Genomic DNA, 55,789 nt, shown 5'->3' on the forward strand with positions numbered 1-55,789 from the left:
GGGCGGCGGACGGTCGCACCGTCCTCGAGGGCGAGCTGCGCTCCGGGGACGCGGCCGGCACCTCCCTCGCCGGGCTGAGGATCCTCGAGCACGACACCCACGGCAAGCACCTCCTCACCCGCTTCTCCGGCGGAACGACCCTTCACACCCACCTGCGGATGCAGGGCTCCTGGACCGTGACCGCTCCCGGCCGAGCGGTCCCCCGCTCGGTGCAGAAGGACGTCCGCGTCCGCCTCCGCCTCGACGACGACTCGACCGTGTGGGGCATCGACCTCCCGGTCGTCGAGCTCCTCGCCACCCGCGACGAGCCGCGCGCCGTCGGGCACCTCGGGCCCGACCCGCTCCGCGCGGACTGGGACGCCGACGAGGCCGTCCGGCGCCTCTCCCGCCTCCCGGACCGGCCCGTCGTCGCCGCACTCCTCGACCAGCGCTGCCTCGCGGGTCTCGGCAACCTCTGGGCCAACGAGGTCTGCTTCCTCCGCGGGGTCTGGCCCTGGCGGCCGATCGGCTCCCTCGACGTCCGCGCCCTCGTGGCGACCGCGGCGAGAGGCCTCCGCGCCTCCGTCACGATCCCGGGGATGTTCCAGACCACCACCGGTGACACCCGCCGCGGCGAGCGGCACTGGGTCGCGGGGCGCGCCGGGCGCCCGTGCCTGCGCTGCGGCACGACGGTGCTCGTCCGCGACGAGGTCCGCGACGACCCCGAGCAGCGCCGCACCTGGTGGTGCCCGCACTGCCAGCCGGAGCAGGCGACCGCCGCCTGAAGCCCGCGTACCGCTGCCGACGGCCCGTGCGTAGGCTGGCCGCATGACGAACGAGTGGGGAACTCCGGATCCGTCCGCCCGGCGAGACCGGTCCGCGGAGGTCGTCCCGGCGGCCGCCTCCGGCGAGGAGGTGGAGACCGCCCGCGTCGAGGACGCCGAGCGCGCGCGCGCTGTGCGCGAGGTCAAGCGGCGCCGCGACTTCCTGGGATCGGTCGGCGGATGGGCGAGCGTCTCGGCGATCACGACCGCCGTCTGGGTCGGCACAGGGGCCGACGGCTACTTCTGGCCGATCTGGCCGATGATCGGGATCGGGATCGGCGTCGTCGGCCAGGCCGCGTCGATCTGGGGACCCGCCCGCAAGGAGATCACCGAGGCGGACATCGCCGCAGAGATGCAGCGCCGGGAGAAGCGCGGCCGCTGATCAGTCCAGGCGGCCGACCGAGGTGACGCGGACGACGGCCGCACCCTGCTCGTCCGACTCGGCGAGGTCGACGGTCGCCGAGATCCCCCAGTCGTGGTCGCCGGCCGGATCGTCGAGGATCTGCCGCACGAGCCACTGCGTCGGCTCCTCCGTGACGAGCAGCATCTTCGGCCCCCGGGCGTTGGGCCCGATGCCGATGCTGTCGTGCTCGTCGTAGTAGTCGTCCAGCGCGGCGCCCCACGCGTCGGCGTCGAAGCCGGCGGCGGCGTCGAGCTCGCCGAGCGCCTCGTGGTCGTCGAGGGCGGCGAGGGTCACCCGGCGGAACATCTCGTTGCGCACCAGCACGCGGAAGGCGCGGTGGTTCGCGGTGAGGCGGCGCGGAGCGGGCGGCACGATCGCCTGGTCCGCCGCGTGGAGCGCCGGATTGACCAGCTCCTCCCACTCGTCGACCAGCGAGGAGTCGACCTGGCGCACGAGCTCGCCCAGCCACTCGATCAGGTCGTGCAGCTCCTCGTTCTTCAGCTCGTCGGGGATGGTCTGCCGGGCCGCGCGGAACGCGTCGGACAGGTAGCGCAGCACCAGTCCCTCCGAGCGGGAGAGCTTGTAGAAGGCGGTGTACTCGCCGAAGGACATCGCCCGCTCGTACATGTCGCGCACGACCGACTTCGGCGAGAGCTCGAAGTCCTTCACCCACGGCTGCGCCGTGGTGTAGGTCTCGAAGGTCGCCTCGAGGAGCTCCTCGAGCGGCTTGGGGTGCGTGACGGACTCGAGCAGCTCCATCCGCTCCTCGTACTCGATCCCGTCGGCCTTCATCGCCGCGACGGCCTCGCCGCGGGCCTGGAACTGCTGGGCCCCCAGGATCGGGCGCGGGTCGTCGAGGGTCGCCTCGAGCACCGAGATCACGTCGAGCGCGAAGCTCGGCGACTCCGGGTCGAGAACGTCGAACACGGCCAGCGCGAACGGCGAGAGCGGCTGGTTGAGCGCGAAGTTCGGCTGCAGGTCGACGGTCAGGCGGATGCGGGTCACGCCGTCGGCGCCGACGCTCTGCTCGACCACGCCCGCCTCCCGCAGCGTCCGGTAGATGCCGAGCGCCCGGCGGGCGAGCTGCAGCTGCCGCTTCCACGGCTCGTGGTTGTCGAAGATCAGGGCGTGCACGTTCGCGTAGGCGTCGCCGCCGCGGGCGATCACGTTCAGCAGCATCGCCGACGTGATCGTCATGTGCGAGGTCAGCGTCTCGGGCTCGGCGTCGACGAGCTTGCGGAAGCTCGGCTCGCCCCAGCTGACGAAGCCCTGCGGCGCGCGCTTGGCGACCCACTTCCTCCGCTTCTTCGGGTCGTCGCCCATCTTGTCGAGAGCCTTCCGGTTCTCGGACTCGTGCTCGGGGGCCTGCACGACCACGGTCCCGGCGGTGTCGTACCCCGCGCGACCGGCGCGGCCGGCGATCTGGTGGAACTCGCGGGCCGAGAGCTGGCGGGTCCGGGTGCCGTCGTACTTGGTCAGCGCGGTGAGCAGCACGGTGCGGATCGGGACGTTGATGCCGACGCCGAGGGTGTCCGTGCCGCAGATCACGCGCAGCATGCCCTGCTGGGCGAGCTGCTCGACCAGGCGGCGGTACTTCGGCAGCATGCCCGCGTGGTGCACGCCGATCCCCAGCCGGAGCAGCCGGGAGAGGGTCTTGCCGAACGCGGTGGTGAAGCGGAAGCCGCCGATCACCTCGGCGATGCGGTCGCGGTGCTCGCGGGTGGCGATGTTCGCGCTGGTGAGCGCCTGCGCACGCTCGAGAGCGGCCGCCTGCGAGAAGTGCACGACGTAGACCGGCGACTGGTTCGTCGAGAGCAGCTCCTCGATGGAGTCGTGGATCGGCGCGATCTCGTAGAAGTAGTGCAGCGGCACCGGGCGCTCCACGCCGGTGACCCGGGCGGTCTCCCGGCCCGTACGGCGGCTGAGGTCGGCGGCGAGCGCCGTCACGTCGCCGAGGGTGGCCGACATCAGCACGAACTGCACGTGCGGGAGGGTGAGCAGCGGCACCTGCCACGCCCAGCCGCGCGCCGGGTCCGCGTAGAAGTGGAACTCGTCCATCACGACCTGGTCGACCGGGGTGTCCTCGCCGTGCCGGAGCGCGAGGTTCGCGAGGATCTCGGCCGTGCAGCAGATGATCGGCGCGTCGGCGTTCACCGAGGAGTCGCCGGTGACCATCCCGACGTTGGAGGCGCCGAAGACGTCGACCAGCGCGAAGAACTTCTCGGAGACGAGCGCCTTGATCGGCGCCGTGTAGAAGCTGCGGCGTCCGGAGGCGAGCGCCGCGGCGTGCGCGCCGATCGCGACGAGCGACTTCCCGGTGCCGGTGGGCGTCGAGAGGATCAGGTTGGAGCCGGAGGCGATCTCGAGCATGGACTCGTCCTGCGCCGGGTAGAGCGGGAGGCCGCGCGACTCCGCCCACTCGGTGAAGGCCAGGTAGACCGCGTCGTCGTCGACGCGCCCGTCCGCGTCGGGCGTCGGCATCCGGTCGAGCAGCGTCGAGGTCATCCCCCCATCCTCCCAGCCCGTGGGCCGTCGCTCGGGTGCGATCCGTCACGGACGGCCCGTGCGCCCTCGCCTCACGGGCCGCGGGTGACGGATCGGTCCGCTGGAGCGAGGGCCCCGTCGACGAGTCCGACGACGCGGTCCGCGTCGGCCAGCACGGCGGGGTCGTGCGAGACGCAGACCACGGTCGCGCCGCGGTCCGCCTCCGCGCGCAGGACCGACCGGATCCGCTCCGCACTCGCTGAATCGAGACCGGTGGTGGGCTCGTCCAGGAGCAGCAGGCCGGCCCCGCGGGCGAGCCCCTGGGCGAGGAGCGCCCGCTGCCGCTGACCGCCGGAGAGCACCGCGAAGGGCTCCCGGGCGAGCGCGGCGATCTCCATCCGCTCGAGCGCGGTGGCGATCGCGTCCGCCGCGCGCGCGTCGCTGCGGCGGAGGCGGCCGAGCCGACCCCAGGTGCCCACGGCGACCACGTCGCGCACCGTCACCGGGAGGCGGTCCGGGATCGACGCCCGCTGCGGCACGAAGGCGATCGCTCCGGTGACGTCCCGCGTGCCGGACGTCAGTGGACGCACTCCCGCGATCACCTCCAGAAGCGTCGACTTGCCGGCGCCGTTCGGCCCGGCGATCACGGTCAGCGAGCGCGCGGCGACGTCGAGATCGACCCCCGCGAGAGCGCGGCGGGAGCCGAAGTCGACGTGAGCGCCTCGGAGGCGGGCCGGGGGCTCGGGCAGGGGTGAGACGTCCATCCCGACGAGCGTACAGGAGTGATAACTGTTCTCATTATCGTGTACGGTCGGGCACCATGCCCAGCCTCCTCGCCGGAATCCTCGAGCCGTTCGCTCTCGACTTCCTCCAGCGCGCCCTCCTCGGCGGCGTCCTCGTCGCGGTCCTCTGCGGCGTCGTCGGCACCTGGGTGGTCCTCCGCGGGATGGCCTTCCTCGGCGAGGCGCTCGCCCACGGGATGCTCCCCGGCGTCGCCCTCGCGACGGTGCTCGGCGCGCCCGTCCTCGTGGGCGGCGCAGCCAGCGCGGTGCTGATGAGCCTCGGCATCGCGGCCCTGCAGCGGCGCGGACGACTGTCCTACGACACCAGCATCGGCCTGCTCTTCGTCGCCATGCTGGCGCTGGGGGTCATCGTGATCTCGCACTCGGGCAGCTTCGCCACGGACGCGACCTCGATCCTCTTCGGCGACATCCTCGCGATCACCCCTGTCGACATCGGGCTGCTCGCCGCCGCCGCCGGAACCGGCCTCCTCGTCGCAGCGGCCTTCCACCGCCCGCTCGTCGCCCTGGCGCTGGATCCGCGCATCGCCGCGGTGCTCGGGCTCGGTCCGCGCTCGGCTCAGGCCGCGCTGGTCGGCCTGGTGACCCTCGCCGTCGTCGCCTCCTACCAGGCGGTCGGCTCGCTCCTCGTCGTCGGGCTCCTTGTGGCTCCCGCGGTGGCCGCCGGGCACTGGACCACCCGCATCCCGACCCGGATGCTGCTCGCGTCGATCCTCGGCGCGGCCTCCGTGCTCGTCGGCCTGCTCGTCTCCTGGCACGCGGCCACGGCCGCGGGCGCCTCGGTCGCCGGCACGGCCATCGCGGTCGCCGCGGTGTCCTGGGCGGTCCGCTCGGCCGCGTCGGCCCTCGCGTCCCGGTCGGGCCCTCAGCCGGTCGCCGCATGAGGCCCTGCCGGCACCGCTCCTCCCCCGCTCACCCTCGAAAGGACTCCGTGCACTCCCGAACCACCGCCTCCACCGTCCTCCTGGGCGCTCTCGCGCTGGGCCTGGCCGCCTGCTCGACCGATGCCTCCGCGCCGGCCGCGGACGACACGGGCTCCGGCCACGGCGCCGTCGCGAACGCCGCCGAGCTCGCCGAGCCGCGCCTGGGGCTGACGTCGATCGACCCGTCGGGCGCCGTGTCGCACCTCGACCTCCTCGACGAGACGGTCACCGGCCTCGGCACCATCGGCGCACCGAGCGCGATGACGACCGACGGCCGCTACCTCTTCGCCCAGACCGATGCGGGCGTCGAGATCGTCGACAGCGGCGTGTGGACCTGGGACCACGTGGACCACTTCCACTACTACCGCGCGGACCCCCGCCTGATCGGCACGGTCGAGGGCTCCGGGACGGCCGTCGTCGCCACGACGAACCTCTCGACCACCGGCGGAACCGGACTCTTCTTCCCCGACTCCGGCGAGGCGGTCCTCCTCGACACCGAGGCGCTGTCGAAGGGGGCGATCGTCGAGCGGTTCCGGAAGGACGTCGAGCCCGGACCCGGGATGGTCGTGCCCGTCGGCTCGTCCGCACTGGTGACCGAGGGGTCCGGATCCGGAGCGGCCGTCGCCGGCTACGACTCGGACGGCGAGCCGACGGGTCTCCGCGAGGCCTGCCCCGACCCCGCCGGGACGATCACCACCCGCGTCGGCGCCGTCATCGGCTGCTCCGACGGCGCACTCCTGGCGTCGATCGAGGACGAGGAGCTCGTCGTCGAGCGGATCCCCTACCCCGCCGGCACCACCGCGCCACCCGCCGCCTCCTTCGACAACCGCGAGGGCCGCCCCACGGTCGCCGGCCTCGCCGGGGACGCGGGCATCTGGCTCCTCGACACCCGGGAGCGCTCCTGGAGCCTCCTCCCCTCTCCCGCCCCGCTGGCGCAGGTCACCGCGGTGGACGACGCGGACGAGACCGTCCTCGCCCTCGCCGCCGACGGCCGCGTGCTGGTTCTCGACGGCTCCGACGGTGCGGTCCTCTCCGAGACCGCGCCCCTCGTCGCGGACACGACCGCGGACGGCTCGCGGCCCGTCCTGATCGCCGACCAGCAGCGGGCCTACCTCAGCGCGCCCGCCGAGCGGAAGCTGCACGAGATCGACTACGCGGACGGCGCGCGCCTCGCCCGCACCTTCGAGACCGCCACCGAGCCGGCCTTCACGGCGGAGACGGGCCGATGAGGCGCCGCTGGGCCCTCGCGTCCGCCGCGGCGGTCCTGCTCCTGTCGGGCTGCACGTCCGCGGAGGAGGACGAGAGGCCCCTCGTCATCGTCTCCACCAACATCCTCGGCGACGTCGTGGGCGAGCTCGTCGGCGACGAGGCGCAGGTCGTCACGCTGATGAAGCCCGACGCCGACCCGCACTCCTTCGAGATCTCGGCGCAGGAGGCGGCGCGCCTGCGCTCCGCCGACCTCGTCGTCTCGAACGGGCTCGGACTCGAAGAGGGCCTGCAGCAGCACCTCGACGAGGCCTCCGGTGAGGACGTCCCCGCGTTCGTCGCCGGCGACGCCGTCGACGTCCTCGACTACAGCGAGGGCGACGCGGAGGGGAGCCCGGACTCGCACTTCTGGACGGACCCCGGCCGGATGATCGACGTCGTCGACTCCCTCGGGCCCGTGCTCGCCGCGCTCGACGGCGTCGATCCGGCCGCCGTCCGGGACCGGACGGCCGGCTACCGCGCCGAGCTCGAGCGGCTCGACTCCGAGATGGCCGCGGCGTTCGCCGCGATCCCCGCCGAGCGCCGCGCCCTCGTCACCAACCACCACGTCTTCGGGTACCTCGCCGACCGCTTCGACTTCGACGTCGTCGGCGCCGTCATCCCGGGAGGCACGACCCTCGCGGCGCCGTCCGCCTCCGACCTCGCCGATCTCGTCGACGCGGTCGAGCAGACCGGCGTCCCCACGATCTTCGCGGAGTCCTCGTCTCCCGACCGCCTGGTCCAGGCGCTCGCGAGCGAGGCCGACATCCGCGTGGAGGTGGTCGAGCTGTTCACGGAGTCCCTGACGGGGCCCGAGGGCGGCGCTCCCGACTACCTCGCCATGATGCGCGTCAACACGCAGCGCATCGCCACCGGGCTCTCCCCGTGAGCCCTCCGATCCACCACCAGGAAGAAGAAGCACCCATGCAGAATCCGCACGTCCGGCGGGCGGGCCTCGGCCTGATCGCCGCCTGCTCGATCACGGTCCTCGCGGCCTGCTCGTCGAGCTCGACCCCGGCCGCCGAGTCCTCGGCGTCCACCGCACCGGCCACCGAGGCCGCCGGCGCCCGCGTCGCCGTCGCCTACGAGGGCGGCATCCTCGTCCTCGACGGCGAGACCCTCGAGACCGTCGCGGACCTGGACTCCGAGGAGTTCACCCGCCTCAACCCCGCCGGCGACGACCGCCACGTCATGGTCACCATGAGCGAGGGGTTCCAGCTCCTCGACACCGCCGCCGGGACCGGCGGCGAGCCGGAGCTGACGGACATCGTCTTCCCCGCGGACACCCCGGGCCACGTCGTCCCGCACGCCGGGAAGACCGTCCTCTACGCCGACGGCACGAGCGACACGACCGTCCTCGAGACCGCCGACCTGGCGTCCTCGGACGGGATGCCCGAGACCGAGACCATCCCGGGAGTCGAGGCGCACCACGGCGTCTCGATCGTCCTCGAGGACGGCACCTTCCTCACCACGGTCGGTGATGCCGACGGGCGCACCGGCATCGAGGTGCGCGACGCCTCCGGCGCCGTGACGGCCACGAACGACCAGTGCCCCGGAGTCCACGGAGAGGGCACGGCCGAGAACGAGGTCGTCGTCTTCGGCTGCGAGAACGGCGCCCTGGTCTACGACGGCGGCGAGATCACGAAGCTCGAGGCGCCGGACCAGCCGTACGGCCGCATGGGCAACGCCTGGGTCAGCGAGACCAGCCCGATCATCGTCGGCGACTACAAGGACGACCGCGACGCCGAGGGCTACCTCCTGCACCGCGTGGCGCTGATCGACACGGAGGCGAAGACCCTCGACGTCGTCGACCTGCCCGAGGGCGTCGAGTACACCTTCCGCGGCGTCGCCCGCGGCCCCGACGACCTGGCGTACATGATCGCCTCGGACGGCGCGATCCACGTCCTCGACCCCGAGACCGGCGAGCTGACCGCCTCCTACCCCGTCGTCGACGCCTGGGAGAGCCCGGTCGAGTGGCAGGACCCGCACCCCGCGATCACGGTCGCCGGGGACATCGCCTACGTGACCGACCCGGCCGCTGACAGCATCCACGCCGTCGACCTCACCACGGGAGAGGTCGTCGCCACGGGCGAGCTCGACGTCACGCCGAACGAGATCGCCGTCGCCGCGAGCTGACCATCGGCACGGAGGAGGGGCGCGGGGCCGTGGGCTCCGCGCCCCTCCTGTTCACCTCGAGGGGCCAGGATCTCCGCATGACGACCGACTTCGATCTCGACCAGGTGGTGCGCGACGTGACCGCGAACGTGCGCAAGAAGTTCCCCGACCACTCCGAGGAGCAGGTCGCGCCGCTCGTGCGCGAGGAGCTCGCGGACCTGCAGGACCGGCCCGTGCAGGACTACCTGACGGTGCTCACGGAGCGAGCGGTCAAGCGCCGCCTCAAGCGCGAGGCGCGCGGGGAGTAGACCGGGTCAGGCGAGCGCCCGCTCGATCGACGCCCGCAGCGCCGGAGCCGGCCGGAGCGCGCCCGCCTCCTCCGCTTCGAGGAGCGCCTGCGCGTCCGCCGGGCTGTGCTCGCGGTACCAGCGGTCGACCGGGACGCCGTGCCCGGGCCGGCTCAGCACCTCGACGGCGTCGCCCGCCTCCACCGATCCGCGGTGCAGCACCCGCAGGTACGCGCCGGTGCGCCCCTCGTCGGCGAAGCGCTTCACCCACTGGGGCTCTCCGAGGGCCCGTTGGAACGTCGCGCACGGCGTCCGCGGCATCGTCACCTCGACCTCGACCGCCTCGCCGATCCGCCAGCGCTCGCCGATCACGGCTCCGCTCACGTCGAGGCCCGCGATCCGCAGGTTCTCGCCGAACATCCCCGCGGCCACCGGCCGCCCCAGGCGCTCCGCCCACCAGACCGCGTCCTCGTCGGAGTAGGCGTAGAGCGCCTTGTCGAAGCCGCCGTGGTGCGCGCGATCGGCCTGCACGTCGCCGTAGAGGCCCAGGTCGCGCACTCCGACGGGACCCTCGACCGGCCGCTTGTCGATCGCGGTCACGCCGACCGTGCCGGAGTCGGGCAGGAGGCGGGCGACGCGGCACACGGCGAGCAGGCGGGGCATGCCGCCATGGTGCCAGCACTAGGCTCGCCGCGTGCGCGACGCGACCGCTCCTCCCCGGCTCGACCCCCTCCTCCTCGACGGCCTCGCCGAGGGGTACGCCGGGGACACGGGCGCCCGGGAGCACGCCGAAGGACTGCGCTTCGCCGGCACCGACCTCACCGGCGCCGATCTCACCGCGGCCTCCTTCAGCGAGTGCGTGCTGGAGGGAGTGGTCCTGGACGGCGCCCAGCTGCGGGCCGCGTCGATCGCGGAGTCGCGGCTCGAGCGGCTGGACGTCCCCGGGCTCTCGGCGCCGCGGAGCCGGCTCCGATCCGTCGAGCTGCTCGCCTCGCGGCTGGGCTCGGCCGAGCTCTACGAGAGCACCTGGGAGCAGGTGCGCGTGGCCGACTGCAAGCTCGGCTACCTGAACCTCCGCGGAGCCGCGGTGCGCGACGTGCTGCTCGAGCGCTGCACGATCGACGAGCTCGACCTGGCGGGTGCGACCGGCACGCGGCTGCGCCTGGTCGACTGCGACGTCCGCTCCCTCGATCTCTCCCGGGCCCGGATCGAGCACCTCGATCTGCGCGGCGCCGAGCTGCACGTGCTCACCGGGCTGGACGGCCTCCGCGGCGCCACCCTCTCCGAGCTGCAGCTCAGCCTGCTGCTGCCGCTGTTCGCGGAGCACTTCGGGGTGCGGGTGGGCTGAGCCGCCGGTCCGCCTAGCGCCGGCGGGCGATCAGCCGCGTCAGAGCGCGGCGGCCGAGGAGGAACACGGCCAGCACGACGGCCGTCACGATCACGAAGCTCCACTGCACGCCCTGCCCGGAGGCGATCCGCAGGAGCATCCCGCCCGCGACGGTCACCGCCCAGACGACGAGCCCGGCGGGCACGATCCGGTCCGGGGAGCGCCACGAGCGCGTGACGACCCAGCCGAGCAGGAGCGCCGCCAGGAACGGCCAGAGCGTGGTGAGCAGGCCGATCAGCGCCGACCCCTCGTCGTGGCTCCCGCGGCCGATCAGCACGAAGACCAGGACGAGCACGGCGTCGAGGGCGAGGCCGAGGCCCGCGTGCCGGGTCATGCGGGCTCCGTCACGAAGTCGATGAGCTGCTCGACCCGGCCCAGCAGCGCCGGCTCCAGGTCCTGGAAGGTGCGCACCCGGCCGAGGATGCGCTGCCAGGCGCGCGCGATGTCGGCCTGCTCCTCGTGCGGCCAGCCGAGCGCCTCGCAGATCCCGTGCTTCCACTCGGTTCCGCGAGGGATCTCGGGCCAGCGCTCCAGGCCGATCCGGCCGGGCTTCACGGCCTGCCAGACGTCGATGTAGGGGTGGCCGACGACGAGGACGTGGGCGCCGTGCGGACCGGCGGCGACCTGCTCGGCGATCCGCGACTCCTTCGAGCCGCGCACCAGGTGGTCGACGAGCACGCCGATGCGGCGCCCCGGACCGGGCCGGAACTCGCGCACCAGCTCGTCGAGGTTGTCGACGCCCTCGATGTACTCGACGACGACGCCCTCGACCCGCAGGTCGTGGCCCCAGACCTTCTCGACCAGCTCGGCGTCGTGCCGGCCCTCGACGTAGATCCGGCTGGGCAGGGCGACCCGCGCCTTCGCGTCGGCGACGTGGAAGGAGCCGGAGGCGGAGCGCGCGCGACCGAGGCCGGCGTCGCGCTTCAGCCCGGGCGCCTTGAGCGACACGGGCTTCCCCTCGAGGAGGAACCCGGGCCCCAGCGGGAACACGCGGACCTTGCCGAACCGGTCCTCCAGCCGCACCATCCGCAGCTCCACTCCGAGCACGGCACCCACGAAGCCGGAGGCGACCTCCTCGACCACCAGATCGCGCTCGGCCTCGACCACCGCCACCTCGACCCTGCCGCGGGCGCGCCAGTCGCCGGCGAGCACGTCCTGCCCGTACCTGTCCTCGTCCATCGCACCGAGGGTAGCCGGAGGCGCGCGGGGCGCCGCGCGGACACGGCGCATGCACCTCTGCTTACATGAGCAGATGACCGAGGACCTCGAACCCGCCGCCGAGCTCTTCAAGGTGCTGTCCTCCTCCTCCCGGCTGCGCCTGCTCCGGGCCCTCGCCGAGGAGACGTCGACGGTCGGGCGGCTGGCCGAGGTGACCGGGCTCTCGCAGCCGCTGGTCTCGCAGCACCTGCGGATGCTCCGCACCGCCGGGCTGGTCGCGGTCGAGCGCGTGGGCCGCGAGGCGCACTACTCCGTCGCCGACACCCACGTCACGCACATCGTCGACGACGCTGTCCGGCACGCCCTGGAGGGGTGACCTCCGTCCCTGTCGGGAACGATGATCGCTCTCGATTAGGCGCATCCATTGCAATGCGTTTATGGATCTGGTCGACTGGAGCCCGTCGCGTCCGCGGCCCCCGCATCCGGAAAGGCAGCACCATGAGCACCACCGATCTCCACGCCGAGCACCCCGTCACCGAGCACGAGCACGGCGAGGGCTGCGGCCACCCGGCCGTGCAGCACGAGGACCACGTCGACTACGTCCACGGCACGCACCACCACGCCCTGCACGGCGACCACTACGACGAGCACGAGTCGGAGGCCGAGCACTCGACCGCCGACCACGAGCACGGCGACGCCTGCGGCCACGAGACCGTGCAGCACGACGACCACGTGGACTTCGTCCACGACGGCCACAAGCACGCCGCTCACGCCGGCCACCACGACGAGCACTGAGGCCGTGCGCGACGGGAGGGCTCGCACCCTCCCGTCGGCGCTCAGCCCTGACGGGCCTTGAAGCGCGGGTTCAGCTTGTTGATCAGGAAGACGCGGCCCCGGCGGCGGACCACCTGCGAGCCGGGCTGCGCCTTCATCGACCTGAGGGAGTTGCGGACCTTCACGGATGCTCCTGTCGTTAATGAGAACTGTTATCGATAGAGTAGCGGTCCATGGAGCCCCACCACCCCGCACCCCCCGTCCTCGCCGTCACCCTCGTCAGCGCGACCGACCCCCGGGACGCCGGGCGGACCGCCGCGCTCCTCGCCGGCAGGCCCGAGTCCCGGATCGCCTTCGAGGTCGATCCGCCCGGCGCCGACGGTCCCGCTCTCGCCGAGGAGCTCCACCGGCGCCTCGCGGCCGACGCCGACGACGGCCACCGCGGTCACACGGTCGTCGCCCTCGATGGCCAGGCCGACCCGCTCGAGATCGGACTCGTGCTCGAGCACCTCTGCGCGCAGCGGCATCCCGCCGACACCCGCATCGCGATCCTCGACGTGGTCGCCGTGACGTCGACGGAGGAGATCCTGCGCGTGCTCTGCGGCGGCGCGGGCCCCTCCTTCGACTCGGCGGAGCGCCTCGCCGCCCGCCTGGAGTTCTCGAGCCTCATCGCCCTCGCCGAGCCCCTCTCCGAGAGCGACCCCGAGCGGACCGCACTCGTCCGCGACCTCCTGCGAGCACTCGCCCCCACCGCCGATCTCCTCCCCGCCGGTGAGCTCCCGGCGGCGCCACGGAGGCTCCACCCCCGGCGCGCGCACGCGATCGCCTCCTCGATGGGCTGGCAGTGCGCCCTCTACGGGACCTCGCGGCGCCGCGCCTCGGGCACGACCGTCGAGGAGTTCGTGTTCCGCGATCCGCTGCCCTTCCACCCCGGCCGCCTGAGCACGGCGGTCCACGGGGAGCTGGTGGCGGAGAAGGTGGGCCGCATCCTCCGCTCCCGCGGCCTGGTGCGCCTGGCGACGCGCGCCGACCGGGTCGGCTCGTGGTCGGTCGCCGGCGACGTGCTGACGCTGGACCCGACCAGCCTGCTCAGCTGGGACGAGGACGCGCCTCTCGGCCAGGAGCTCGCCTTCTTCGGGACGGGCCTGGACACCGGGAGGCTGACCGCCGTCCTGCAGAGCTGCCTGCTCACCCCCGAGGAGCTGCTGGCCGGCCCCGCCGCCTGGGCGGAGTACGCGGACCCCTTCCCGCGCTGGGTGGACGAGCACCGGCACTGAGCCGGGCGTCCTTTGCCGCGCGGGGGTCCGAGCGCCGCCCGCCCGCGCCAGCCGACCGTGCGCCGGGAGTGTGACGCGCGGAGGCTCCCGCCGGGCGGCGGGTGGGTAGGCTGACCGGACAGCACGTGCTCCGGGGTCGGTGGGAATTCCGAACCGGCGGTCACAGTCCGCGAGCCGCAGCCCCTCGAGAGGGGCGGCGGTTGACCTGGTGGAACTCCAGGACCGACGGTGAAAGTCCGGAGGAGAGGCAGCACGAGCGTCGCGCATCACCGCGCGATGCTGAGCGACGGTGCCCGCGCACCGTCGATCGAGACCCCGGAGTTCGGCGACGAACGGAAGAACCGGGAATGACGATCGACTACGAGCACGCGATGCGCCGGGCGCTGGCGCTCGCCGAGCGCGGGCCCGCTCGCGGACCCAACCCGCGCGTGGGCTGCGTGATCCTCGCGCCCGACGGCACCGTCCTCGGCGAGGGCTGGCACCACGGAGCCGGCACCGCGCACGCCGAGGTCGATGCCCTGTCGCACGTCGCGCCGGGCGCCGCCGAGGGCGCGACGGCCGTCGTCTCGCTCGAGCCGTGCGACCACACCGGGCGCACGGGCCCCTGCAGCCGCGCCCTGATCGAGGCGGGCGTCTCCCGCGTCGTCTACGCCGTGCCGGACCCGGGCGAGCGCTCGGCCGGCGGCGGTCGCACCCTCCGCGAGGCCGGCGTCGAGGTGATCGAGGGCGTGCTCTCCGAGGAGGGAGAGCAGTTCCTCCACCCGTGGCTCACCGCGACCCGCCTGCACCGCCCCTTCGTCACGCTCAAGTGGGCCTCGACCCTCGACGGCCGCACCGCGGCGGCGGACGGCAGCAGCCGCTGGATCACCGGAGCGGCGGCCCGTCAGCGCGTGCACGAGCAGCGTGCCGCGCACGACGCGATCCTCGTCGGCACCGGGACCGTCCTCGCCGACGATCCCGCGCTCACCGCCCGCGGCGACGGAGGCGAGCTCCTCGCCCACCAGCCGGTGCCCGTCGTCGTCGGCACGCGCCCCGTGCCGCCGGGCGCCCGCCTGCACGAGCACCCCCGCGCCGTCGTGGTCGAGCGCACCCGCGACCTCGCCGCGGTCCTCGCGCACCTCTACTCCGCCGAGATCCGCAGCGTCTACGTCGAGGCCGGACCGACCCTCGCCTCCGCGCTCGTCGCCGCCGGACTGGTCGACGAGTACCTCGTGTTCCTCGCGCCCGCGCTCCTCGGGGGCCCCCGCCTCGCGCTCGGCGACCTCGGCGTGGAGAGCATCGGCGGGGCCCGGCGCCTCTCCCTCCGCTCGGTCGAGATCCTCGGCGACGACCTCCTCGTGACCGCGCGCCCCGACGTCCTCCCAGCGGGCGGTGCCGGCACCCCGGCCCGCCTCCCCCACGCCCTGCAGATGGAGACCCACTGATGTTCACCGGAATCATCGAGGAGAAGGGCGTCGTGACCGCCGTCGAGGCGGGCGCCGACGCGATCCGCCTCAGCATCCGCGGGCCGCTCGCCGTCGAGGGCGTGCGGCACGGCGATTCGATCGCGGTCTCGGGCGTCTGCCTCACCGTCGTCGAGCACACGGACGAGGGCTTCACCGCCGACGTCATGGCGCAGACCCTGCGGATGTCGACCCTCGACACCGTGGGTGTCGGCGACCCCGTGAACCTCGAGCGCGCCGCGCTGGTGGGCGACCGGCTCGGCGGCCACATCGTCCAGGGCCACATCGACGGCACGGCGACGCTGCTCGCGATCGCACCGGGCGAGGCCTGGCGGGTGCTGCGGTTCTCGCTGCCGACCGGCATCGCTCCGCTCGTCGTCGACAAGGGCTCGATCGCGGTCGACGGCGTCTCGCTGACCGTCTCGGCGATCAGCCCCGCCGCCGACCCGGAGCAGTGGTTCGAGGTCTCGCTGATCCCCGAGACGCTCGCCGTCACCACGCTGGGCGCGCGCGCGATCGGCGATCGGGTCAACATCGAGACCGACGTCCTGGCCCGCCACGTCGAGCGGATGCTCGCACTGCGCTCGATCGCGGAGGCCCGCTCATGAGCCTCGCCACCATCCCCGAGGCCGTCGAGGCGCTGCGCGCCGGGCGCCCGATCATCGTCGCGGACGACGAGGGCCGCGAGAACGAGGGCGACGTCATCGTCTCGGCCCAGCTCGCCAGCCAGGAGACGATCGCCTGGATGGTCCGCCACTCCTCCGGGTTCATCTGCGCGCCGATGACCAACGAGATCGCCGACCGCCTCGCCCTGCCGCTGATGGTGGTCGAGAACGAGGACCCGCGCGGCACCGCCTACACGCTGTCCGTCGACGCGGCCGACCGGCTCTCCACCGGCATCAGCGCCTCCGACCGCGCGCACACCCTCCGCGTGCTGGCCGACCCCGAGGCGACCCCCTCCCGCCTGAACCGCCCCGGCCACATCCTGCCGCTGCGCGCCGTCGACGGCGGCGTGCGCGAGCGCGACGGGCACACGGAGGCGGCGGTCGACCTGATGAAGCTCGCCGGCCTGTACCCCGTGGGCGCGATCTCCGAGATCGTCGCCGAGGACGGCGAGATGATGCGGCTGCCCGGGCTGATCGCTCTCGGCGAGCGCGAGGGCGTGCCGGTGACCACGGTCGCGGCCCTCATCGCGTACCTGCAGGAGTTCCACTGCGACGCGGAGGTGCCCGTCACGGTCGCGGTCCCGGAGAGCGCGCGCGTGAGCTTCGAGGTCGAGACCACGGTGCCGACCACCCACGGCCCGTTCCGCATCCGCGCCTACCGCGACCGGCAGACCGGAGCGGATCACGTCGCGATCCTCGCGGGAGAGGTCGCCGCGGGGCGGCCCGCCCTGGTGCGCGTGCACTCCGAGTGCCTGACCGGCGAGGCGTTCGGCTCGCTGAAGTGCGAGTGCGGGCCCCAGCTCGACGCCGCCCTCGACACGATCCAGCGGGACGGCGGCGTCGTCGTCTACCTCCGCGGGCACGAGGGCCGGGGCATCGGCCTGATCAACAAGCTGCGCGCCTACCGCCTGCAGGAGGACGGCCTCGACACCCTCGACGCGAACCTCGCCCTCGGGCTCCCCGCCGACGCGCGGGACTACGGAGCGGCGGTCGGGATCCTCGAGGACCTCGGCCTCACCGAGGTGCGCCTGCTCACCAACAACCCCGAGAAGGTCCGCCAGCTCACCGACCGCGGCATCGTCGTCGCCGAGCGCGTGCCGCTCGTCGTCGGGGTCGGCGCCTTCAACGAGGGCTACCTCGAGACCAAGCGCGACCGCATGGGCCACACCCTCGACAGCGTCCTCGACCACGACCCCCTCGACGCCGGGATCTCCGGCCTCGCCCTCGACGCCGGGATCGCCGGCGCCACCACGAAGGAGTAGCAATGGCCGGTAGCGGCGCCCCCACCACCTCCCCTCTCGACGGCGCGGGACTGCGCGTCGTCGTCATCGCGGGGACCTGGCACGAGCAGATCAGCGACGGTCTGATCGCCGGAGCGGGCCGAGCCCTCGACGAGGCCGGAGCGTCCTGGTCGCTCGTGCGCGTGCCCGGCTCGTTCGAGCTGCCCGTCGCCTCGAAGGCGGCCCTGGAGGCGGGGGCCGACGCGGTCGTCGCCCTCGGCGTGATCATCCGCGGCGGCACCCCGCACTTCGAGTACGTCTCGGACGCCGCCACCTCCGGGCTCACCACCGTCTCGATCCTGACGGGCAAGCCGGTCGGCTTCGGCGTGCTCACCCTCGACACCGAGCAGCAGGGCATCGATCGCGCGGGCCTTCCCGGCTCGAAGGAGGACAAGGGGCGCGAGGCGGCCGAGGCGGCGGTCTCGACCGCTCTGCTCCTCCGCTCGCTGCGCAGCTGAACCACTGCGGGCGGCCCCCGTCCTGGGGCCGCCCGCACACGAACCTGGGAGAACACGGAGTAAAGTGGTCGGGTCGTCACGAGCGACCCCTCTCTCCTCCCCCTCGCCCCAGCGGTCCGCGACGCCCGATCGACGCCCCGCCCCGCCGGCTCAGGGGGAGTCGCCGTCCACACGGAGCCCCTCCCTCATGTCCTCTCCCGCCGTCTCCGACGCGCCAGCAGCCGCCCCGCAGAACTCCCGCGGCCGCGTCATCCTCGCCAGCCTCATCGGCACCTCGATCGAGTTCTACGACTTCTACGCCTACGCGACCGCCGCCGTCCTGGTCTTCCCGTCGCTCTTCTTCGTCAACGAGGACCCGGCCACGGCCCTCCTCGCCTCCTTCGCCGTCTTCGGCGTCGCATTCATCGCGCGCCCGATCGGGTCGATCATCTTCGGCCACTTCGGCGACCGCGTCGGCCGCAAGGGCACCCTCGTCGCCTCGCTGCTCACCATGGGCGTCGCGACCTTCCTGATCGGCTGCCTGCCCACCGCGCTCACGCCCGGCTGGGAGTTCCTCGCTCCGTTCCTGCTCGTCGTGATGCGCTTCTGCCAGGGCCTCGGCCTCGGCGGCGAGTGGTCCGGAGCCGCGCTGCTCGCGACCGAGAACGCACCGGCCGGCAAGCGCGCCATCTACGGCACCTTCCCGCAGCTGGGCGCACCGATCGGCTTCATCGTCGCCAACGTCCTGTTCCTGGTGCTCGCGAGCACGATGAGCGACGAGACGTTCGCGGCCTGGGGCTGGCGCGTGCCGTTCCTGGCGAGCGCCGTGCTCGTGATCATCGGGCTCTACGTGCGGTTCAAGCTCGTCGAGACGCCCGCGTTCCAGAAGGTCGTCGAGAAGGGCGAGGTCGCCAAGCTGCCCCTCGCCCGCGTCTTCGTCACCAGCTGGCGCCCGCTCATCCTGGGCACCTTCATCATGCTGGCGACCTACGTGCTCTTCTACCTCATGACCACGTTCACGCTGACCTACGGCACCTCGCCCGTCGACGGCGCGGTTCCGGGCCTCGGCTACACGCGCAACGACTTCCTCGTCATGCTGATCGTCGGCGTCGTGTTCTTCGGGATCTTCACGCTCGTCTCCGGCCCGCTCGCGGAGCGCTTCGGCCGCCGGCGCACGCTGCTCGTGGTGACCGCGGCGATCCTCGTCTTCGGCCTGCTCTTCGTGCCCCTGTTCAGCGCCGGCTTCGCGGGCGTCATGGCGGTCCTGATCCTCGGCTTCACGCTGATGGGCCTGACCTTCGGCCCGATGGGCGCCGTCCTCCCCGAGCTGTTCCCGACCAACGTCCGCTACACCGGCTCGGCGATGGCGTACAACCTCGCATCGATCCTCGGAGCGGCCCTCGCGCCGATCATCGCGGTCGCGCTGTGGAGGGCGGCGGGCGGCAGCACCGTGCTGGTCGGCCTCTACCTCAGCGCCGCGGCCGTGCTGACGCTGATCGCGCTCCTGCTCTCCAAGGAGACGAAGAACGCGTCGTACCACGACAACGTCTCGTAGGACTCCCTGCAGAGGACGGCCCGACGGGATCCCCCGGCGGGCCGTCCGCGTCTCCGCTCCCTCCCTGAGCACCGGGCCCGCCCTCTGGCGGCCTGCTCGCAGCGACGACGGGGCAGAATGGACGGCGATGAGCACCACCACCTCCCGGCGCGGCGGACGACGACCCTCCCGCGACGACGGACCCCGCGCCTCCTTCTCGCAGCTCGTGCCCTACCTGCTCGAGCACCGCGGCATCCTCTCGGTCGTCGTGGTCCTCAGTCTGTTCGGAGCGGCGGCGAGCCTCGGCCAGCCCCTGCTCGTCGGCCAGGTCATCACCCGGGTCCAGTCCGGTCTCGATCTCGGCCCGCTCGTGTGGGCCCTCGTCGGCCTGGTCGTGGCCTCCGGGCTCATCTCGGGCTTCGCGCACTACCTGCTCCAGCGCACCGGCGAGGGGATCGTGCTCTCGAGCCGCCGCCGCCTCGTCGCACGGCTGTTGCGCCTCCCCATCCGGGAGTTCGACGCGCGCCGCACCGGCGACCTCGTCTCGCGCGTCGGCTCCGACTCCACGCTCCTGCGCGCGGTGCTGACCCAGGGGCTCGTCGACTCGATCGCGGGCTCCCTCGTCTTCGTCGGCGCGATCATCGCGATGGCCGTCATCGACTGGGTGCTGCTGCTGATCATCGTGGCGGTGGTGGCGGTGGCCCTCGGGCTCGCGCTGACCCTCGGCCGCGGCATCCGCACCGCCAGCCGCAAGGCGCAGGAGAAGGTCGGCGATCTGGCCGCGGCCGTCGAGCGCGCCATCAGCGCCGTCCGGACGATCCGTGCCGCCGGAGCCACCGATCGCGAGATCGCGGTCGTCGACCAGCACGCGACGGAGGCGTACCGCCTCGGGATCCGCGTCGCGCACGTCTCGGCCCTCGTGGTGCCGGTGGCGGGGATCGCCATGCAGGTCGCCTTCCTCGCCGTCCTCGGCGTCGGCGGCTACCGCGTCGCGTCCGGCGCGATCGACATCGCCCAGCTGGTCTCGTTCATCCTCTTCCTCTTCATGATGGTGATGCCGCTCGGCAACTTCATCGGCGCCATCACCTCGGTGAACTCGGCGCTGGGCGCCCTCGGCCGCATCCAGGAGATCATCGACCTGCCGATCGAGGGCGACGGCGACGCCTCCGCGGGCGGCCTCGGCGCCGGCGTGGCGGAGGAGGCCATCTCCTTCGAGGACGTGGTGTTCTCCTACGAGGAGGGCGCCGTGCCCGACGCGGCGGCCGTAGCGGACGAGCGCGACCGCACCGTCCTGCGCGGCGTCTCCTTCACCGTGCCGCGCGGCAAGCGCACCGCCCTGGTCGGGCCGTCGGGAGCGGGCAAGAGCACGATCCTCGCCCTCATCGAGCGGTTCTACGACCCGGAGGCCGGCGTCGTCCGACTCGGCGGTGTCGACCTCACGGCCATCGACCGCGACGCGCTCCGCGCGCAGATCGGCTACGTCGAGCAGGACGCCCCGGTCCTGGCCGGCACCATCCGCGAGAACCTCGTCCTCGGCCGCCCCGACGCCGACGACGCCGACTGCCTCCGGGTGCTCGAGGCGGTGAACCTGACCGACGTGCTCGAGCGCAACCCGCTCGGCCTGCACGCGCCGGTGGGCGAGAGCGGAGTGATGCTCTCGGGCGGTGAGCGTCAGCGCCTTGCGATCGGCCGCGCGCTCCTGGCGGCCCCGCCGATCCTGCTGCTGGACGAGTCCACGTCGAGCCTCGACGGACTCAACGAGCAGCGCCTGCGCCTGGCGATCGACGCGGTCGCCGAGAACCGGACCCTGCTGGTGATCGCGCACCGCCTGTCGACGGTGGTCGATTCCGACCGCATCGTCGTGCTGCAGAAGGGCGAGGTCGTGGGAGTCGGCACCCACTCCGAGCTCGTCGAATCGACGCCGCTCTACCGGGACCTCGCCAAGCACCAGCTGCTCGTCTGACGGACGCCGCAGCGGCGTCTCGCGACCGCCGCCGCCTCATGCCGGTCGACCAGCCGCGCAGCGGCGTGTCGAGACGCCCGCACGTCTCGACCGGCAGCCTGCGCCCGCTCGTCCCTCAGCGCGGCGGCAGCCGCAGAGCCCCGTCGAGCCGGATGGTCTCGCCGTTGATCATGGGGTTCTCGACGATGTGCCGCACCAGGGCCGCGAACTCCTCGGGGCGTCCGAGGCGAGCCGGATGCGGCGTCGCCGAGCCGAGCGCCTCGCGGGCCCTGTCCGGCAGCCCGGCGAGCAGGGGCGTGTCGAACGTGCCCGGTGCGATCGACACCACGCGCACGAGCCGGGCCGCGAGCTCGCGCGCGAGCGGCAGGGTCATCGCCGCCACGGCTCCCTTCGACGCGGCGTAGGCCGCCTGTCCGATCTGCCCCTCGAAGGCGGCGACGGAGGCGGTCGTGACCAGGACTCCCCGCTCCCCGTCGACCGGCTCCCGCTCGGCGATCGACGCCGCGGCGAGGCGCAGCACGTTGAGCGTCCCGGTCGTGTTGATCCGCAGCACCCGCTCGAACTGCTCGAGCGGCAGCGGCCCGTCGCGTCCGAGCAGCCGCCCGGGTGTGGCCACGCCCGCACAGCTCACGGCGACGCGCAGCTCCCCCGCCGCCTCCACGGCGCGCGAGACGGCGTCCGGATCGAGGACGTCCCCGGCGATCAGCTGCACGGAGGCGGGCAGACGCGCGGCCTCCACCGCGTGCGGCAGATCGAGCACGACCACGCGCGCTCCTGCGGCGTCGAGCGCCGTCGCCGTCGCGGCTCCCAGTCCGGATGCTCCCCCCGCGATCAGCGCGGACGTCCCCTCGAGTCGCACGGTCAACCCGCCGGAGCGGGGGTGGAGTCGGCGTCGGGATCGTCGGTCGGCTCGCTGCCGGGCTCCCCCGTCGGATCACTGCTCGGCTCTCCGGACGCGAGCGCCTGCGCCGAGCAGTCGGTCAGGGTGGCGTCGTAGGCGTCACGGGCGCGCTGCGCCGCCAGGCGGACCTCCTCCTCCGCGAGCGGGCTCGCGAGCGGCGGCCGGTCGCTCAGGCCGTAGCGGGCGAGGCAGTCGCTGATCAGGCGGGTCATGCGCGCGCCGCTCTCGGGATCGGCTGTGCCGGTGGGCGCCGGGGCGGCGGTCGCGACGGAGCCGGAGTCGCGGACGGACCCGTCCGGCACCTCCGCGGCGGGACCGGAGCAGGCGGTGAGGCTCAGTGCGAGCGCGACTCCGACGAGCAGCGCGACGGGCGGGCGGAGCGTCGTGCGCAGGAGCATGGACGACCTCGTTCGTGACGGCTGCGGGCAGGAGTGCGGCCACGGTAGCGCAGTCGATGCTTCCGGCGAGCGCTGGGCGCGCTCTCACGTCTCAGTGGCACCCCCAACGGGGCACAGGCGCGCCTCTCAGGAGGGCTCGGCGAGCGCCCACATCGCGACCGCCGACGCCGCAGCGACGTTGAGCGAGTCGATCCCGTGCCGCATCGGGATCTGGACGGCGACATCGGCGGCGGCGAGCGCGTCGGCGGTGAGACCCTGCCCCTCGGTGCCGAGCACGAGGGCGACGCGCTCCGGAGCGCGGGCGGCGAAGTCCCGCAGGGGCACCGCCTCCGGGGTCAGAGCCATCGCCGCGATCGTGAAGCCCGCTCCGTGCAGGAGCCGCTGCGTCGACGGCCAGTCGCCGACGCGCGTCCAGGGCACCTGGAGGACCGTTCCCATGCTCACGCGGATGGCGCGGCGGTAGTACGGATCGGAGCAGCGCGGCGTCACCAGCACGGCATCGGCTCCGATGGCCCCGACCGAGCGGAAGATCGCGCCGACGTTCGTCGGGTCGACCACGCCCTCGAGCACGACGACGCGGCGCGCTCCCGCGAGCAGGCCGGCCGGGTCGGGCAGCACGGGCCGGTCCATCGCCGCGATCAGGCCGCGGTGCAGGGTGTAGCCGGTGAGCTCGGCCAGGAGCTCACCCGGGCCTGTGAAGACGGGGACGTCGAAGCGGCCGACCAGGCGCTCGGCCTCCGCCGCCGACCCGCCGAGGGCGAGCACCGAGCGCGGCCGGTGCCCGGCGGCGATCGCGCGCTCGAGCACGAGCGCCGACTCCGCGATGTACAGGCCGTGCGGGCCGCGGGCGTTCTTCAGCGCGACGTCGGTCGCGTGCGCGTAGTCGCGCAGCCGCGGATCGTCGAGCGCGGCGACCTCGATCCGCTCCACCGGATCAGGCGAAGGGGTCGGGGGTGAGCGTGTACTTGGTGCTGAGGTACTCGTGGATCCCCTCGAGTCCGCCCTCGCGGCCGAGGCCCGACTGCTTCACCCCGCCGAAGGGCGCCGCCGCGTTCGACACCACGCCGACGTTGAGGCCCATCATCCCGGTGGCGAGCCGCTCGATCATCCGCTGACCGCGGGCGAGGTCGCGAGTGAAGACGTAGGACACCAGTCCGTACTCGGTGTCGTTGGCGAGCGCGACGGCGTCGTCCTCGTCGGTGAACGGCACGATCGCGAGGACCGGACCGAAGATCTCGGTGCGCAGGATCTCGCTCTCCCGGTCGACCCCCGCGAGCACGGTCGGCCGGTAGAAGTGGCCGGCCCCCTCGATCCGATCGCCGCCGGTGAGCAGGCGCGCGCCGCGGGAGACGGCGTCCTCCACCAGCGCGGACGCCTTCTCGACCGCGCGCTCGTCGATCAGCGGGCCGATGGTCACTCCGTCCTCGGTGCCGCGGCCGACGCGCAGAGCGCGCACGCGCCCCACGATCCGCGCCGCGAACTCCTCGGCGATCGACTCGTGCACGAAGAAGCGGTTGGCGGCCGTGCAGGCCTGGCCGATGTTGCGGAACTTCGCGAGCATCGCGCCCTCGACCGCCCGGTCGAGGTCGGCGTCCTCGAACACGACGAAGGGCGCGTTGCCGCCCAGCTCCATCGAGGTCCGCAGCACGTTCTCGGAGGCCTGCTTCAGCAGCGTGCGCCCGACGGGCGTGGAGCCGGTGAAGGACACCTTCCGCAGGCGGGGATCCGACAGGATCGGAGCCGACACGGCTCCCGCCGAGGACGTGGTGACCACGTTGAGCACGCCGTCGGGGAGCCCCGCCTCGGCGAGCAGCGCCGCGAAGGCGAGCGTGGTGAGCGGAGTGAGCTCGGCCGGCTTCACGACGACGGTGCAGCCCGCCGCCAGCGCCGGAGCGATCTTCCGCGTCGCCATCGCGAGCGGGAAGTTCCAGGGCGTGATGAGGTAGCAGGTGCCCACCGGGTGCTGCGAGACGATCATCCGGCCGCTGCCCTCGGGCGAGACTCCGTAGCGTCCGCTGATGCGCACCGCCTCCTCGCTGAACCAGCGGAGGAATTCGCCGCCGTACACGACCTCGCCCCTCGCCTCCGCGACCGGCTTGCCCATCTCGAGCGCCATCAGGAGCGCGAACTCCTCGGTGCGCTCCTGCAGGAGGTCGAACGCCCGCCGGAGGATCTCGCCCCGCTTCCGCGGCGCCGTCGCGGCCCACGACGGACCGGCGGCGACGGCGGCGTCGAGCGCCCGGACCCCGTCCTCCGGAGTCGCGTCGGCGATCGAGACCAGGACCGCTCCGGTGGCCGGGTCCTCGACGTCGATCGAGCCGCCGCCTGAGGCGTCCACCCACTCACCGCCGATCAGCAGCTGCGTGGGGATGCGGGCGAGCAGAGCGGTCTCGGCGGCGCGGGACGCGACGGAATCAGTCACAGGAGGGAACCACTTCTTCGGATCGGAGCGCGCAGACCGCGCCAGGAGGAGCTTCTCGTCCTCCCAGTGTAGGACGGTCGATCGCTCCGGGGGCGGTGTCGCCGGGAGCCGCGAGGACCTGCGCCTCCCTGAGCCCTGTGGAGGGACGAGCCCTCAGACGGACCGCTCGACGCGGATTCCCGCCTCCGTGAGCTCGCGCAACGCCGCGGCACTCGCCTCCTCGGAGACGCCCGCGACCAGGTCCTCGAGCACGCGGACCTCGAGCCCCGCCCGTCGCGCGTCGAGTGCCGAGGCGCGCACACAGTGGTCGGTCGCGAGTCCCACGACGTCGAGCGCGGTGACGCCCCGCTCCGCGAGCACGGCGCCGAGCTCCTCGCCCGCCTCCGTCGTGCCCTCGAAGGCCGAGTAGGAGGGGCGGCCCTGCCCCTTGAGGATCTCCACGTCGATCCGAGCGGTGTCCAGGGCCGGGTGGAACCGCGCGCCGTCCGTGCCGGCGACGCAGTGGACGGGCCAGCTGTCGACGAAGTCCGGCTCCACCGCGAAGTGGCCGCCGTTGTCGGAGTCGCCCTCGTGCCAGTCGCGGGAGGCCAGCACCGCGGAGTACCGGTCGGCGTGCGCCGCCAGATGCGCGGTGATGCCCTGGGCGACGGCCGCGCCGCCTGTGACGGCGAGCGCGCCGCCCTCGGTGAAGTCGTTCTGCACGTCGACGATCAGGAGTGCGGTGGTCATCGTGGGCCTTCCGGGAGGAGGTGGAGAGGAGGAGCGGGAGGTCGACCCGTCCGGGTCAGGAGTCGGAGAGCGAGGATCCGCAGCGGTAGACGCCCGTCACGAGGGTGTCGATCGCGGTCTTCGCCGAGTCGGAGACGTCGCCGAGAGCGTAGACCGCGAAGGTCAGCTCGGTGCCGTCCGCCGCGGTGACCACGCCGGCCAGGGTGTAGCCGGTGTCGATCCAGCCCGTCTTCGCGCGCACCGCGCCGTCGGCCGCGGCGTTGTCGCCGGCGAAGCGGTCGGAGTAGGAGAGCGAGCCCGTCCGGCCCGACACCGGCAGGCCGTCCAGGAGGATCCCCAGCTGCCCCTCGCGGGCCTGCACCTTCCGGAGCAGCTCGGTGAAGTACGCCGGCGCGACCGCGTTGTCGTCGCTCAGGCCGGAGCCGTCGACGATCGCGATCCCGGACGTGTCGACGCCGTAACCGGCGAGCCCCTGCAGCACACCGGCCTGCTCGGCAGCGAAGTCGCTGCCCGCGCCGGTGCGGATCGCGACGAGTCGCGCGAGCATCTCGGCGATCGCATTGTCGGAGACGAGCAGCATCTGCTGCACGAGCGTGCCGACCGGGGCCGACTCCACCGTGCCGAGAACCGCCGCGCCCGCGGGAGCCGTCCCGGTGGAGACCACGGGCGAGCCGTCCAGCTCGTCGGCGAACGCCTCTCCGGCCCGGCCGACCGGATCCGTGCCGCGCTCGGAGGTCGAGGCCGTGGGGTCCTCGCGATCGCCGTCCACCTGGAGCGCCGTGATCTCGGGCATGTAGCCGTCGACCTGCTCCTTGCGGTTCCAGCTCGGCTGCCAGGTCTCGCCCGAGTAGAGGGAGGAGTCGAGCACCAGCGACGTGATCGGCGTCCCGGCGGTGGACGGGTCCGCCTCCCAGGCGCTCTCGACCTGCGCCGCGAGGTCGTCGAGGTGGGCCGCTCCGGCGTAGGTCGACTCCCGGCCGGTCGGGAGCCGGGTCAAGGTGAGGTCTCCCCCGCCGACGAGGACGACGCTTCCGGGCTCGCTCCCGCGGACCACGGTGGTGGCGATGCGCGTGTCCGGGCCGAGGACCGCGAGCGCCGACGCGGCCGTGAGGATCTTGAGGGCGGAGGCGGTGCGGGACGCGGTCCCGCCCCCGCGGTCGAACAGGACCTCGCCCGTCGCGGCGTCGACCACACGCGCCTGCATCGAGCCCAGGCGCGGGTCGGCGGCGAGCCCCGCCACCGAGCAGGTGCGGAGCGCCTCGGCCGCCGCTTCGGCGGTGGGCCGCGCCGTGGCCGTCGGCGTCGGTGTGGGAGTCGCGGTGGCGGTCGGGGTCGAGGCGACGGGCAGCGCCCCGGGCTCCGCGGCGCTGCCGAGGGCCGTCCCCACGCCGAAGGCGCCGCCACCGAGCACGGCGGCCACGAGCACCGCAGCGACCACGAGAGTGCGGCGACGGCGGGGAGGAGGCGTGTCGGTCATCCGCAACAGGGTAGCGACGCGAGTTCGACGCGACCTGGACGCCGCGGATGAGGCCGGGAACTCGCGGATCCGGCCGGGACGTCGCGGATGACGGGAGAGGGAGCCGCCTGTGGGAATCGAACCCACGACCTTCTCATTACGAGTGAGACGCTCTGCCGACTGAGCTAAGGCGGCGTGCACGCGGGGCCTGAGCCCCGGACACGATTACACAGCATAGCCTGCTCGCGCCCCCGGGCGTGAATCAGGACGGCGCGGTCGAGCAGAGGCTCCGCGACGGCGGCGGCGACCGCCGCGCTCGGCTCAGGCGAGCGCGACGCGGAGCTCCTCGAAGGAGCGGGCGATGCGTCCGGGCAGGGCCTCCCGGCCGTCGTGATCGACCCAGGCCGCCCAGGCGTGGCGGACGGCGGCGAGCCCGAGGAGCGTCAGCATCCGCGCCCGGCTGCGCACCCGCTCCGCGTCGTCGTCCTCCTGGCCGAGACGCTCGGCGACGAGCCCCTCGACCGCGAGCTCGAACTCGCGCATGCCCGCGATCTTCAGACCGACCAGATGCGGGTGCTCGCGGAAGAGCGCGCGGCGGAGGACGTGCAGCTCCCGGTCCTCCTCGAGCGGCTCCTCCATCGCGGCGACGAAGACCCGCTGCAGGTCCTCGAGCACGGCGCCCCGGCCCGCGACGAACGACGCCGCCGTCTCGTCGGCGATGACCGGGAGCCCGCCGACCAGCGCGTCCTCCTTCGAGGCGAAGTAGTTGAAGAAGGTGCGCGTGGAGACGTCGGCGGCGCGCGAGACGTCGTCGATGGTCACGCGCTCCGGCCCGCGCTCGCTAGCGAGGCGGAGGACGGCGATCTCGATCGCCCGCCGCGTGGCCAGGCGCTTGCGCTCGCGGAGCCCGGGCTGCTGCTCGCGGGACCGCTCCTGCTCGGTCAGCACTTCGGGTCCACCTCCGGGACCGTCCCCTCGAGCAGGTACGCGTCGACCGCGTCGTTCACGCAGGACGTCGACTTGTTGTAGGCCGTGTGGCCCTCGCCGTCGTAGGTGACCAGGTGTCCGGCGGAGAGCTCGCCCGCGAGCGCCTGCGCCCACACGTAGGGCGTCGCGGGATCGTTCGTGGTGCCCACGACCAGGATGGGCGCCGAGCCCTCCGCGGTGATCGGCTCGCGGGAGCCCTCGAACGCCGCCGGCCACTCGCTGCAGAGGATGTCGCCGTAGGCCATGTAGCGGCCGATGGTCGGCGCGGCCTGCTCGAGAGCGGCCTCGTCGGCGCGCATCGAGGCGGTGTCGGCGTCGTAGGAGTAGTCGACGCAGTTGATCGCGAGGAACGCCTCGGTGGTGTTGTCCGCGTACCGGCCGTCCGCGTCGCGCCCGTTGTAGGCGTCCGCGTACTGGAACGCGACCGCGGGGTCGCCCCGGCGCACGCCGGCCAGCATCTCGCTCAGCGCTCCCCACGCCGTGGCGTCGTAGAGCGGGTAGACGATCGCGGTGAACAGCGTGCTCGCGCCGAGCTCACGGCCGTCGGCGGCCCGGATCGGCGAGGCGTCAACGTCCTCGAGCATGCGCTTCAGCTGGGCCATCCCCGCGTCGACAGTGCCGGTGAACGGGCAGTCGTCCGAGCGGAGGCAGTCGGAGAGGTAGGCGCGCAGTGCGCTCTCGAACCCCTTCGCCTGCTCGCGCACCACGTCGAACGAGGTGGCCGCCGGGTCGATCGCGCCGTCGAGGACGAGGCGGCCGACCCGGTCCGGGAACAGCCCGGCGTAGGTCGCTCCGAGGAACGTGCCGTAGGAGTAGCCGAGGTAGTGCAGCGTCTCGTCGCCGAGCGCCGCGCGCAGCACGTCGAGATCACGGGCGGCGCTCGGGGTGCCGACCTCGGGCAGCAGCGGCCCGCTACGCTCCTCGCAAGCGGCGGCGAACGCGGCAGCGGTCGTGCGCTGCGCCTGGATCCACTCGTCGCTGCCCCGCTCCCCCGGCGTGATGTCGTAGAGGTAGGAGTCGAGCCCCGCGGCGTCGAGGCAGGAGACCGCGGTGGAGGCGCCCACCCCGCGCGGATCGAAGCCGACGACGTCGTACCGGGCGGCGAGCGCGGAGTCGACCGCGTAGTCGGCGCTGTCGCGGACGAAGTCGACGCCCGACGCTCCCGGTCCGCCCGGATTCACGAGCAGGGACCCGATCGCCGGGCCCTTCGTCGCGGGTCGGCGCACCAGAGCGATCGACGCGATCTCCCCCGAGGGGTCGTCCCAGTCGAGCGGGACGGTCGCGTCGGTGCAGAGAGCGCCGTCGCCGCAGTCGTCCCAGACCAGCACCTGCGAGTAGTAGCGCTCCAGGGAGTCGTCGACGGTCTGCGGATAGGGGGTGGAGGTCCGGTCGACGCTCGGGCCGGGCGCGAAGCAGCCGGTCAGGAGGGACGCGGCCGCGACGAGCGCGACGACGACGGCCGAACGGCGCCCCCGCCTCACGCGGCCACCGGACGGCGCGCCGCGACGACGAGCAGCGCCTCGAGAGCGAGGACCGGGGAGACGTTCGCGTCGATCCGCTGCCGGGCGGTCGCGATCGCGTCGAGGACGGCGAGCGTGCGGTCGGGCGGAGTCGCGTCGGCGAGCGCGGTCATCTCGGTCCGGACCTCCTCGTTGATGACGCCTCCGGGCGCTCCGAGCTGGAGGCGCACCACGTCGCGGTAGAGGGAGAGCAGGTCGACGAGGATCCGGTCGAGGCCGTCGCGGAGGCTCCGCGTCGCGCGTCGCTTCTGGTCCTCCTCGAGCGCCCGCAGCTGCGAGCGGAGCTGCGCGGGCACGGTGCCCCCGGGCTCGACGCCGAGCGAGCGCAGCGCCTGCTGCCGCTCGGCCTCGTCGCGCTCGAGGGTGATCGCCTTGGCGTCCTCGGTCGCGACCTCGATCATCCGCGCCGCGCCGAGCACCGCGTCCGAGACGCCGCGGAGGCGCAGGGCGATGCGGAGCGTCTCCTCGCGCCGCTCGCGCGCGTTCGCGTCGGTCGCCAGGCGGTGCGCCATCCCGATGTGGCTCTGAGCCTGGCGGGCGGCGCGCTCGGCGGTCTCGGGGTCGACCCCGTCGCGGCGCTCGAGGAGACCGGCGACGTCCTCGACGCTCGGCACGCGGAGCCGCACGGAGCGGACGCGGGAGCGGATGGTGGGGAGCAGATCGGCCTCGCTCGGGGCGCACAGGATCCAGACCGTGCGCTCCGGCGGCTCTTCGAGCGCCTTCAGCAGCACGTTGGACGTGCGCTCGCTCATCCGGTCGGCGTCCTCGATGACCATGACGCGGTAGCGCGACACCGAGGGCGAGTACTGCGAGCTGCTGACCAGCCGCCGCACCTCGTCGATCGAGATGATCACGCGCTCGGTGGTCAGCACGGCGAGGTCGGGATGGGAGCGGGCGGCGACCTGGCGGCAGTCGGGGCACTCCCCGCAGCCGCCGTGGCGGCAGAGCAGTGCGGAGGCGAACGCGTAGGCGAGGTTCGAGCGGCCGGACCCGGGAGGGCCGGTGATGAGCCAGGAGTGCGTCATCGACGACGACTCCCGGCCACGGTCGTCCCGGGGCGTCGAGGCGTCCTGCAGGGCGCCGATGGCGTGCTCCTGCCCGACGAGCTGGCTCCAGACGGTCATGCAACCAGGCTAACCGCGAGCACCGACAGCCGACGCGCCGTCGAGGAGGACGGCGACCCGCTCCCGCACCGCGGCCGCGATCTCCTCGACGGGGAGAGCGGCGTCCACGACGAGGAAGCGCTCGGCGTCCGTCTCGGCGATCGCCAGGAACGCCTCGCGCACGCGCCCGTGGAACTCCGCCTTCTCGGCCTCCAGCCGGTCGAAGCGGGTGCGGGCCGCGTCGAGCCGGCCCCGCGCGACGGCGGGGTCGAGGTCGAGCAGGACGGTGAGGTCTGGCCTCAGGTCGTGGGTGGCCCACTCCGAGAGCCGCCGGACCTCGACGGCGTCGAGGACCCGCCCGGCTCCCTGGTAGGCGACGGAGGAGTCGATGTAGCGGTCCTGCACGACGACCTCTCCGCGCTCGAGCGCCGGTCGCACGAGCGTGCCGATGTGCTGGGCGCGGTCCGCCGCGTAGAGCAGGGCCTCGGCCCGCGGGTCGATCTCGCCGCGGTGGTGCAGAACGATCTCGCGGATCTGCAGGCCCACCTCGGTGCCTCCGGGCTCGCGGGTGCGGACGACGGTCTCGCCCCGCGTGCCCAGCCACTCCTCGAGCAGCCGGGCCTGCGTGGTCTTGCCCGCGCCGTCCCCGCCCTCGAGGGTGACGAACAGCCCGGTCACGACTCCGTCGCGTCCGACGTCTCGGCGGCGGCCGCCGCGGCCGCGCGGCTCGCGGCGGTGGCGCGGGGCGCGGCGGGCTTCTTCGCTGCGGTCGTCTTCTTGGCGGCCGCCGTCGTCTTCGCCGCGGTCGTCTTGGCCGCGGTCGTCTTGGCCGCCGTCGTCTTGGCCGCCGTGGTCTTGGCCGCCGTGGTCTTGGCCGCCGTGGTCTTGGCCGCGGGCTTCCTGGCAGGCGCGCGCTTGGCCGGAGCCTTCTTGGCCGGGCCCTTCGCGCGCTTGTCGGCGAGCATCTGGACCGCCTGCTCGAAGTCGATCTCCTCGATCGTGAGGCCCTTGGAGATCGTGACGTTGGTCTCGCCGTCGGTCACGTAGGCGCCGAAGCGTCCGTCGCGGATCCGGATCGGCTTGCCGCTGACGGGGTCCGCCTCGAACTCCTTCAGCGCGCTCGACGCGCGTCGCGCCCCGTACTTCGGCTGGGCGAAGATCTCGAGCGCCGTCGGCAGGTCGACCTCGAAGATCTGGTCCTCGCTGGTGAGCGACCGGCTGTCGGTGCCCTTCTTGATGTACGGGCCGTACCGGCCGTTCTGAGCCGTGATCGGCTCGCCGCTCTCGGGGTCGTCGCCGACCGTGCGCGGCAGGTCGAGCAGGCGCAGCGCCGTCGCCAGGTCGATCGACGCGACGTCCATCGACTTGAAGAGGGAGGAGGTGCGCGGCTTCACGACAGCGGGCTTCTTCGCGCCGCGCTTCGCGGGCGCGGGCTCGACGACCTCCCCGGTGGCGGGATCCGCCGTGGTCTCCGGCTCCGGATCGACCTCGGTCACGTAGGGGCCGAAGCGCCCGTCCTTGACGACGACGGTCTTGCCCGAGTCGGGGTTGCTTCCCAGCACGCGGTCGGTCTGCACCGGGGCGTCGACGAGCTCCTGCGCCTTGGCGGGCGTGAGCTCGTCGGGAGCCAGCTCGAGCGGCAGGTTGACGCGACGCGGCGTCTCCTGCCCCTCCTCCTGGGCCACCTCGAGGTAGGGGCCGTACTTGCCGATGCGCAGGGTGATGTCGTCGGTGATCCGGACGGAGTTGATGCTCTTCGCATCGATCTCGCCGAGGTTGTCCACGACGTGTCGGAGCCCGGGGTGCGTGCCTCCGCCGAAGTAGAAGCGGTTGAGCCAGGCGACGCGGTCCTCCTCGCCGCCGGCGATGCGGTCGAGGTCGCCCTCCATCTCGGCGGTGAAGTCGTACTCCACCAGGTCGGAGAAGAAGTCCTCGAGCAGCCGGACCACCGAGAAGGCGATCCAGTTGGGCACGAGGGCGGTGCCGCGCGGAGTGACGTAGCCGCGGTCGACGATGGTGGAGATGATCGACGCGTAGGTGGAGGGCCGGCCGATGCCGAGCTCCTCGAGCGCCTTGACCAGGCTCGCCTCCGTGTAGCGCGGGGGCGGCGAGGTCTCGTGGCCCTTGGCCTCGACCTCGGCGACGACCAGGCTCTGGCCGACCTCGAGCACCGGCAGCTTGGCGTCCTTCTCGTCGCGGGCGCCGTGACGCTCCTCGTCGCGCCCCTCCTCGTAGGCGAGGAGGAATCCGCGGAAGGTGATGACGGTTCCGGAGGCGGTGAACTCGGCGGTCTTCGCGACGTCGCCGGCCGGCTCGGCGAGCAGCGTCACGGTGGCGGTCGAGCCCTTGGCGTCGGCCATCTGCGAGGCGACGGTGCGCTTCCAGATGAGCTCGTAGAGGCGGAGGTCGTTGCCGCGGAGGGTGCCCGAGAGCTGGTCCGGGGTGCGGAAGGTCTCGCCCGCGGGCCGGATGGCCTCGTGCGCCTCCTGCGCGTTCTTGTTCTTGCCGGAGTACAGGCGGGGCTTGTCCGGGACGGTCTCGGCTCCGTAGAGGGACGCGGCCTGAGTGCGTGCGGCGTTCAGCGCCTGCTGCGAGAGCCCGGGCGAATCGGTCCTCATGTAGGTGATGAAGCCGTTCTCGTAGAGCGACTGCGCGACGCTCATCGTCTGGCGCGCCGAGAAGCGGAGCTTGCGCGCCGCCTCCTGCTGGAGCGTGGACGTGGTGAACGGGGCGGCGGGGCGGCGCGAGTACGGCTTGGACTCGAGGTTCGAGACCCGGACCGTGGTGGCGGGGTCGCGCAGCGCCTCGGCGAGGGCACCGGCGGTGGACTCGTCGAGGACGGTGACGTCGCCCTTCAGCTGACCGCGGTCGTCGAAGTCGCGGCCGCTTCCGATCCGCTTGCCGTCGAGCCGCGCCAGGCGGGCGTCGAAGCCCGCCGCGGCGTCCGACTCGGGCGCCAGCACGGTGGCGAGGTCCCAGTAGCTCGCCGACACGAACGCCAGGCGCTCCCGCTCGCGGTCGACCACCAGGCGGGTCGCGGCCGACTGCACCCTGCCGGCCGAGAGCCCGGGGCCGACCTTGCGCCACAGCACGGGCGAGATCTCGTAGCCGTAGAGGCGGTCGAGGATGCGGCGGGTCTCCTGGGCGTCGACCAGGGAGGTGTCGATGTCCCGGGTGTTGTCGCGCGCCTTCTGGATCGCGTCCTTCGTGATCTCGTGGAAGACCATGCGGTGCACGGGGACCTTGGGCTTGAGCTCCTCGAGGAGGTGCCACGCGATGGCCTCGCCCTCGCGGTCCTCATCAGTGGCGAGGTAGAGCTCGTCGGCGTTCTTCAGCGCGCGCTTGAGGTCGGCGACCGTCTTCTTCTTCTGGTCGGACACGACGTAGTAGGGCTCGAAGCCGTTGTCGACGTCGACGGAGAACTTGCCCAGCGGGCCCTTCTTCAGCTCCGGGGGGAGGTTCTTCGGCTCGATGAGATCGCGGATGTGCCCGACGGAGGCGAGCACCTCGTAGCCGTCGCCCAGGTACTGGGCGATGGTCTTGGCTTTCGCCGGCGACTCGACGATCACCAGCTTCTTCGTGCCGGACACAGTTCTCCTCGATTGGTGCTGTCGGGTCGGACGACCAGTGGTCCGACGTCCCCTGCTGCGGGGAGACGGTGCGCGGCGACGTGGTGCGGGGAACGGCGACGCGTCCCCATCGGCGGGGGCGCCCGACAGGCACACCATACACACTGACCCCGGACGTGCTGCCCCCTCCCGAGGACACGGGGACCTCGGGAGGACGCTGGACACGGCCTCGGAGCCGCCTGCCCGGCCTGCCGTCGACGGGGGTGACGCGCGGCGCCGATCGGCGCATGATGAGGCATGGCAACGACGCACACCACCACGACCTCCGCCTACACGGCCAAGCTCCTCGACGGACCGCTGGAGGGCAAGACCCTCCGCCGGGGACACGGCGACGATCAGGCCCCCGCCGCACGCCTCGAGATCCCCGGGGCGAGGGCGGGCTCCCGCTACATCTACCTCCTTGCCGGCGGCCTCGAGCACGACGAGGGCGCGGGCGCCCTGCCGACCGCCGCCGCGTACCGGTACCAGCGACTCTCCTCCGACTGACGCGCTCCCGCGGCGTCGTCCGCACCTCGGTCCGGGCGACTCCCGCTGCTGCCTCCGCCCTCAGGGCGGCGGGCCGGCCCTCGACCGCGCCGTGAGGGAGAGCGGACCCGCGGCGACGGCCGCCTCCGTTCTCGCGACGCCGCCGTCGACGTCGCAGAGGACGAGCTCGGCGCCGTTCGCGCGGGCCACGGCGGCGGCACGTCCGCACGGATCCCCGGCCAGCAGGCCGGAGGCGACGTCGGCCGCTGCCAGGGACGAGGCGTCCGCGGCGGCGACCGCTCGCTGGTGCCCGACGACTCCTGCGCAGCCGGCGAGGACGGCGGCCGTCACCAGGATCGTGCCCGCGACGACTCCGATCGCCACGACCGCGGCCGATCCCTCCTCCCGGTCGCGGACAGCCCCGGGGAGCCGGCGGATCATCCGCCCCCGCCCAGCGCGCAGGACCGGACCGAGACCGGGAGCGAGACCGCCGGGAGCGGGTGCAGCCGGGCCGCGACGTCGACGCAGACCAGTCCGTCCTGCTCCCCCGCCGTGAGCGACGACCCCGTCACCCGGGCGAGCGGCGCGCGGGGGTCGTCGCCCCGGGCCGCGGACCGGGCCGCGTCGGCGGCCGCGTCGACGAGCCGGACGTACTGCGCCGAGGCCGCTACCGACCCCAGGCACAGCGCCAGCACCGCGACCACCGCCGGGAGCACGAGCGCGAGCTCGGCAGTGGCCGAGCCCTCCTCCTGGACGAGCCGCCCGCGCAGCAGCGGAAGGCCTCTCATCCCGCCGCGGTGAGCGCGCGGGTCACCAGGTCGGTCAGGATGCTCCGCACCTCGTCGCCCTTGAGGATGACCACCAGCAGCCCGGCGAAACCGACCGCGGCCATCGTCGCGATCGCGTACTCCGCCGTCGCCGACCCCTCCTCGTCGCCCAGAGCGCCGAGACCTCCCCACCCGGGTCGGCGCCACTCGACGCGCCCCGCGGAGACGTCGATGCCCGTTCCTCCGCCGGACGCCGCACCTCCGCCGCTCCTCGAGCCCCGGCTCGTTCCGGGCACACGACTTCCCGCATCCCTGCTCCTACCGAGTCCTCGACTCCGGGAGACTCCCCCGCCGCTGATCGCCGTGTCACTGCTCATGTGTCCTGCTCCGTTCCGCCCCGCTCCATGCCCCTCCTCCGAGGATCGCTGACTCCCGATCCCACCGATCGACCCTCCGGCCGATCCGTGGAGACGCCTCCCGATCCCGCCCCTGTGGAGGAGCGGTCGACCGCGTCACGCCGCCACCGAGAACGTCGAGAGCAGCACCGAGACGACCATCGGAGCCACTCCGAGCAGCAGGAACGCCGGCAGCACGCAGACTCCGAGCGGCAGCATCAGGGTCACGCCGAGCCGAGCGGCTCGCTCCCGCGCCCCGGAGGACGCCCGTGCCCGGACCAGAGCCGCCTCGCTCCGGAGCAGGCGTCCGGCCGGCACGCCCGCCGCCGCGGAGAGGGCGAGCACCGGGTCCGCGTCGGAGAGCACGCGCTCGCCCGAGTCGAGCCCGCACTCGGCGAGCGCCGCCACGACCCGGGCGCGCGACGACTCGATCGAGCCGCCACCGGCCAGCGCCACCGAGAGGAGGTCGAGCGCGAGCCCGGGCGCCGGATCGGCCGGGGCCGCGCTTCGGACGAGGCGCCGCGTCCACGCGTGCGCGGCCGCCATCAACCCGGCTCCCCCCACCAGGCAGACCGCACCGGGCACCGTCCCGAGGAGCACGCCGACCACGTCGAAGCCCAGCAGTGCCCCCAGACCCAGCGCCGCCAGCGGCAGCGCGCTCACGACCCTCCCGGTGGCGGAGGGACCGGCCAGAGCCACCTCGATGTCCCGGCGGGCGCGCGCCAGCTCGCGCAGGGACTCCGCCAGCTCGCCGAGAGCGGCGGCGACCGGCGCGCCGGAGTCGGCGGCCACCCGCCACGCGGCGGCCAGCGCCGCCCACGCGGTCGCCTCACCGGTGTCCGGCGCTCGCCGTCGCGGCCGCTTCCGCTCCGAGCCGCTCCGCCGCGAAACCGGCGTCCCGCGCAGCAGCGCCTCCGTCACGTCGCCCCCGCGGCCGGCCTCCTCCGACACCGCCCGGAGCAGTCGCCGCCGCCGCGCGTCCCCGCTGTCCGCCCCCTCCTCCTCCGCGAGATGCCCGAGGGCCGACGCGGGAGCCACTCCCGCCGCGAGGAGGACGGCCAGTCGGTGCACGACGGCCGCGACCTCGTCCAGCCCGTCGCGGCCCGTCACGCGCTCGACCTCGAGGCGCTCGGGAGCGACCCGTCCTCGACCCTCAGGCGGCCGGCCGCGTCGAGCGCGAACGTCCCGGATGCCGCCAGCCGCCGCCGCCCGTCGCGGCGCTCGAGGTGGAGCACCAGGTCGATCGCGCTGACCGTCTGGCGGGCGATCGCCTCGGGCCCGAGTCCCGCGAGGACCCCGAGCGCCTCGAGACGCGCGGGCACGTCCTCGAGGGAGTTCGCGTGGAGGGTCCCCGCACCGCCGTCGTGCCCGGTGTTCAGCGCGGACAGCAGCTCGCGCAGCTCGACGCCGCGGCACTCGCCGAGGACCAGGCGGTCCGGACGCATCCGCAGCGCCTCCCGCACGAGCCGGTCCAGGCCCACGGCACCGGCGCCCTCGAGGTTGGGCTGCCGCGCCTCGAGTGAGACGACGTGCGGGTGCGCCGGCCGGAGCTCGCCGACGTCCTCGATGGCCACGATCCGCTCGGTCGGCGCCGCGCACCCGAGCAGGGCGCCGAGCAGGGTGGTCTTGCCTGATCCACCGGCTCCCGTGATCAGCAGGTTCCACCGCTCGCGGACCGCCCGGCGCAGAAGCCGCACTCCGTCGTCGTCCAGCATCCCGGCCGCCTGCAGCTCCCCGAGCGTCCAGGAGTCCGACCGCGGCACCCGCACCGACACGAGCGCTCCCCCGGTCGCCACCGGCGGCAGCACGACGTGCACGCGGACCCCGTGGCGGAGCCTGACGTCCACGCACGGGCTCGCCTCGTCGACGTGCCGTCCACCGGCCGCGACCAGCGCGACGGCCAGCCGCCGTGCTCCGGCGGCGTCGAGCGTCCACTCCGGAACCCGCTCCGCACCACCGCCCCGGTCGATCCAGAGGCCCGCGCCGCCGTTCACGAAGAGGTCGGTCACCGCGGGATCCGCGGCGTGCGGCGCGAGCAGCCCGAGACCGGCGGCGGCGGGCCGCACCGGCAGCGGGTCGCGGCGGTGCTCGGCGGGGACGAGGGGGACGAAGTCGCGGGTCATCCCGGCACGCTAGGAGCCCGTTCCGCGCGCCGGGGCGCTCCCTGCCCGATCGGAGGAGAGACGCCCGCGTCGGCGCCTGTGGAGGAACGACCCGGGCCGGACGCGCGCGCAGGGGCGGCCCGGGGCTCTCGGCAGGGAGCCCCTCCGAGGAGGGTCCCCACGGCGCAGAGAAGCCCAGTCGACGAGGAGACGTCCCGGCATCGCGGAAACGCCCCCGCGAGCAGGGCTCGAGCGGGGGCGTCCCTCCGCCGGATCCGGCGGGAAGAAGGGGGCGGCACCCATTGGGGGGAACAGGTGCCGCCTCGGCGGCGCTGGATTGGGGGGAATCACTTGCGCCGCTGGGCCGAAGTTCATTCGGCCGTATGCAACTGTAGGGGACGGATCGCGATTCGCCAAGCCCGGATCCTGTTCTCTGCGGACTCTTATCCGACACCCGCCCCGCACCCAGCTTGCGGCGCTCGGCGATCCGCGCTGGAGGCGGGCGCTACGGTGGTGCGACGCCGACCGCGCGGGCCGGCGAACGTCTCACTCGCGAAGGAGCGAATCGCAGATGTCCACTCCCCCCGACGCCCCGGCCGCCGACCGGAACGCCATCGACAACCTCCTCCACGAGACCCGCCGGTTCCCGCCGCCGGCCGATCTCGCCGCCGGAGCGGTCGCGACCGCCGCGCTCTACGACGAGGCCGCGGCCGACCGCCTCGCCTTCTGGGCCGACCGGAGCCGAGAGCTCCTGCACTGGCACCGGCCGTTCACGCGCACCCTCGACTGGAGCGAGCCCCCGTTCGCGAAGTGGTTCGACGACGGTGAGCTGAACGTGGCCTACAACTGCCTCGACCGCCACGTCCTGGCCGGCCACGGCGACCGCGTCGCCCTGCACTGGGAGGGCGAGCCCGGCGACTCCCGCTCGATCACCTACGCCGAGCTCACCGCCGAGGTGAAGCGCGCCGCGAACCTGCTCACGAGCCTCGGCGTCCGCGCCGGCGACCGCGTGGCGATCTACCTGCCCATGATCCCGGAGGCGGTCATCGCGATGCTCGCCGTCGCCCGGCTGGGGGCGGTCCACTCCGTCGTCTTCGGCGGCTTCAGCGCCGAGAGCCTGCGCGCGCGCATCGACGACGCGGAGGCGACACTCGTCATCACCGCCGACGGCGGCTGGCGCAAGGGCGCCGTCTCGCCTCTGAAGCCGGCGGTCGACGCCGCGCTCGCCCTCGGCGGCGAGTCCAGCGTCCAGCACGTCCTGGTCGTGCGCCGCGGAGGCAACGAGGTCGCCTGGCACGAGGGGCGCGACCTCTGGTGGCACGAGGAGATCGTGGCGGTCGACGCCGACCACGTCGCGAAGCCGTTCCCCGCCGAGCAGCCCCTCTTCATCCTCTACACGAGCGGCACGACCGGGAAGCCCAAGGGCATCCTGCACACCAGCGGCGGGTACCTCACCCAGGTCGCCTTCACGCACCGCGCGGTCTTCGACCTGCACCCCGAGTCGGACGTCTACTGGTCGACCGCGGACGTGGGCTGGATCACCGGGCACAGCTACGTCGTCTACGGCCCGCTCGCCAACGGCGCCACCCAGGTGATGTACGAGGGCACTCCGGACAGCCCGCATCCCGGCCGCTGGTGGGAGATCGTCGAGAAGCACGGCGTGACGATCCTCTACGCGGCGCCCACGGCGATCCGCTCCTTCATGAAGCTCGGCCGGCAGATCCCGCAGCGCTTCGACCTCTCGAGCCTGCGCCTGCTCGGATCGGTCGGCGAGCCGATCAACCCGGAGGCGTGGGTCTGGTACCGCGACGTCATCGGCGGCGGCCGCACCCCCATCGTCGACACGTGGTGGCAGACCGAGACCGGCGCGATGATGGTGTCCCCCCTGCCCGGGGTGACGACTCTCAAGCCCGGGTCCGCGCAGGTCGCTCTGCCGGGGATCTCGATCGACGTGGTCGACGACGCCGGGACGCCGGTCGGCGCCGACGAGGGCGGACTGCTCGTGATCACCGAGCCCTGGCCGGCGATGCTGCGCGGCATCTGGGGCGACCCGGAGCGGTACGTCGAGACCTACTGGTCGAAGTTCGGCGACCGCTACTTCGCGGGCGACGGAGCGCGTCGCGACCAGGACGGCGACCTCTGGCTCCTGGGGCGCGTGGACGACGTGATGAACGTCTCCGGCCACCGCCTCTCGACCGCCGAGATCGAGTCGGCCCTCGTCTCGCACCCGGTCGTCGCCGAGGCGGCCGTCGTGGGAGCCGCGGACGAGACCACCGGCCAGGCCGTGGTCGCGTTCGTGATCGCGAAGGCGAGTCAGGCCGAGGCGCTGGCCCACGGGCACGACGAGCTCGAGGCCACCCTGAAGGCGCACGTCGCCGAGCACATCGGCGCGATCGCCCGCCCGAAGCGGATCTTCGTGGTGCAGGAGCTGCCCAAGACCCGCTCGGGGAAGATCATGCGCCGGCTGCTGCGCGACGTGGCGGAGGGACGCGCCGTGGGCGACACGACGACGCTCGCGGACACGCAGGTGATGGCGGTGATCTCCTCCGCGATCGCCGCGGACTGACCGGGCGCCGCCCCCTCCCGCCGCGTGGGCAGGAGGGGGCGGTGCGTCAGTCGAAGGCGACGATCAGCTCGACCTCGATGGGAGCGCCGAGGGGCAGCTCCGCCACCCCGACGGCCGAGCGCGCGTGACGGCCGGGCTCGCCGAACACGTCGCCGAGCAGCTCCGAGGCGCCGTTGATCACGCCGGGCTGCCCGGTGAAGCCGGAGGCGGACGCGACGAAGCCGGTGAGCTTCACGATCCGCGTCACCCGGTCGAGCGATCCGATCGCGTCGGCGACGGCCGCGAGCGCGTTGAGGGCGCAGGTGCGGGCCAGGTCCTTCGCCTGCTCGGGCGACACCTCGTCGCCGACCTTGCCGACCAGCGGCAGAGCGCCGTCGACGAAGGGGATCTGCCCGGCCGTGTAGACGAGGCCGCCGTGCACGACGGCGGGGACGTAGGCGCCGGCGGGGACCGCCACGGCGGGCAGCTCGACGCCGAGCTCCGCGAGGCGCTCGGCGATCACGCGCCGGCCTCGGCGACGGGGCGCTTGAGGTACGCGACGAGGCCGCCCTCGGGACCGGTCACGATCTGGACCAGCTCCCAGCCCTCGGATCCCCAGGTGTTCAGGATCGCCGTGGTGTTGTGGATCATCAGCGGGGTGGTGATGTACTCCCAGCGCGGGACGGACATGGCTCTCCTCGGGTGCGGCCGGTGCGGGACGACTGCTGAGCGCCGCGCGTCGGCGGGATGAGCGCCGCGGCTCGTCCGAGCGCGGCGACTACGCTGATTCTATGTCGGGGCAGGGCGGGACCAGAGTCGTGAAGACCATAGGGGGCGCCGTCGGCGGTCTGATCGGCATCGTCGCCATGAGCGTCGTCGCGGGAGTCCTGGTGGCCGCCTCGGTGACGCCGGCGATCGCGCTGAGCGGCATGGCCGCCGGCAACACGGTGGAGATGTTCGACAACCTCCCCGAGTACCTCGAGATCGGCACGCTCGCGGAGAAGAGCGACGTGTACGCGAAGGACTCCTCCGGCGGCGACGTGCTGCTCGCCTCCTTCTACGCCCAGAACCGCGTCGAGGTGGGCTGGGACGAGATCTCGCCGTTCGTGAAGGACGCCGTGGTCGCCTCCGAGGACCCCCGCTTCTACGAGCACGGCGGCATCGATCTGCTCGGCACCGTCCGCGCGGCCGCGACGACGGCCATGGGCGGGGACGTCCAGGGCGGCTCCTCCATCACGCAGCAGTACGTCAAGAACGTGCTCGTGCAGAAGGCGGAGGCGCTCAGCGATCCGATCGAGCGCGACGCGGCCTACCGCGAGGCCACGGAGACCACTCCGGAGCGCAAGGTCGCGGAGATGCGGCTCGCCATCGGGCTCGAGAAGGAGTATCCGAAGAACGACATCCTGCTGGGCTACCTCAACATCGCCCTGTTCGGCGGCACCGTCTACGGCGTCGAGGCGGCTGCCCGCTACTACTTCGGAGTGAGCGCGAAGGACCTCTCGCTCGCGCAGTCCGCCGCGCTCGTCGCGATCGTGAACAACCCCGAGAAGTTCCGCTTCGACCGGCCCGGCGACCCGGCGAACCCCGCCGCGGAGGGCTACCCGCAGACCCGGGACCGGCGCGACTACATCGTCACCCGCATGGACCTCGAGTCGAAGGTGACGTCCGAGCAGGCGCAGGCGGCCGTCGCCGAGCCCGTGACGCCGGACATCACCGAGCCGAGCACCGGCTGCCAGACGGCCGGAGTCGCGGCCTTCTTCTGCGACTACGTCACCTGGGTCATCAAGAACGACGACGCGTTCGGTGCGAGTCAGGACGAGCGCGACGCCACGTTCAAGCGCGGCGGCTACCGGATCTACACGACCCTCGACTCCGACCTGCAGCAGGCCGCCGTCTCGGCCACCGACGACTGGGTGCCCAAGTCGATGGCGAACGTGAACATCGGCAGCGCGAGCGTCTCGGTCGAGGTCGGCACCGGCCGCATCCTCGCGATGACCCAGAACAAGGACTACTCCAACGATCCGGACCTGACGGGCCCCAACTACACGAGCGTCAACTACAACACCGACTTCGGGTACGGCGGCTCCTCGGGATTCCAGGTCGGCTCGACCTACAAGGTGTTCACCCTCGCGGAGTGGCTGCAGGAGGGGCACTCGCTCGGCGAGAGCGTCGACGGCACCCGCCGCGCCTACACGACCTTCCGTGACAGCTGTGAGCCCGACGGCGTCTACTACGGCGAGTCCTGGAACCCCGGGAACGACGAGGGCGGCAACGGAGGAGTGACCACGGCCCTGCAGGCCACGACCGGCTCGATCAACACCTCGTTCGCCGCCATGGCCCAGCAGCTGGACCTCTGCGGCATCCGCAACACGGCGCTGGCGATGGGCGTGCACCGTGCCGACGGGACCGAGCTGCAGAAGCTCGCGCCGACCATCCTCGGCACCAACGAGATCGCTCCGCTCACGATGGCCACGGCCTTCGCCGGCTTCGCGAACAAGGGCACCGTCTGCACGCCCATCGCGATCGACCGGATCGTCGACCGCACGGGCGCGGACGTCGCGCCGCCCTCCTCCGAGTGCAGCCAGGGGATGTCCGAGGAGGTGGCCGCGACCGCCGGCTACGCCCTGCAGCAGGTGGTGACGGGCGGCACCGGAGCCCCCTCCAACCCCCGCACCGGGGTGCCGCACATCGGCAAGACCGGCACCACGGACGACGCGCTGCACACGTGGATGGTCGGCGCGAGCACCGAGGTCGCCACCGCCACCTGGGTCGGCAACGTGACCGGCTTCACCTCCATGCGCGGGTTCAGTCTCAACCGGGTGAACGCCGGTCAGGTGCGCCACCAGATCTGGCCGCGCATCATGCGCGTCGCCGACGCGAGGTACGGCGGGACGGCGTTCCCGGCTCCCGTCCGCTCGCTCGTCGACGCTCCGCAGGAGGCCGTGCCCCAGGTCACCGGCCAGAGCCCCTCTGCGGCGGCCGCACGCCTGCGCTCCGTCGGCTTCACGGTCCGCGTCGACACTTCTCCGGTCCCCTCCGACCGCCCGGCAGGGACGGTCGCGCAGACGAACCCGCCCGCCGGGTCGCGCGTCTCCCGGGGCGCGGAGATCACCCTGAAGATCAGTGCCGGACCGGGCGCCCCGCCCCGCGCGGGCTGAGCCCCGGCACCCCCGGCTGCTCCCGAGGGAGCGTCCGGCAGAATGAACGCGGCCGCGCTCGCGGCCGACGTGCGAGAGAAGGACCCATGACCGGACGCACCCGTCGCCCCCTGACCACCGCCCTCGCGACCGTCGCCGCGGCCGGAGCCGTCGCCGCGGCCTGGGGCATCGGCGTCGAGCGGACGCTGTTCACCGTCCGGCGCACGTCGTTCCCGGTGCTGCCCGCGGGTTCCGAGCCGATCCGCGTCCTGCACGTGTCTGACCTGCACATGGCCCCGTGGCAGACGAAGAAGCAGGAGTGGATCCGCTCGCTCCTCGCCCTGGCGCCCGACGTCGTGGTCGACACCGGCGACAACCTCGGCCACCGCGACGGCGTGCTCGGCATCCGCCGGGCCCTGGAGCCCTTCGCCGGGATCCCCGGCGCCTTCGTCAACGGATCCAACGACTACTTCGGCCCTCGGATCAAGAACCCGCTCCGCTACTTCGTCGGCCCCTCCAAGAACCCCAAGCAGCACGAGGCCGATCTCGACACCGACGGGCTGACCGGCTTCTTCTCGGACGGGCTCGGCTGGGTGGACCTCAACAACCGCGCCGAGAGCATCACGGTGAAGGGGACGCGCATCGAGTTCTTCGGCGTCGACGACCCGCACATCGGCCTCGACCGCATCGACCTCGTCGCCGGAGCCGTGGACGAGCTGCGCGGCGCGGAGGACGGACCGGCCGGGGTCAGCATCGGCGTGGCGCACGCGCCCTACCAGCGCATCCTCGACGACTTCGTCGCCCGCGGCGCCGAGGTGATCCTCGCCGGGCACACGCACGGCGGGCAGGTCTGCGTCCCGGGCTTCGGCGCCCTCGTCACCAATTGCGACATCCCGCGCGACAAGGTCGCCGGCTCGACGACGTGGGACAACGGACTGCGCAGCTCGTACCTCAACGTGTCCGCCGGAGTCGGCACCTCGATCTACGCACCGGTGCGCTTCGCCTGCCGGCCCGAGGTGACCCTCGTCACGCTCACTCCGGCGGCCTGACGAGGGGTGTCCGACGGCGGTCCGGAAATCGGCTACTATTGTCGAGGCTCGTGAGCGGTTCTCCGTGATGAGCACACCGGGGTGTGGCGCAGCTTGGTAGCGCGCCTCGTTCGGGACGAGGAGGTCGTGGGTTCGAATCCCGCTACCCCGACCGGTGAGAAGCCCGGCCAGGATCGATGATCCGGCCGGGCTTCGTCGTTCCCGGGGCGTTCTCGGAATTCTGCTGTGGCGGGGCTCGCCCGCAGGCGGATGCTCGCCCGGGCCGGAGCCTGGTCGACGACGGAGCCGGCGCGATCACCGCCCCGCGCTCTCCGGCTCGAGCACCCCTGTCGGCGTCCCGAGCGTCCTGCGCACGGCCGTGCCTTCGGCCCACTCCCCCGCGCCTCCCGGCCCGATCCCAGCAGCCGGGAGCGAGACTGTTCTTCCGCCGTCGTCGCCGCCCCCGCCCGACGACCGACGAGAGGAGCACCGTGACCCGGTCGCTCACCCGCCTCACCCTCGCCATCGGCGTGCCCTACGTGGTCGCGCTCGCAGCGATCGCCTTCTGGCCGACGCCCGTCGATGCGGGAGTGCGGGGGGATCTCGGCCGGGTGACCTCCTGGTTCGCCCGGCACGGCCTCCCGATGGTCGACTACGCGTTCATCGAGTCGACTGCCAACATCGCCCTGTTCGTGCCCCTGGGGCTGCTCCTGGCCCTCAACCTGCGGCTCCGGAGGGCGTGGGTCGCCGTCGCCGTCGGCGCCGTCGTGAGCTCGCTCATCGAGGCGGGCCAGCTGCTCTTCCTCTCGGCGCGCTTCGCCACCGTCGACGACGTCGTGATGAACACCTCCGGCGCCCTCCTCGGCGCGGTCGCCGGCGTCCTGCTCCGGATGGTCGTCCGCGCACGACGGCGCCGGAGGGCGGCGGAGTGGGACGACGCCTTCGCGCACATCCCCCTCCGCGGCACCTCCGGCGTCGTGGCGGACCAGCCGAGCCGCGTCCGCTGAGACGACGGCTCCGCCGCGTCAGCGGCCGAGGCCGCGGTACTCCCAGCCGGCCGCACGCCAGGCGGCGGGGTCGAGGCAGTTGCGACCGTCGACGAGGAAGGTGTTGGCCACCTTCGCCGCCGTGGCCGCGGGGTCGAGGGCGCGGAACTGCTTCCACTCCGTCACGACGACCACGGCGTCGGCACCGGCCAGCGCCTCGTCGACGTCGGTCGTGTAGGTGATCTCGGGGTAGCGGCGGCGCGAGTTCTCGATCGCCTCGGGGTCGGTCGCGACCACGGTCGCACCGAGGTCGTGCAGGCGAGCGGCGACGTCGAGCGACGGCGAGTCGCGGATGTCGTCCGACTCCGGCTTGAACGCCAGACCGAGCACCGCGATGCGGCGGCCCTCGACGGAGCCGCCCAGGCCCTCGGTGACGAGGTCGACGACGCGCTGACGGCGACGCAGGTTGATCGCGTCGACCTCTTTGAGGAAGGCGACGGACTCGCCGACGCCGAGCTCGTCGGCGCGGGCCGAGAAGGCGCGGATGTCCTTCGGGAGGCAGCCGCCTCCGAAGCCGATGCCCGCGTTCAGGAAGCGGCGGCCGATCCGCACGTCGTAGCCGATGGCGTCGGCGAGCTGCGTGACGTCCGCGCCGGTGACCTCCGCGATCTCGGCGATCGCGTTGATGAACGAGATCTTGGTCGCGAGGAAGGCGTTGGCCGAGACCTTCACCAGCTCGGCGGTGGCGTAGTCGGTGACCACGAGCGGGGTCTCGGCCGCGAGCGCCGTCGCGTAGACCTCGTCGAGGGTCGCCTTCGCCGCTGCTCCGGCCTCGCCCGCGGGCACGCCGTAGACGAGCCGGTCGGGGCTGATCGTGTCCTTGACGGCGAAGCCCTCGCGGAGGAACTCGGGGTTCCAGGCGAGGGTCGCACCGGAGGAGGCGATGCGGTCGGCCAGGCGGGCGGCGGTGCCGACGGGGACGGTCGACTTGCCGACGACGAGGGAGTCCGCCTCGAGGTAGGGCAGGAGACCGTCGATCGCCGAGTCGACGTAGGTCATGTCCGCGGCGTTCTCGCCCGGCTTCTGCGGGGTGCCGACGGCGACGAAGTGCACGGCCGCACCGGCGGCGTCGGCCATGTCGGTCGAGAAGCGCAGGCGCCCGGAGGCGACGCCGGAGGACAGCAGCTCCGGGAGGCCGGGCTCGAAGAACGGCGCGGTGCCGGCGGCCAGGGCGTCGATCTTCTTCTGGTCGACGTCGATACCGATGACGTCGTGGCCGAGCTCGGCCATGGCGGCAGCGTGGACGGCACCGAGGTAGCCGCAGCCGATGACAGAAAGCTTCACAGGGGTTCTCCGAATCGTGGCGGGTTCGTGTCGCGGTCGCGACGGTGAGGAGGAGCGATGCGATGCGGCGAGGCGTCAGCGCGCCCGCGGACGCGCGACTACCGCCGCGCCAATGCTCTCAGATCGCGGGAGACGTCGGCGACAGCCGCCGCGATCTGCGCCGCCACGCGCTCGTGCACGGCCTCGCTGCGGCCGATCGGGTCCTCGATGTCGTCGCCGCCCTCGCCCCGCGGGGCGCGCCCGCGGTGGGCGGCGGCGAGCCGCACGACGGCGCGGAGCCGCGCGGCGGGGTCCTCGACCGTCGGCAGCGGCACCTCCCGCAGCACGAACGGCAGCACGCGGGCGAACTCGAGCAGCGTGAAGCCGCGGAGGAGGAGCGACGGGAAGCGCCGGGAGGCGTCGACCAGGTGGTCGCGCGTCATCGTGAGCAGGAGGTCGGCGTCGCCGACGATCGCGTCGCCGAGCACCGCGCTCGTGTGCGCGGCCGGGTCTCCCCCGTGCTGAGCCGAGAAGCGGGCCGAGACCGGGTCCATCGGCAGTCCGTCGCGCGTCCTCACTCCGGCGCTCGTGAACGCTAAGAGCGGACCTCCCGCGGGTGATGTCGCGTCGGCGAGTGCGGCGCGCAGCAGCTGCTCCGCCATCGGCGACCGGCAGATGTTGCCGGTGCAGACCGAGAGCACGGTGAAGACGGGGGCGGCGGAGGCGGCGACCGGTTCGTCCGGTCGCCAGCTCCGGCGGGCGGGGCGGGCGGAGTCGTCTCCCGGGAAGATCATCGCGGGGCGCTCAGGCCGAGGTCGACGCGGGCTCGGGCTCGACGGCCGTGTCCGGGCGGGCACCCGATCGCTCGGAGCCGTAGTAGCTCGTGTAGTAGTAGCCGTAGCCCCGGCCGACCTGGCCGCGCGCGGGCACGCGGTTGAGGATCACGCCGAGGGTGTGGCCGCTGACCCGCTCGATGTTCTGGATCGCCTTGCCCAGCTCGTCGGTCGTCGTCCTACCCGCGGAGATGACCACGAGCGCGCCGTCGGTGCGGGCGGTGAGGATGGCGCCGTCCGTGACGGGCAGGAGCGGCGGCGCATCGACGATCACGATGGCCTCGCGAGCGATCTCGTGCAGGAGGATGTCCATGCCGTTGGAGCCGAGCAGCTCGGACGGGTTCGGCGGGATCGACCCGGCTCCGAGCACCCAGAGGTTGCCGGACGGGCCCCACGGCTGCAGGACGTCCTGCAGTTCCGCCTTGCCGATCAGCAGGTCGGTCAGGCCGACGCCGGGAACGAGGCCGAACGACTTGGCGACGGTGGGCTTGCGGAGGTCGCCATCGACGACGACGGTCCGCTGGCCGGAGGCGGCGAGCGTCACCGCGAGGTTCGCGGTCACCGTCGACTTGCCGTCCGAGGGCAGCGGGCTCGTCACGACGATGATGCGCGGCGGGCTGTCGATGTTCATGAACTGCAGGTTCGTGCGGAGCTCGCGCAGCGCCTCGGCGAGTGCGTGCTTGCCGTCGGCCTTGATGTAGTCGGTCGTGTCGGCCTCGGGGACGATGCGGTTGGTCTCGCTGAGGCGCTTGTCGACGGGGAGGGTGCCGACCACGGGGAGGTCGAACAGGCGCTCGACCATCTCGGCGGTGCGGATGCGCCGGTCCAACGTGTTGCGGACGAACGCGTAGACGAGACCGAGGACGAGGCCCGCGAGCGCGCCGACCGCGAGGACGAGGCGCAGGTTCGGGAACGCCGGCGAGGACGGGAGCGCCGCGGCCTGCAGAACGGTGAGGGAGACCGTGTCGCCGACGCCCGTCTCCTGGTTGACCTGCTGCACCTTGGTGGCGATGGCCGCGACCCAGGCGTCGGCGAGCTTCTGCGCGCCCTCGGGGGTGGAGGCGGTGGCGCTGACCTTCATCACCGGGGCGACCGTGTCGGCCTGCACCGTGATCGCCGAGATCAGCGTGGCGGGCGAGACGTCGAGGCCGAGGCTGTCGATCGCGATCTGCGCCACGTCGCGCGAGGTGGCGATCGGGACGTACGTGGCGAGGCTCGACTTGGCGACGGACTGCGCGATCTGCTGCGTGTAGATCGCCTGGCTGTCGTCGGCACCGGTGGTGGCGACGGAGACCAGGCCCTGCGAGTCGGCGACGTACCGCGGCTTCTGCGTCAGCGACCAGCCGAAGGCGACGAGAGTGCCGAGGAGGATCGCCGCGACGATCGGGATCCAGTGGTCGCGCAGCAGCCGGAGGACGTCTCGAAGTTCCACAGAGTCAGATTTCCTTCGCTGGTACGGATCACGCGGCGGGCGCCGGCGACGGGTTCTTCCGAATTCTGACACAGCGCTTCCGCGCCCTCGGCGCCAGGCGCGTCAACCGTGCCACCCGTCGGGGGTGGGCTCCGGCGGAGTCCCTCTCCTGATCACTCCGAGGCCCTCGAGCTCGACGACCGCCGACTCGACGACCGCCTCCGCATCGACGCCGGCGGGCGGCGGGCCCGCCTCCTCGAGCACCGCGGCGACGAGACCGGGCAGATCGGAGCCCCGGCCGGCGTGGCGCCAGATCGTCGGGCCGATGCCGGACAGGCGCACGAGGGTGCCGCCGCAGAACACGAGCAGCTGGCCGTCGGCGAGCTCCACCGCGTCGTCCGCAGGGGTGCGCAGGACGGTGCCGGGCAGGGCCTCGCCCACAGGGTCGAGCTGCACGGAGACCACGTCGGACCAGGCGGACGGGGCCTCGGCGCCGAGGGACGCGAAGACCTCCTCGACCAGGTGCACCACGCTCGCGGCCTCGGAGTAGACCAGTCGCCGGACGCCGCCCAGCGCCGAGAGGGTGCGGACGAGATCGGCGATCGGCCGCGGGCGGGCCGAGAGGTAGGAGGTCTGCGGCACCAGGTCCTCGATCGCGTCGACCGGGTCGACGTGCTCGAGGAAGGGCGTCCCGACGCCGTCGCGGCGCTCGAGCAGGAGGACGCCCGCCAGACGCAGGGGCGCCTCCGGGACCGGTCGGAGGGCGAGCGACCCGGGGGCCAGCTGCGCCTTCGGCGCCGATCCGGTCAGCGGCTTCACCGACAGCGGCTTGGGATAGGGCAGGACGCGCCCCTCCGGGGTCACGCCGACCGTCTCGTCGGTGACGTAGCCGAAGCGGGACCCGAGCGTCCGGGCGATGGTGGTCTTGCCGGTCCCGGAGGCGGCGACGAAGGCCAGCACGCGGCCGGACTCGTCGGAGATCCCGCAGGCGTGGAGCATCAGCAGGTCGGCGCGCCGGGCGCCGATCGCCTCGAGGGTCAGGGTCGAGGTCAGGGACTCCTCGAGCTGCGCGAGCGTGGCGCTCGAGACCCGGGGCGAGCCGTCGACCGGGACGGAGGGATCGTGCCCCACCTCGGCGAGGACGTCGCGTGCTCCCGCGTCGGGCTCGGACGCGCAGGCGGCCCAGCTGTCGGCGATCCGCGCCACGTCCTCGTCGCCGACGCCGCGTCCGAAGACCACGCGGAACGGGGTCTCGAGGACCGAGACGGACAGGGTGCGGGGCTCGGCGCCCCTCCCCCCGGCGATCAGTACGCCCCGTCGCGGGCGAGGACGGCGCGCGCGGTCTTGAAGAGGATGACGATGTCGCCGGTCATCGACCAGTTCTCGACGTAGTACAGGTCGAGGCGGACGGTGTCCTCCCACGAGAGGTTCGAGCGTCCGCTGACCTGCCAGAGCCCGGTGATGCCCGGCTTCATCAGGAAGCGGCGGTGCACGTGCTCCTCGTACTGCTCGACCTCGCGGGCCAGCGGCGGGCGAGGGCCGATCAGGGACATGTCGCCGCGGAAGACGTTCAGGAACTGGGGCAGCTCGTCGAGGCTGAAGCGCCGGAGGATCGCACCCACCCGGGTGACGCGGGGGTCCTTCGCCATCTTGAAGAGGATCGAGTTCCCCTCCGCACGCTGCTGCGACGCGAGAGCCGCCAGTCGCGCCTCCGCGTCGACGACCATCGAGCGGAACTTCAGCATCTCGAAGGTCGCGCCGTTCAGGCCGATGCGCTCCTGCCGGAAGAGCACGGGCCCGGGGCTGGTGACCTTGACCAGCACGGCGACTACGACGAGCACCGGCGCGCTGAGGATGATCAGCATGGTCGACGCCAGGATGTCGAAGAGGCGCTTGGCGAACCGCTGGCGGCCGTCGAAGCGCGGGGTCTCGACGTGGATCAGCGGAAGGCCCGCGACGGGGCGGGTGTGGATGCGCGGACCGCCGATGTCGGTGAGGCTCGGCGCCACGACGAGGTGCTCGCGCCCGGGCTCGAGCGTCCAGCTCAGCTCGCGGATCCGCTGCGGCGCCAGCTCGTCGGAGCTCGTGACGACCACCGTGTCGGCACCGGTGGCGTCCATCACGGCGCGGACGCCGTCGATCCCGGTGAACCCGTGGACCGCGAGGCCCGAGAGCTCCTGCTCGCTCCGCAGCGCGTCCGCACCGCCGACCGAGGTCGAGACGGCGCCGACGAGCTTGTAGCCGGCCTCGGTGCCGCGACGCAGCTCGCGCGCGGTGTGCAGGACGCTCGCGCGGGAGCCGAGGAGCACGACCTGGCTCGAGAAGCGGCCCGCCCGGCGCTGCCGGGTGAGCCAGGAGCGCCAGACCAGGCGGCCGACGCAGATCAGCACGATCCCGGCGGGGAACGCCGTGATGATGTAGCCGCGCGCGAGCAGGATCTGGAGCAGGTAGGCGATGATCGCGACGATGCCGAAGAGCCAGATGGAGGCGTCGACGACGCGGCGGTACTCGACGTAGCCGGTGCCGACGATCCGGCGGTCGCGCGTGTCGAAGACCTGGAGGGCGAGGAGCCAGCCGACCGACAGGGCGACGGACACCCAGGTGTAGCTGACCGCGATGTCGGCGGGGTTCTTGAACCCCAGGTCCGAGTTCAGGTTCAGGTCGAACCAGAAGAGCTGCGTGCCGAAGACGGAGAGGACGATCGCGACGACGTCCGTGATGAGCAGCCGTCGCCGGTAGTCCTGCTCCCACGACGGCCGACGCCTCAGCGGTGCCCCTTGCGCCGTCATCGTTTCCCCCGACCTTTCCTGCTGCTTCGAAAGGCGTAATTCCGTTTCCGGTGTTGTCACGTCGTCAGGCTACCCACTTCCTCGTTTCGGAGGGGTGTCGCGCCGGTGAGGAACGCTCGACCGGTCAGCCGCGGAGCCGGCCGAGGCTCTCCTGGAGGTAGCACGCGCCGCACAGCGACTCGTAGGTGACCGCCGTTCCGTCGATCGCGACCTGATCGCCGTCGAACACGAAGCGGCCGTCCACGACGCGCCCGTTGAAGATCGCTTTGCGCCCGCACCGGCAGATCGTCTTCAGCTCCTCGAGGCTGTGGGCGATCTCCAGGAGCCGCCTGCTTCCCGGGAACGCGGCGGTGCGGAAGTCCGTGCGGATGCCGTACGCCAGGACGGGCACGTTCTCGAGGATGGCGATCCGGAGCAGATCGTCGACGTGCGACTCCGGCAGGAACTGCGCCTCGTCGACGAGCAGAGCACTCACGTCGCGCTTCGACTCGGCCAGCACGCGGGCCCGGGCGGCGGTGAAGACGGCCACCGGGTCCCCGTCGGGCTCGAACAGGATGTCCACCGGACGGGTCACGCCGAGCCGCGACACGATCAGCTCCTCGCCCTTCGTGTCGACGGCCGGCTTGGCCAGCAGCACCCGGTGCCCGCGCTCCTCGTAGTTGTGCGCGGCCTGCAGGAGCGACGTGCTCTTCCCGCTGTTCATCGCTCCGTAGCGGAAGTACAGCTTGGCCATCAGGTCTCCTCGGGGCGGGTCCGGAGGCGGGGCCCCCGGGGTGAGCAGGGGTCGGTCACGGGAGGAACCCGTCCTCGCCGGCGCGGCGGATCAGATCGGCCCGGCGGCTCGCGGGCCTGCCGACGGCGACGTACTTGCGGCGCACGCGCTGCAGGTAGGTCTTCGCGGTCTCGAACTGCACGTTCATCTTGGCGGCGACCTCGGGGGTGCTCGATCCGGACGCGTAGAGGCGCAGCGCCTCCAACTCGCCGGCGCTGAGCCGCGGGCGCTGCTGCGCCGCGACCCCGGACGGCAGGGGCCGCCACTGCGCGGACGAGACGTCGGCCGAGCGCATCTCGAGAGCGGCGCGGGTCTGCTCCATCACCTCGGCGAGCGGGCGCGACTTCGCCAGGTGCCGCACGGCTCCGGCCTTCAGGGCGCGCTCGCGGACCTCGTCGTCCTCGCTCGCGGAGAGCGCCACGACCGCGGCTCCCGCCGCCCGGCAGGTCCGGATCCGCGCCTCGATCGAGATCGGCTCGCGCAGCTCGACGTCCATCACGACCACCTGGGTGGGGAAGACATCGCTCGTCACCAGGTCGTGCCAGGTGGAGGCGGCCACGACGACCTCGAAGTCCGGGGCGTGGGTGCGGATCCACGCGCTCGTCGCCGCGAGCAGGTCCTCGCGCGGGTCGAGCAGGCCGAGCCGGACCGCACGGGGTGCCGCGTCGCGGGCGCTCCGGGCGGAGGAGCCCGAGGGCTCACCGGAGCGGGTGACCATGCGGACGATCCTAGCCGCGGCCGGGCCCGCCCCCGGCTCAGAACAGCGTCGGCTGTCCGACGCCGGGCAGGATCGCGGCGCGCTCCGGCCCGAGCTCCCCGACCAGCAGCCCGTCGTGCTGGAGGGAGCGCCGCTCGCCGCCGAGGGCCCGCAGCGTCCCGAGCGAATTCAGGGCGGAGGACTTGACGGAGCCGGTGGCCGGGTCCTCTTCGCCGCGCTCGAGCCCGTGCGCGCGCATCAGCGGGCGGATGCGCGCGGAGAGCCAGCGCCGGTACTCGAGACGCGCGTAGGCGTCGCGGCCCGGGTAGAGCGCTCGGTACTTGTCGACCAGCTCGGGGTGCTCCTGCCCGAGCCACTGCAGGAACCACTCCTTCACCCCGGGCTTGAGGTAGAGGGTCGAGTACATGATCGTGCTGGCGCCCGCCTCGCGGCAGGCCCGGAGCGACTCGTCGAGGTGCGCCCGTGTGTCGGTGAGGAACGGCAGGATCGGCATCAGGAACACCGAGCAGTCGAAGCCGGCCTCCCGTGCCGCGGTGACCGTCGCCAGCCTGGCCGCCGCGGTCGGCGCACCCGGCTCGACGGAGCGCTGGAGGCCCTCGTCGTAGACGGCGATCGAGACTCCGAGGTCGACCGGGACGTGCTCTGCGGCCTCGCGGAGCAGCGGCAGGTCTCGCCGCAGCAGCGAGCCCTTCGTGAGGATCGAGATCGGGGTGCCCGAGGCGGCGAGCGCGGCGATGATGCCCGGCATCAGCCGGTAGCGGCCCTCGGCGCGCTGGTACGGATCGGTGTTGGTGCCGAGTGCCACGGGGTGCCGCTCCCAGCTCGGCTTGGCGAGCTCCCGGGTGAGGACCTCGGCGACGTTCACCTTCACGACGATCTGCGAGTCGAAGTCGCGGCCGCCGTCGAACTCGAGGTACTCGTGCGTGGGCCGGGCGAAGCAGTAGGTGCAGGCGTGGGTGCAGCCGCGCATCGGGTTGATGCTCCAGCCGAACGGCATCTTCGAGGAGGTGTGCACGCGGTTGAGCGCCGACTTCGCGAGCACCTCGTAGAAGGTGACGCCCTCGAACTCCGGCGTGCGCACCGTCCGCACCAGGTCGGTGAGCTTGACGAGGCCGGGCAGGGCGGCCTCGTCGGCCGTGCCGATCGACTGCCCGCTCCACCTCATGGAGCCATTAGAACATACGTTCGAACGGATCGCAGCCGATCAGACCGAGGCGGACAGCTCCAGCGTCTCGGCGGTCGCGGTGACCGTCTGCTCGGCCTTCTCGGGCGCGTCGTTGAGGGTCGAGCCGTAGCTCGGCACCAGCGCGCGGATCCGCGGCTCCCAGGCCTTCATCCGGTCGGGGAAGCACTTCTGCACGATGTCGAGCATGATCGGCACGGCGGTCGAGGCTCCGGGCGAGGCGCCGAGCAGGCCGGCGATCGTGCCGTCCCCTCCGGTGATGACCTCGGTGCCGAACTGCAGCACGCCGCCCTTCTTCTCGTCCTTCTTCATCACCTGGACGCGCTGGCCGGCGGTGATCAGGTACCAGTCCTCGTCGCGGGCGGTGGGCAGGAACTCGCGCAGGGCCTTCATCTTCTTGCCACGGCCGGCGAGCACCTCGCCGATCAGGTACTTCATCAGGTCGAGGTTGTCGCGGGCGACCGCGAGCATCGGGCCGATGTTGTGCGGCCGGATCGACAGGGGCAGGTCGAGCCACGAGCCCCGCTTCAGGAACTTGGGCGTGAAGCCCGCGTAGGGGCCGAAGAGGAGGGACGACTCGCCGTCGACGACGCGCGCATCGAGGTGCGGCACCGACATCGGGGGCGCGCCGACGGCGGCCTTGCCGTAGACCTTCGCCTTGTGCCGGGCGACCAGCTCGGGGTTGTCGGTGCGGAGGAACTGCCCCGAGATCGGGAAGCCTCCGAAGCCCTTGATCTCGGGGATGCCCGACTTCTGCAGGAGGTGCAACGCACCGCCGCCGGCGCCGACGAAGACGAAGCGGGCGGTCACCGACTGGGGCGTGCCTCCGACGACCTGCTTGAGGTCGAGGCGCCAGGTGCCGTCCTTCTGCCGGGTGATGTCGGTGACCTCGCGGCCGGTGTCGAGCGTGCCGCCGTGGGCGACGACGTGGTCGAACAGCTGGTGGGTCAGCGAGCCGAAGTCGACGTCGGTGCCGGCCGGCATGCGCGTCGCCGCGTAGGGGCCGCCGCCGGCGGGACGCTGCTCCATCAGCAGGGGCGCCCACTCGTGGATGGTCTTGACGCTCTCGGTGAACTCGATGCCGGCGAACAGCGGCTGGTCCTTGAGCGCCTCGTAGCGCTTCCGGAGGTACTCGACGTTGGCCTCGCCGTGCACGAAGGTCATGTGCGGCGCCGGGTTGATGAAGCTGGAGGGCTCGCGGATGTCGCCGGAC

55 protein-coding genes, 2 tRNA genes and 1 riboswitch (2 of these 58 only partly in view) are annotated in these 55,789 nt (G+C 73.1%); of the genes, 23 read left to right on the top strand and 34 right to left on the bottom strand.

Features of this window, described 5'->3' with window-relative positions; genetic code table 11:
- Both C5C44_RS10175 and C5C44_RS10180 read left to right on the top strand, forming a co-directional pair.
- On the top strand, nt 1-764 hold the 3' portion of the coding sequence (locus tag C5C44_RS10175; protein ID WP_104335793.1) for a DNA-formamidopyrimidine glycosylase family protein. The gene continues 46 nt to the left of window position 1, outside the view; the window shows 764 of its 810 coding nt (coding positions 47-810); its start codon lies beyond the left edge, outside the window; its stop codon occupies nt 762-764.
- Between the two features lie 43 nt (nt 765-807).
- Complete coding sequence (locus tag C5C44_RS10180) at nt 808-1,185, top strand: 2TM domain-containing protein (RefSeq protein ID WP_104335794.1); 378 nt, start codon at nt 808-810, stop codon at nt 1,183-1,185.
- Here C5C44_RS10180 and C5C44_RS10185 read toward each other — a convergent pair whose 3' ends face one another.
- Together C5C44_RS10185 and aztA are read right to left on the bottom strand one after the other, a co-directional pair.
- Nucleotides 1,186-3,711: an RNA helicase gene (locus tag C5C44_RS10185; RefSeq protein ID WP_104335795.1), complete on the bottom strand. Its 2,526-nt coding sequence runs from the start codon at nt 3,709-3,711 to the stop codon at nt 1,186-1,188.
- A 71-nt stretch (nt 3,712-3,782) separates the two neighbouring features.
- Nucleotides 3,783-4,454, bottom strand: coding sequence for a zinc ABC transporter ATP-binding protein AztA (gene aztA / locus C5C44_RS10190; RefSeq protein ID WP_104288199.1), 672 nt, complete (start codon nt 4,452-4,454; stop codon nt 3,783-3,785).
- 56 nt (nt 4,455-4,510) lie between these two features.
- Between aztA and aztB the strand changes: the two genes are divergently transcribed.
- The 5 genes from aztB to C5C44_RS10215 all read left to right on the top strand — a co-directional run bounded on the left by aztB (nt 4,511) and on the right by C5C44_RS10215 (nt 9,081).
- Nucleotides 4,511-5,374, top strand: coding sequence for a zinc ABC transporter permease AztB (gene aztB / locus C5C44_RS10195; protein ID WP_104335796.1), 864 nt, complete (start codon nt 4,511-4,513; stop codon nt 5,372-5,374).
- Between the two features lie 47 nt (nt 5,375-5,421).
- The gene (locus C5C44_RS10200) at nt 5,422-6,642 is read left to right on the top strand and encodes an ABC transporter (protein ID WP_104335797.1); all 1,221 of its coding nucleotides are present in this window, start codon (nt 5,422-5,424) and stop codon (nt 6,640-6,642) included.
- Nucleotides 6,639-7,547: a zinc ABC transporter substrate-binding protein AztC gene (aztC, locus tag C5C44_RS10205; protein WP_104250617.1), complete on the top strand. Its 909-nt coding sequence runs from the start codon at nt 6,639-6,641 to the stop codon at nt 7,545-7,547. Before C5C44_RS10200 ends, aztC begins: the two co-directional genes overlap by 4 nt.
- Before the next feature lie 35 nt (nt 7,548-7,582).
- Entirely contained in the window at nt 7,583-8,794 is a 1,212-nt protein-coding gene (aztD, locus tag C5C44_RS10210) for a zinc metallochaperone AztD (protein WP_104335798.1), read from the top strand.
- 77 nt (nt 8,795-8,871) lie between these two features.
- Nucleotides 8,872-9,081 (top strand): three-helix bundle dimerization domain-containing protein, encoded by a 210-nt coding sequence (locus C5C44_RS10215; RefSeq protein WP_104262881.1) that lies wholly within the window; start codon nt 8,872-8,874, stop codon nt 9,079-9,081.
- Between the two features lie 6 nt (nt 9,082-9,087).
- Here C5C44_RS10215 and C5C44_RS10220 read toward each other — a convergent pair whose 3' ends face one another.
- Nucleotides 9,088-9,723 carry an MOSC domain-containing protein gene (locus C5C44_RS10220; protein ID WP_104335799.1) on the bottom strand — a complete coding sequence of 212 codons (636 nt, stop codon included), beginning with the start codon at nt 9,721-9,723 and terminating at the stop codon, nt 9,088-9,090.
- Between the two features lie 31 nt (nt 9,724-9,754).
- On the opposite strand from C5C44_RS10220, the gene C5C44_RS10225 reads away from it, so the two are divergent.
- Nucleotides 9,755-10,408, top strand: a complete 654-nt coding sequence (locus C5C44_RS10225; RefSeq protein ID WP_104233714.1) for a pentapeptide repeat-containing protein — start codon at nt 9,755-9,757, stop codon at nt 10,406-10,408.
- A 13-nt stretch (nt 10,409-10,421) separates the two neighbouring features.
- On the opposite strand, the gene C5C44_RS10230 is transcribed toward C5C44_RS10225, so the two are convergent.
- Nucleotides 10,422-10,781 carry a DUF3054 domain-containing protein gene (locus tag C5C44_RS10230; RefSeq protein WP_104233715.1) on the bottom strand — a complete coding sequence of 120 codons (360 nt, stop codon included), beginning with the start codon at nt 10,779-10,781 and terminating at the stop codon, nt 10,422-10,424.
- Nucleotides 10,778-11,626: a DUF3097 domain-containing protein gene (locus C5C44_RS10235; RefSeq protein ID WP_104226898.1), complete on the bottom strand. Its 849-nt coding sequence runs from the start codon at nt 11,624-11,626 to the stop codon at nt 10,778-10,780. The genes C5C44_RS10230 and C5C44_RS10235 overlap by 4 nt, the downstream gene beginning before the upstream one ends.
- A gap of 73 nt (nt 11,627-11,699) precedes the next feature.
- Between C5C44_RS10235 and C5C44_RS10240 the strand changes: the two genes are divergently transcribed.
- A complete protein-coding gene (locus C5C44_RS10240; protein WP_104222235.1) occupies nt 11,700-11,981 on the top strand; it encodes a helix-turn-helix transcriptional regulator in 282 nt (93 codons plus the stop codon).
- A 122-nt stretch (nt 11,982-12,103) separates the two neighbouring features.
- Nucleotides 12,104-12,400 (top strand): hypothetical protein, encoded by a 297-nt coding sequence (locus tag C5C44_RS10245; protein WP_104335800.1) that lies wholly within the window; start codon nt 12,104-12,106, stop codon nt 12,398-12,400.
- A gap of 41 nt (nt 12,401-12,441) precedes the next feature.
- On the opposite strand, the gene ykgO is transcribed toward C5C44_RS10245, so the two are convergent.
- Nucleotides 12,442-12,564, bottom strand: a complete 123-nt coding sequence (gene ykgO / locus C5C44_RS10250; RefSeq protein WP_104222231.1) for a type B 50S ribosomal protein L36 — start codon at nt 12,562-12,564, stop codon at nt 12,442-12,444.
- 48 nt (nt 12,565-12,612) lie between these two features.
- Here ykgO and C5C44_RS10255 point away from each other — a divergent pair, with 48 nt between their 5' ends.
- The 7 genes from C5C44_RS10255 to C5C44_RS10285 all read left to right on the top strand — a co-directional run bounded on the left by C5C44_RS10255 (nt 12,613) and on the right by C5C44_RS10285 (nt 20,977).
- The gene (locus C5C44_RS10255; protein ID WP_104335801.1) at nt 12,613-13,656 is read left to right on the top strand and encodes a GTP-binding protein; all 1,044 of its coding nucleotides are present in this window, start codon (nt 12,613-12,615) and stop codon (nt 13,654-13,656) included.
- A gap of 123 nt (nt 13,657-13,779) precedes the next feature.
- Nucleotides 13,780-13,912: riboswitch (FMN riboswitch) on the top strand.
- A 91-nt stretch (nt 13,913-14,003) separates the two neighbouring features.
- Nucleotides 14,004-15,080: a bifunctional diaminohydroxyphosphoribosylaminopyrimidine deaminase/5-amino-6-(5-phosphoribosylamino)uracil reductase RibD gene (gene ribD / locus C5C44_RS10260; RefSeq protein ID WP_258062141.1), complete on the top strand. Its 1,077-nt coding sequence runs from the start codon at nt 14,004-14,006 to the stop codon at nt 15,078-15,080.
- The gene (locus C5C44_RS10265; RefSeq protein WP_104222227.1) at nt 15,080-15,706 is read left to right on the top strand and encodes a riboflavin synthase; all 627 of its coding nucleotides are present in this window, start codon (nt 15,080-15,082) and stop codon (nt 15,704-15,706) included. The genes ribD and C5C44_RS10265 overlap by 1 nt, the downstream gene beginning before the upstream one ends.
- Entirely contained in the window at nt 15,703-17,025 is a 1,323-nt protein-coding gene (ribA, locus tag C5C44_RS10270; protein WP_104222225.1) for a GTP cyclohydrolase II, read from the top strand. Before C5C44_RS10265 ends, ribA begins: the two co-directional genes overlap by 4 nt.
- A gap of 2 nt (nt 17,026-17,027) precedes the next feature.
- Nucleotides 17,028-17,501 (top strand): 6,7-dimethyl-8-ribityllumazine synthase, encoded by a 474-nt coding sequence (gene ribH, locus C5C44_RS10275; RefSeq protein ID WP_104222223.1) that lies wholly within the window; start codon nt 17,028-17,030, stop codon nt 17,499-17,501.
- Nucleotides 17,502-17,688: 187 nt separating this feature from the next.
- On the top strand, nt 17,689-19,035 hold the full coding sequence (locus tag C5C44_RS10280) for an MFS transporter (protein ID WP_104222221.1): 1,347 nt from the start codon (nt 17,689-17,691) through the stop codon (nt 19,033-19,035).
- A gap of 127 nt (nt 19,036-19,162) precedes the next feature.
- The gene (locus tag C5C44_RS10285) at nt 19,163-20,977 is read left to right on the top strand and encodes an ABC transporter ATP-binding protein (protein WP_104222219.1); all 1,815 of its coding nucleotides are present in this window, start codon (nt 19,163-19,165) and stop codon (nt 20,975-20,977) included.
- A gap of 115 nt (nt 20,978-21,092) precedes the next feature.
- Here C5C44_RS10285 and C5C44_RS10290 read toward each other — a convergent pair whose 3' ends face one another.
- The 12 genes from C5C44_RS10290 to topA all read right to left on the bottom strand — a co-directional run bounded on the left by C5C44_RS10290 (nt 21,093) and on the right by topA (nt 34,083).
- Complete coding sequence (locus tag C5C44_RS10290) at nt 21,093-21,836, bottom strand: SDR family NAD(P)-dependent oxidoreductase (protein ID WP_104335815.1); 744 nt, start codon at nt 21,834-21,836, stop codon at nt 21,093-21,095.
- A 2-nt stretch (nt 21,837-21,838) separates the two neighbouring features.
- Nucleotides 21,839-22,276 carry a hypothetical protein gene (locus C5C44_RS10295; RefSeq protein ID WP_104313966.1) on the bottom strand — a complete coding sequence of 146 codons (438 nt, stop codon included), beginning with the start codon at nt 22,274-22,276 and terminating at the stop codon, nt 21,839-21,841.
- Nucleotides 22,277-22,402: 126 nt separating this feature from the next.
- Entirely contained in the window at nt 22,403-23,206 is an 804-nt protein-coding gene (locus tag C5C44_RS10300) for an RNA methyltransferase (protein WP_104335802.1), read from the bottom strand.
- Between the two features lie 4 nt (nt 23,207-23,210).
- A complete protein-coding gene (locus C5C44_RS10305) occupies nt 23,211-24,698 on the bottom strand; it encodes an NAD-dependent succinate-semialdehyde dehydrogenase (RefSeq protein ID WP_104222211.1) in 1,488 nt (495 codons plus the stop codon).
- 153 nt (nt 24,699-24,851) lie between these two features.
- On the bottom strand, nt 24,852-25,427 hold the full coding sequence (locus tag C5C44_RS10310) for a nicotinamidase (protein ID WP_104222209.1): 576 nt from the start codon (nt 25,425-25,427) through the stop codon (nt 24,852-24,854).
- A 55-nt stretch (nt 25,428-25,482) separates the two neighbouring features.
- Entirely contained in the window at nt 25,483-26,904 is a 1,422-nt protein-coding gene (dacB, locus tag C5C44_RS10315) for a D-alanyl-D-alanine carboxypeptidase/D-alanyl-D-alanine-endopeptidase (protein ID WP_146084333.1), read from the bottom strand.
- Between the two features lie 101 nt (nt 26,905-27,005).
- A tRNA-Thr gene (locus C5C44_RS10320) sits at nt 27,006-27,078 on the bottom strand.
- Nucleotides 27,079-27,204: 126 nt separating this feature from the next.
- Nucleotides 27,205-27,831 (bottom strand): TetR/AcrR family transcriptional regulator, encoded by a 627-nt coding sequence (locus C5C44_RS17030; RefSeq protein WP_181074884.1) that lies wholly within the window; start codon nt 27,829-27,831, stop codon nt 27,205-27,207.
- The gene (locus C5C44_RS10330; RefSeq protein ID WP_104222205.1) at nt 27,825-29,351 is read right to left on the bottom strand and encodes an alpha/beta hydrolase; all 1,527 of its coding nucleotides are present in this window, start codon (nt 29,349-29,351) and stop codon (nt 27,825-27,827) included. Before C5C44_RS10330 ends, C5C44_RS17030 begins: the two co-directional genes overlap by 7 nt.
- A complete protein-coding gene (locus tag C5C44_RS10335) occupies nt 29,348-30,514 on the bottom strand; it encodes a DNA polymerase III subunit delta' (protein WP_104222203.1) in 1,167 nt (388 codons plus the stop codon). The genes C5C44_RS10330 and C5C44_RS10335 overlap by 4 nt, the downstream gene beginning before the upstream one ends.
- Nucleotides 30,515-30,523: 9 nt before the next feature.
- Entirely contained in the window at nt 30,524-31,171 is a 648-nt protein-coding gene (gene tmk / locus C5C44_RS10340; RefSeq protein WP_104267511.1) for a dTMP kinase, read from the bottom strand.
- A complete protein-coding gene (topA, locus tag C5C44_RS10345) occupies nt 31,168-34,083 on the bottom strand; it encodes a type I DNA topoisomerase (RefSeq protein ID WP_104250600.1) in 2,916 nt (971 codons plus the stop codon). Before topA ends, tmk begins: the two co-directional genes overlap by 4 nt.
- A gap of 276 nt (nt 34,084-34,359) precedes the next feature.
- On the opposite strand from topA, the gene C5C44_RS10350 reads away from it, so the two are divergent.
- A complete protein-coding gene (locus C5C44_RS10350) occupies nt 34,360-34,608 on the top strand; it encodes a hypothetical protein (protein ID WP_104335804.1) in 249 nt (82 codons plus the stop codon).
- Nucleotides 34,609-34,668: 60 nt separating this feature from the next.
- Here C5C44_RS10350 and C5C44_RS10355 read toward each other — a convergent pair whose 3' ends face one another.
- The 5 genes from C5C44_RS10355 to C5C44_RS10375 form a co-directional block, all read right to left on the bottom strand.
- The gene (locus C5C44_RS10355) at nt 34,669-35,028 is read right to left on the bottom strand and encodes an Rv3654c family TadE-like protein (RefSeq protein ID WP_104222195.1); all 360 of its coding nucleotides are present in this window, start codon (nt 35,026-35,028) and stop codon (nt 34,669-34,671) included.
- Nucleotides 35,025-35,375 carry a TadE family type IV pilus minor pilin gene (locus tag C5C44_RS10360; RefSeq protein WP_104250598.1) on the bottom strand — a complete coding sequence of 117 codons (351 nt, stop codon included), beginning with the start codon at nt 35,373-35,375 and terminating at the stop codon, nt 35,025-35,027. Before C5C44_RS10360 ends, C5C44_RS10355 begins: the two co-directional genes overlap by 4 nt.
- Nucleotides 35,372-35,650 carry a DUF4244 domain-containing protein gene (locus tag C5C44_RS10365; protein ID WP_244229600.1) on the bottom strand — a complete coding sequence of 93 codons (279 nt, stop codon included), beginning with the start codon at nt 35,648-35,650 and terminating at the stop codon, nt 35,372-35,374. The genes C5C44_RS10360 and C5C44_RS10365 overlap by 4 nt, the downstream gene beginning before the upstream one ends.
- Nucleotides 35,651-35,866: 216 nt before the next feature.
- Nucleotides 35,867-36,859, bottom strand: coding sequence for a type II secretion system F family protein (locus C5C44_RS10370; protein ID WP_104335805.1), 993 nt, complete (start codon nt 36,857-36,859; stop codon nt 35,867-35,869).
- A complete protein-coding gene (locus C5C44_RS10375) occupies nt 36,856-37,872 on the bottom strand; it encodes a TadA family conjugal transfer-associated ATPase (RefSeq protein ID WP_104233736.1) in 1,017 nt (338 codons plus the stop codon). The genes C5C44_RS10370 and C5C44_RS10375 overlap by 4 nt, the downstream gene beginning before the upstream one ends.
- Before the next feature lie 550 nt (nt 37,873-38,422).
- On the opposite strand from C5C44_RS10375, the gene acs reads away from it, so the two are divergent.
- Nucleotides 38,423-40,417 (top strand): acetate--CoA ligase, encoded by a 1,995-nt coding sequence (gene acs, locus C5C44_RS10380; RefSeq protein ID WP_104222187.1) that lies wholly within the window; start codon nt 38,423-38,425, stop codon nt 40,415-40,417.
- A gap of 46 nt (nt 40,418-40,463) precedes the next feature.
- On the opposite strand, the gene C5C44_RS10385 is transcribed toward acs, so the two are convergent.
- Together C5C44_RS10385 and C5C44_RS17035 are read right to left on the bottom strand one after the other, a co-directional pair.
- Complete coding sequence (locus C5C44_RS10385) at nt 40,464-40,919, bottom strand: RidA family protein (protein ID WP_219827846.1); 456 nt, start codon at nt 40,917-40,919, stop codon at nt 40,464-40,466.
- Nucleotides 40,916-41,086, bottom strand: coding sequence for a hypothetical protein (locus C5C44_RS17035; protein WP_164861113.1), 171 nt, complete (start codon nt 41,084-41,086; stop codon nt 40,916-40,918). The genes C5C44_RS10385 and C5C44_RS17035 overlap by 4 nt, the downstream gene beginning before the upstream one ends.
- A 128-nt stretch (nt 41,087-41,214) precedes the next feature.
- Here C5C44_RS17035 and C5C44_RS10390 point away from each other — a divergent pair, with 128 nt between their 5' ends.
- From C5C44_RS10390 to C5C44_RS17345, 4 genes are all read left to right on the top strand, one after another.
- Nucleotides 41,215-43,554, top strand: coding sequence for a transglycosylase domain-containing protein (locus C5C44_RS10390; RefSeq protein ID WP_181132791.1), 2,340 nt, complete (start codon nt 41,215-41,217; stop codon nt 43,552-43,554).
- Between the two features lie 86 nt (nt 43,555-43,640).
- Complete coding sequence (locus tag C5C44_RS10395) at nt 43,641-44,582, top strand: metallophosphoesterase (RefSeq protein WP_104222183.1); 942 nt, start codon at nt 43,641-43,643, stop codon at nt 44,580-44,582.
- Nucleotides 44,583-44,659: 77 nt separating this feature from the next.
- A tRNA-Pro gene (locus C5C44_RS10400) sits at nt 44,660-44,733 on the top strand.
- A 319-nt stretch (nt 44,734-45,052) separates the two neighbouring features.
- Nucleotides 45,053-45,568, top strand: coding sequence for a VanZ family protein (locus tag C5C44_RS17345; protein WP_244229599.1), 516 nt, complete (start codon nt 45,053-45,055; stop codon nt 45,566-45,568).
- An 18-nt stretch (nt 45,569-45,586) separates the two neighbouring features.
- On the opposite strand, the gene C5C44_RS10410 is transcribed toward C5C44_RS17345, so the two are convergent.
- The 9 genes from C5C44_RS10410 to C5C44_RS10450 all read right to left on the bottom strand — a co-directional run.
- Nucleotides 45,587-46,891: a UDP-glucose/GDP-mannose dehydrogenase family protein gene (locus C5C44_RS10410; RefSeq protein ID WP_104222179.1), complete on the bottom strand. Its 1,305-nt coding sequence runs from the start codon at nt 46,889-46,891 to the stop codon at nt 45,587-45,589.
- A 98-nt stretch (nt 46,892-46,989) separates the two neighbouring features.
- Nucleotides 46,990-47,664, bottom strand: coding sequence for a hypothetical protein (locus C5C44_RS10415; protein ID WP_104335807.1), 675 nt, complete (start codon nt 47,662-47,664; stop codon nt 46,990-46,992).
- 10 nt (nt 47,665-47,674) lie between these two features.
- Complete coding sequence (locus C5C44_RS10420; protein WP_181027156.1) at nt 47,675-49,135, bottom strand: polysaccharide biosynthesis tyrosine autokinase; 1,461 nt, start codon at nt 49,133-49,135, stop codon at nt 47,675-47,677.
- 102 nt (nt 49,136-49,237) lie between these two features.
- A complete protein-coding gene (locus tag C5C44_RS10425) occupies nt 49,238-50,353 on the bottom strand; it encodes a hypothetical protein (protein ID WP_104335808.1) in 1,116 nt (371 codons plus the stop codon).
- A gap of 65 nt (nt 50,354-50,418) precedes the next feature.
- The gene (locus C5C44_RS10430) at nt 50,419-51,903 is read right to left on the bottom strand and encodes a sugar transferase (protein WP_104222171.1); all 1,485 of its coding nucleotides are present in this window, start codon (nt 51,901-51,903) and stop codon (nt 50,419-50,421) included.
- Nucleotides 51,904-52,027: 124 nt separating this feature from the next.
- A complete protein-coding gene (locus tag C5C44_RS10435) occupies nt 52,028-52,636 on the bottom strand; it encodes a thymidine kinase (protein ID WP_104335809.1) in 609 nt (202 codons plus the stop codon).
- Between the two features lie 55 nt (nt 52,637-52,691).
- On the bottom strand, nt 52,692-53,393 hold the full coding sequence (locus C5C44_RS10440) for a LuxR C-terminal-related transcriptional regulator (protein ID WP_104237728.1): 702 nt from the start codon (nt 53,391-53,393) through the stop codon (nt 52,692-52,694).
- A 37-nt stretch (nt 53,394-53,430) separates the two neighbouring features.
- The gene (locus tag C5C44_RS10445; RefSeq protein ID WP_104335810.1) at nt 53,431-54,558 is read right to left on the bottom strand and encodes an Rv2578c family radical SAM protein; all 1,128 of its coding nucleotides are present in this window, start codon (nt 54,556-54,558) and stop codon (nt 53,431-53,433) included.
- A gap of 39 nt (nt 54,559-54,597) precedes the next feature.
- A protein-coding gene (locus C5C44_RS10450) for a malate:quinone oxidoreductase (protein ID WP_104260362.1) crosses the window boundary here: on the bottom strand, nt 54,598-55,789 show its 3' portion. The gene runs 356 nt beyond the window's last position; only the last 1,192 of its 1,548 coding nucleotides appear in the window; its start codon lies off the right edge, out of view — the gene reads right to left on this strand; it ends in the stop codon at nt 54,598-54,600.

Source organism: Rathayibacter sp. AY1F6, from assembly GCF_002932035.1.
Classification (GTDB): Bacteria; Actinomycetota; Actinomycetes; order Actinomycetales; family Microbacteriaceae; genus Rathayibacter.

What these genes read in the sequence shown, in the direction of transcription:
- C5C44_RS10180 (WP_104335794.1), top strand. Translation starts at nt 808, where the DNA reads ATGACGAACGAGTGGGGAACTCCGGATCCGTCCGCCCGGCGAGACCGG.
- C5C44_RS10185 (WP_104335795.1), bottom strand. Translation starts at nt 3,711, where the DNA reads ATGACCTCGACGCTGCTCGACCGGATGCCGACGCCCGACGCGGACGGG.
- aztA (WP_104288199.1), bottom strand. Translation starts at nt 4,454, where the DNA reads ATGGACGTCTCACCCCTGCCCGAGCCCCCGGCCCGCCTCCGAGGCGCT.
- aztB (WP_104335796.1), top strand. Translation starts at nt 4,511, where the DNA reads ATGCCCAGCCTCCTCGCCGGAATCCTCGAGCCGTTCGCTCTCGACTTC.
- aztC (WP_104250617.1), top strand. Translation starts at nt 6,639, where the DNA reads ATGAGGCGCCGCTGGGCCCTCGCGTCCGCCGCGGCGGTCCTGCTCCTG.
- aztD (WP_104335798.1), top strand. Translation starts at nt 7,583, where the DNA reads ATGCAGAATCCGCACGTCCGGCGGGCGGGCCTCGGCCTGATCGCCGCC.
- C5C44_RS10215 (WP_104262881.1), top strand. Translation starts at nt 8,872, where the DNA reads ATGACGACCGACTTCGATCTCGACCAGGTGGTGCGCGACGTGACCGCG.
- C5C44_RS10220 (WP_104335799.1), bottom strand. Translation starts at nt 9,723, where the DNA reads ATGCCCCGCCTGCTCGCCGTGTGCCGCGTCGCCCGCCTCCTGCCCGAC.
- C5C44_RS10230 (WP_104233715.1), bottom strand. Translation starts at nt 10,781, where the DNA reads ATGACCCGGCACGCGGGCCTCGGCCTCGCCCTCGACGCCGTGCTCGTC.
- C5C44_RS10235 (WP_104226898.1), bottom strand. Translation starts at nt 11,626, where the DNA reads ATGGACGAGGACAGGTACGGGCAGGACGTGCTCGCCGGCGACTGGCGC.
- C5C44_RS10240 (WP_104222235.1), top strand. Translation starts at nt 11,700, where the DNA reads ATGACCGAGGACCTCGAACCCGCCGCCGAGCTCTTCAAGGTGCTGTCC.
- C5C44_RS10245 (WP_104335800.1), top strand. Translation starts at nt 12,104, where the DNA reads ATGAGCACCACCGATCTCCACGCCGAGCACCCCGTCACCGAGCACGAG.
- C5C44_RS10255 (WP_104335801.1), top strand. Translation starts at nt 12,613, where the DNA reads ATGGAGCCCCACCACCCCGCACCCCCCGTCCTCGCCGTCACCCTCGTC.
- ribD (WP_258062141.1), top strand. Translation starts at nt 14,004, where the DNA reads ATGACGATCGACTACGAGCACGCGATGCGCCGGGCGCTGGCGCTCGCC.
- C5C44_RS10265 (WP_104222227.1), top strand. Translation starts at nt 15,080, where the DNA reads ATGTTCACCGGAATCATCGAGGAGAAGGGCGTCGTGACCGCCGTCGAG.
- ribA (WP_104222225.1), top strand. Translation starts at nt 15,703, where the DNA reads ATGAGCCTCGCCACCATCCCCGAGGCCGTCGAGGCGCTGCGCGCCGGG.
- ribH (WP_104222223.1), top strand. Translation starts at nt 17,028, where the DNA reads ATGGCCGGTAGCGGCGCCCCCACCACCTCCCCTCTCGACGGCGCGGGA.
- C5C44_RS10280 (WP_104222221.1), top strand. Translation starts at nt 17,689, where the DNA reads ATGTCCTCTCCCGCCGTCTCCGACGCGCCAGCAGCCGCCCCGCAGAAC.
- C5C44_RS10285 (WP_104222219.1), top strand. Translation starts at nt 19,163, where the DNA reads ATGAGCACCACCACCTCCCGGCGCGGCGGACGACGACCCTCCCGCGAC.
- C5C44_RS10295 (WP_104313966.1), bottom strand. Translation starts at nt 22,276, where the DNA reads ATGCTCCTGCGCACGACGCTCCGCCCGCCCGTCGCGCTGCTCGTCGGA.
- C5C44_RS10310 (WP_104222209.1), bottom strand. Translation starts at nt 25,427, where the DNA reads ATGACCACCGCACTCCTGATCGTCGACGTGCAGAACGACTTCACCGAG.
- dacB (WP_146084333.1), bottom strand. Translation starts at nt 26,904, where the DNA reads ATGACCGACACGCCTCCTCCCCGCCGTCGCCGCACTCTCGTGGTCGCT.
- C5C44_RS10335 (WP_104222203.1), bottom strand. Translation starts at nt 30,514, where the DNA reads ATGACCGTCTGGAGCCAGCTCGTCGGGCAGGAGCACGCCATCGGCGCC.
- C5C44_RS10350 (WP_104335804.1), top strand. Translation starts at nt 34,360, where the DNA reads ATGGCAACGACGCACACCACCACGACCTCCGCCTACACGGCCAAGCTC.
- C5C44_RS10355 (WP_104222195.1), bottom strand. Translation starts at nt 35,028, where the DNA reads ATGATCCGCCGGCTCCCCGGGGCTGTCCGCGACCGGGAGGAGGGATCG.
- C5C44_RS10360 (WP_104250598.1), bottom strand. Translation starts at nt 35,375, where the DNA reads ATGAGAGGCCTTCCGCTGCTGCGCGGGCGGCTCGTCCAGGAGGAGGGC.
- C5C44_RS10375 (WP_104233736.1), bottom strand. Translation starts at nt 37,872, where the DNA reads ATGACCCGCGACTTCGTCCCCCTCGTCCCCGCCGAGCACCGCCGCGAC.
- acs (WP_104222187.1), top strand. Translation starts at nt 38,423, where the DNA reads ATGTCCACTCCCCCCGACGCCCCGGCCGCCGACCGGAACGCCATCGAC.
- C5C44_RS17035 (WP_164861113.1), bottom strand. Translation starts at nt 41,086, where the DNA reads ATGTCCGTCCCGCGCTGGGAGTACATCACCACCCCGCTGATGATCCAC.
- C5C44_RS10395 (WP_104222183.1), top strand. Translation starts at nt 43,641, where the DNA reads ATGACCGGACGCACCCGTCGCCCCCTGACCACCGCCCTCGCGACCGTC.
- C5C44_RS10415 (WP_104335807.1), bottom strand. Translation starts at nt 47,664, where the DNA reads ATGATCTTCCCGGGAGACGACTCCGCCCGCCCCGCCCGCCGGAGCTGG.
- C5C44_RS10430 (WP_104222171.1), bottom strand. Translation starts at nt 51,903, where the DNA reads ATGACGGCGCAAGGGGCACCGCTGAGGCGTCGGCCGTCGTGGGAGCAG.
- C5C44_RS10435 (WP_104335809.1), bottom strand. Translation starts at nt 52,636, where the DNA reads ATGGCCAAGCTGTACTTCCGCTACGGAGCGATGAACAGCGGGAAGAGC.
- C5C44_RS10440 (WP_104237728.1), bottom strand. Translation starts at nt 53,393, where the DNA reads ATGGTCACCCGCTCCGGTGAGCCCTCGGGCTCCTCCGCCCGGAGCGCC.
- C5C44_RS10445 (WP_104335810.1), bottom strand. Translation starts at nt 54,558, where the DNA reads ATGAGGTGGAGCGGGCAGTCGATCGGCACGGCCGACGAGGCCGCCCTG.